Genomic DNA, 57,671 nt, shown 5'->3' with positions numbered 1-57,671 from the left:
GCAGTTCCGCAGCCTATGCCGATAGCATCAATTGTAGCAAAGCCCGTTTGCCCGATGAGCGAGCCATCTGCCGCAGTGTCGAACTGCAGAAGCAAGATGTCAAAATGACAACGCTTTTTGAAGTATCAGGGCATCTCATGGCGATGGGTAGCCGCGGTGCCATGCAGGACCGACAAGTCGAATGGCTCAAAGATCGCCATCAATGCAAAGCCAATCTGCGTTGTTTGCGCAGTGCCTATGCACAGCGTATCGATGAACTGAATCAAGAGCTTGGGGGAATTTATAGTCGGGGGCCATTTTAAGTTTAAGCGGATGGTAAAAATCGGTATGATCGAGAGAAATCAATATCTCATGAGCGAATCGACTTCATGTTCCACCCGGCTATACCACAAGACATCTATTTCGAAATCCTTGAACGGCTTAAAAACGTTGAATCAGAGCACAATGTCCGCATTCTATGGGCAATCGAATCAGGCAGCCGAGCTTGGGGCTTTCACTCGCCGGATAGTGACTACGACATTCGTTTTATCTATGTCAGGCCGCGTGAGTGGTATCTCTCGATTGATGTGGAAGATCAACGCGATGTGATTGAGTATCCGATCGTTGATGACATTGATTTGAATGGCTGGGATTTGCGTAAAGCACTGCGACTCTTAGCAAAATCAAATCCAGGGATTGTCGAATGGCTACATTCTCCGATTATTTATAGCCAGCAAGGCAGCTTCCAAACACAAGCACTGCACATGCTTGATCAGTATTATTCGATTGCCAAAGGCATCTACCACTATCGCAGCTCGGCAAAGTCGAACTATCAACAATTCTTACGTGGTGAAACGGTCAAACTGAAGAAGTATCTCTACGTCTTACGCCCTTTACTTGCAGTGCGTTGGCTGGAACAGTATGGCACGGTCGCACCGATTGAATTTGATCGCCTGCGCACCGTTCTTGATGACGTAGAAGTGCAAACGGCAATTGATGTATTGCTGGAATATAAGCGCCAAGCCAGTGAAAAAGCGGAGCAAAAACCTTTTCCAGTTTTGCAGCATTTTATTGAGCAAGAGCTTGTTCGGTTGGAAGGCTTTTCAGATTCCGCGATGAATCTGATGGCGATGCCGGCACTAAATAAGGTGTTTCGGGCAATTTCGGATGAGGCATAAATGATGGAAATTATAGAGCGCTTACCTGATTTTAGAGTAACTTATCGTTTCTTCACTACTGAGGAAGGTGGACGTAATCTTCTGCCCTTACAAGGTTATCGCTCTGACTGGATATATGCGGAAGATTATTATGAGGAAGGCGCTAAATCCCCTTCTTCGATATCGACATTTGGGATTCACCCTCGATTCGTCGATGAAAATGGGCTCATCTACTCCGCTCAAGAAATTGCTCCTCGGCAAGGGTTCGCAGACATGTTTATCTTGTTCAATGGGATGAGATCAGAACATCGTAGACGCATTAAAATTGGAACGAAGGGCTATTTTGTAGAAGGGCCATGGCTTGTTGCTGAGGCAACAGTGATTGATATCTTGTATCTAAATCACACAGAACATGAACGTAAAATTCAATACTAAACATAAAAAATCCCCGCAATTTAGCGGGGATTTTTTCATTCATAACGCGTTTAATTAAACACGTTCGATGATGGTTGCAATACCTTGACCCAAGCCAATACACATGGTCGCAAGACCGATTTGGGTATCTTGTTGTTCCATGACGTTCAGCAATGTCGTAGTGATACGTGCGCCTGAACAGCCCAGAGGGTGACCCAATGCAATTGCACCGCCGTTCAAGTTAACTTTGTCTTGTTTGTCGAGCAAATCAAGAGCTTTCAATACTGACAGACCTTGTGCAGCAAACGCTTCGTTCAGCTCAACGGTTTGGATGTCGCTGATGGACAAGCCTGCACGTTTCAGGGCTTTTTGAGTCGCTGGTACTGGACCGTAACCCATGATCGCCGCATCACAACCTGCAACCGCCATAGAGCGGATCACAGCACGTGGCTTGAGTCCCAATGATTGCGCTTTCGCAGCACTCATGAGCAGCATTGCAGAAGCGCCGTCAGACAATGCTGAAGAGGTCGCTGCAGTGACCGAACCACGTGGATCGAACGCAGGGCGCAAGCCTTTGAATGCTTCAAGATTAGCATCTGGACGAATCACTTCGTCGATTTCACACAAGACACGGAAACCATTTTCGTCATGACCTTCCACACCCACGATTTCGTTTTTGAAACGACCCGCTTGTGTTGCAGCCCATGCACGGCGGTGTGACTCAACGCCGAATTCGTCTTGCATTTCACGGGTAATCCCGTTCATACGACCGAGCATTTCAGCAGTTAAGCCCATCATATTTGATGCTTTCGCATAGTGTTTAGACGCTTCTGGATTCAGATCGATACCATGCATCATGCCAACGTGACCCATGTGCTCTACACCACCGACGATGAAAATATCGCCTTGGTTAGTTGCAATTTGAGCCGCAGCAGTATGGATAGATTGCATCGATGAACCGCACAAACGATTAACCGTCTGACCCGCAACAACCTTAGGCAGATCAGCCAGCAAAACGATGTTACGGGCAATGTTCATGCCTTGTTCTAGGGTTTGATTGACGCAACCCCAGATCAGGTCTTCAACTTCACTTGGATCAAAACCTGGATTACGGATCAATAATGCACGTACCAATTCAGCAGACAAACTGTCCGCACGAACGTTACGGAACATCCCGTTACGGCTACGACCCATTGCAGAGCGCACACCATCAACAATTACCACATCACGTGGATTTAAAGTTGCCATTGTCTTCGCTCCTTAACCGTAGAATGATTTATTAGCTGCTGCCATGTCGCGCAGCAATTGTGGGGCTTCATAGGCTTTGCCTAAGTGAGCATATTTGTCACAGAGTGCAACGTAGGCTGCAACACCGGTTTGATCGATATAACGTGCTGCACCGCCGCGGAATGGCGGGAAACCGATACCCATGATCAGCGCCATATCGGCTTCTGCTGGGGTTTCAACGATTTTGTCTTCCAAGCAACGAACGATTTCGTTACACAGCGCAACCATCATGCGATCGATGATCTCTTGTGCATCAAATTCACGCTTCTCACCAGTCACAACGGGTGCCAGCAACTCGTAAGTCGTTGGATCCACTTTCTTGGCTTTTTTGCCTTTCTTGTCAGCGACGTAAACATAGAAGCCTTTGTCATTTTTCTGACCCAGACGTTTGTTTTCGTACATGACTTGGATTGAGCCTTTATAGTCAGGCTTCATGCGATCTGGGAAGCCCGCAGCCATCACGTCGGCACCATGAACACCAGTGTCGATACCGACCACGTCGATCAAGTACGCAGGACCCATTGGCCAGCCGAATTTTTCCATGACTTTGTCGATTTGTTGGAAATCAGCACCGTCTTTAACGAGCAGATCAAACGCACCGAAGTATGGGAACAAAACACGGTTAACCAGGAAGCCTGGACAGTCGTTCACAACAACAGGCACTTTGCCCATTTTTTGTGCCAAGGCAACAGTGGTTGCAATCGCTTGATCAGATGACTTCTCACCACGGATCACTTCAACCAGTGGCATCATATGTACTGGGTTGAAAAAGTGCATACCGACAAAGTTTTCAGGACGTTTAAGGTTTTTAGCCAAAGACGTGATTGAAATTGTTGACGTGTTTGAGGCCAAGATGGTGTTGTCATGAACCAGTGTTTCTACTTCAGACAGAACTGCGGCTTTCACTTTTTCAAGTTCAACAACCGCTTCGATGACGATATCAACTTCTTTAAAGTCACCGTAGTTCAGCGTTGGACGGATACGTGACAGGGTTTCACCCATTTTCACAGGCGTCAAACGACCTTTTTCCACTTGATTTGCAAGCAGTTTAGTCGCTTCGCCCATACCCAGTGCCAGCGCTTCATCACGAATATCTTTCATGACGATCGGTGTGCCTTTGCTTGCAGCTTGGTAAGCGATACCGCCACCCATGATGCCCGCACCCAGTACAGCCGCTTGTTTGATTGGGTGAGAGAGTTTTTCCCACTTCTTCGCCATCTTCTTAACCACTTGATCCGCCGAGAACACGCCGATCAAAGCAGTTGCTTGTGGAGTAACCGCTGCTTTTGCAAAGCCTTTAGACTCAATCTTCACCGCTTCATCACGATTCAGATTGACGTTTTGTTCAAGGTTTTCAATCGCAAGTTTTGGTGCTGGATAGTTTGTACCCGCTTTTGCCAAGATCAAGCCTTTTGCACTGCTGAACGCCATCATTTGTTCGATTGGGCTCAGTTTCACAGGGACTAATTTTTCTTGACGGCGTGCTTTCCAGTTCAATTTACCAGCCAATGCTTGCTTGACCAGATCAATCGCTGCTTCGTTTAATTTTTCAGGAACAACAACGGCATCAATAGCGCCATCTTTCAATGCCACGTCTGGACGTTTCTCTGCACCAGTCGCAATCCACTCCAGTGCATTGTCGATACCGATCACGCGTGGCAAACGCACAGTGCCGCCAAAGCCTGGGAACAGACCCAGTTTTACTTCTGGCAAACCGACTTTAGCGGCAGTTGAAGCAACGCGATATTCACAGCCCAAACATACTTCAAAACCACCACCAAAAGCGATGCCATTGATTGCTGCAACTTTAGGAATATCCAGATCTTCAAAGCCATTGAATACGCTATTCAATACACCCAGCCACTCTTCGATACCGGCTTCGCCTTGAGCAAAGTTGTCACCAAATTCAGTGATATCAGCACCAACAATAAACGTTGATTTGCCAGAGGTCACGATCAGGCCTTTTACACTTGCATCGGCCTTGACCGCTGCTGTGGCTTCTTTAAGTTCTTGCACGGTGGCACGGTTCAATTTATTGACCGACTCACCTTGTAAGTCGAATTTGAATTCTGCGATTCCGTCGCTTAAAGTCTGGACGGAAATGGCATTACCAGAGTAAATCATGCCTAAAGCTCCTGATGTAGGAAGTGGAACAGCAAAAAATTGACTACAAAAAAGGGGTTAACTCTGCGCTGACAAATCGCTCCCATGCTGTTTTCATGGATAGGATCAGGGCAAGCAGAAAAAAACTGTGTAGAGTGTACGCCAAGACGGTGGCTGAGTGATGCTTTTGCGTGTATATATGCTGTGACGCAAAGGTCACAAATTATTTTGCTAATGAAAACTGATAAACAACCACTCAATACGGATGACTTTTGTATCCTTAAAATGGATCGTTAAACAAAAAAATGAAAATTCACGGCTATAGCAATGAAAACCTTCACATTGATCACCTAAACTTTTTAGAGCTTGCTGAGATCACCTTAGTGGCAAGCCCTTTCGAGCTGCGTCGCATTGCAACATTTTTAAATCATTGCGCGGATAATATGGACAACATGGGTAGAGCCTATAGCCTTGAGCACTGATCAGATCAGCATTCTGGCCTTCAAGACTCACCGCAGCTCGTCGTCTTTAGTGCGCTCAATGAACAATAATATTTAACAACGCTATATATAAAGGATGATTTTAAACATGGTTACGACGACTCAACACACCGCACTCATTACCGGTGCATCCAGCGGTCTAGGTGCAGAATACGCACGTTTACTGGCCGCAGAAGGTCATCAACTGGTGTTGGTCGCGCGCCGTTTGGATCGTCTTGAAGCGTTAATCAGTGAATTGCAGCAGAAATATCCACAGCGCATGGAAGCCATCAGTTGTGATTTGGCTGAAGCGGGTGCAACAGCCCACCTGATGGATGAAATTGCGACCCGTGAACTGTCGATTGATATCCTGATCAATAATGCCGGCTACTCTCCAAAAGAAAGCTTTAGTCAGCAAACACCGCAGGTGGTCCAAGCCCAATTGCACGTGATGATCAATGCCGTGACTGAACTCTGCCATGCCGTGCTGCCCAACATGACCGAAAAACAGTGGGGACGGATCATCAATGTCTCCTCCCTTGCCGCCTTTGCCCCGCCCGGTCGCGGCACTATGTATTCGGCCATCAAGCAATATGTGCTCGCCTTTTCACAGTCGCTGGATATGGATGTGCGTCGTGACGGAATTCGCGTCACCGCCCTTTGCCCTGGCTTTACCCACACTGAATTTCATGATGTGATGGATGTTGCGGATAAGGCCAGTAAAATCCCTGCGGCATTCTGGAGTGATGCACCATTTGTCGTCAGTGCCGGCTGGCGCGCGGTCAATGCCGGACAAGCCGTCTGCACTCCGGGCATGCTCAATAATGTCATCGCTGTTGTCAGTAAACGACTCCCTGAGCGGGTTCGCTATCACATGGGACGCGTCAACCCTCTTGAATAAGATGTTTTTTTAGCCGGATCACAAATTAATATTCAATCTAAGCAATTGTTTTAACTGTCTATTCATAGAATACACTTGGTTAAATGTTGCTCGTGGTCGATTAGTTGTCGCACGAGCCTGCAAGCCTTGATAAAATAACGACTAATTTTTCCAAAAAAAGTATTTTTATGAAGTGGATCATTCTGGCGATATTCCTCTTCTCGGCAATCTATATCCAGCGCCGAGGTAAAGTGAAACATGCCTTTTTCCGTCAGTTTTTTGACCATTCCACCCTCATGGCACCCGTCAACGTGATCATGTATTGGTTTTCTAAAGTCCCTACCACGCCGTACCTATCCAGTGAGTACTTCAAAGACTTGAAGGTACTGGAAGATAATTGGGAAGTCATCCGCGGTGAAGCCCAGCAGTTGGCCGAGAAAGGCGGCATCAAAGCCTCGAGTTCATACAACGATGTCGGCTTTAACTCCTTTTTTAAAACAGGCTGGAAGCGTTTTTATCTGAAATGGTATGAGAATGGTCATCCTTCAGCGATGGATCTGTGCCCAAAGACTACTGAGCTGGTGCGTGGACTAGATTCCGTTAAGGCGGCGATGTTCACCGAGCTACCACCCGGTAGCCGTCTGGTACGTCACCGTGACCCCTATGCAGGCTCACTGCGCTACCACTTAGGGCTCGTCACCCCCAATGATGACCGCTGCTTTATCGATGTGGACGGAGAGCGTTATAGCTGGCGCGATGGTCAGGGTGTGATGTTCGATGAGACCTACATTCACTACGCGGAAAATGGTACTGATGAAAATCGCATCATTCTGCTGTGTGATATTGAACGTCCAATGACCGCACGCTGGGCGCAGGCCTTTAACCATTGGTTCGCACGCAATGTCATGACCGCAGCCAGCTCACCCAATGATGAAGCTGATCGTACTGGCGGCATCAACAAGGCCTTTCACTATATCTATCAAGTACGCATGGTCGCGAAGAACCTGAAGAAGAAGAATCGCCAAATCTATTACATCTTAAAGTGGCTCATACTGGGTGGCTTGTTGTATTGGATTTTCCTTGCGGGTTTCTTCTCACACTGATTCTTGTCGATATAAAAAAGGCCCCGATTAGTTCGGGGCTTTTTTATAAGGCGCATGATGAATTAAACAATTTTCTCGTTCACCCACCGCTTCATCAATGGCACAAGAATGGAAAGTAGCACCGCAACGATCAGCAGAGCTATCGCTGTGTGACCAAATAAATTAGGCATCTGTGCGACATTCTTAGGGTCAACATGACCACCCACCAATCCTGCGATCAGGTTGCCCAACGCCGCTGCGGTAAACCACAGCCCCATCATTTGCCCTTGCAAATGCTTTGGTGCAATCAAGGTCATTGCAGCAAGACCAACGGGGCTGACAAAGAGCTCTGCAATAGAAAATAGTAAATACGCGCCAAGTAGCCACAGCGGTGAAACTTGATGCTGACCGCCGAGTACCAAATTTGCAGCCAGATACATCACACCAAATGCGGTAGCACACATCAGAAAACCGATGATAAATTTGCCAATGCTGGATGACAGCCCATGCACTGGCCAACGCTGCCAGAGCAATCCCACAATCGGTGCAAAGATCACTATCGTCACCGGATTGATCGATTGGAACCATACCGTCGGAATCAGAAATCCGCCGACATGACGATCGGTAAAGTCCTGCGCAAATAAGTTCAATGCAGTCGGTTGCTGCTCGTTGGCCGACCAGAATACTGCGGCAGCAACAAACAGGATTAAGCAGAGCACAATGCGTTTCTTTTCATTTCCACTTAAACCGCCAAAGATAAACAACCAACTGATATACAGCACCACGATTGTTGCGAGGACATAGGTCATTGAACTGGCAATCACCAACGGTGGGAAGGTTGCAAGCAGGATAATAATGGCAAGAATTGACGCAACCAAACCCAACATAATCGCCGTCATTTTTTGGCGTGAGATCGGAGGCAGGTCATTGGTCAGACGATCAAAAGTCGCTTTGGCATAAACTCGGTAGATGATCAATGAGATCAACATTCCAAGCCCTCCCGCACCAAATCCCCAAGACCATCCGTACTCTTGTGCCAAGAGTCCCGTGATGAGCGGTGCAACCATGCTGCCTAAATTAATGCCCATATAGAAGATCGAATAGCCGGCATCACGGCGTTGATCGGTATCTTCATAAAGTCGACCAACCATGACCGAGGCACAGGTTTTGAATAAGCCTGAACCCATGACAATCAGGCCTAGACCTACAAAAAAAGCCGTACTACCAAACAGATGTGCGAGCGCAATACTTAAGTGCCCACAGGCAATCAGGATACTGCCCCACCACATCGATCGCGCTTGACCAAAGACATTATCAGCCAGCCACCCTCCGGGTAAAGTTGCCAGATAAACACTGCCCGTGAATATGCCAACTATCGCTGCGGCGGTCGGACGATCAAAGCCATAGCCACCTTGCATCACTGTTGCGGTGAGGAACAAAACCAGTAGCGGTCGTATGCCATAGTATGAAAAACGCTCCCACAGTTCTGCCATGAACAGCGGCGCTAGTGCCCGCGGGTGTCCAAAAAAAGTACGCTCTGTCGACATAAGTTTGAATTCAATAATTAAAATTTGTGGGACTATACAATGCAATAAACATGCACAATATAAGAAATCCAGACAAACTAAGTGGTCAAAACTCTTTAGTCTATCCGCTAAACATTGCTAAAAATAACGCAGCCAAGACAGGCTGAACTCATGGCTCTGCCGACTCGACTGACGAGTTTGTTGCCAACTGACACGCAAGGCCTGCCGTTGATCGTTCGACCCGAGATGCAAGGGAATTTGCGCACCGACTTTCGACTGGTTCTCCCAAACATGCTGGTCTTGCCAAAACAACTGTGTACTCTGTAGTTGTAGGCTAAAAGCGGACATATTCCACAGGCAACCCAAACTGGGGCCCATACCAACACGCCAGCCATGATCTAAAAATTTACCACCCTCCAGTGCCGCACTGGCTAATCCATAACACAGTGCAGAACCGAGTTGCCATGCCTGTCCCTCACCGCCCTGCACATAACTCACGGCATGGGTTTTATCCCGACTAAATGCTTTTTGATCTTGCGAGACTTGGCGAATACCCAAGGCTAAATTCCATGACAGCGGATCAAAGAAGTCCGTTTTTGGACTCAGTGAATCAATCGAAAGGAGCGTTAATTGCTGTAAAGAGAGCTCATCCTGCTGTATGCGCAGACGTGTCTGTAAAAAGTTGATGCCTGCACCATTACGATAGCCACCAGCGGGATCCAATAGATCATGATAGGCCGGTCGCCACTCCAGATCGGCAAAACCATGACCCTGAGCTTCCCCGCCACCCAACAGGATCCGGCTCGTCAAATGACCTTGGGCGGGATCAATACTTGGTGCAGGAACGGTAACGCGAGTATCCGGGACATCGTATTGACTGCGACGGATCAGGAGCGCACGTAGCTTGAGCTGAGCAACATCTTTATCGATATGATGACCCACAAACTGGTGATAAACATAATCACTGGCCATCTCACTGGCCTGTGCTTGTTGTTTTGCTGAGAGTCCCTCTAACTGGGCGTCGGGCTTTTCAACCAAAGTCTTTGCAGCATTGATCACAGGCGGTATCGCATGATCCGCTTGGGCGTTTAAGCGACTGGCGAAGGCAGGACGATAGTCCACTTTTTCAAGTAAACCCGCTTTGATCAGACTGGCACGCAGTGTATCGGTAGGGATTGCATAGATCGGAAACTGATCCTGTAAGGATAGCGACGGTCTGGCCACATCCATCAGACCTAAGAGTTGATAAGAACAATTGGAATGCAAAAAATAATAAGGAAAAGAGACAAAACGCAATTCCCATACTCGTTTGGTGATCCGCTGGGTTTCCATCGGCGTCAGATTAAGGCTGTACTCCCATAAGTCGCGACTTTCAAAATCATTGTATTCTTTGACTTTTTCATAATATGGCATGATGTCATAAGAGCCGGGATATTGCCCCGTTAGCCCTTTAATCGCAAAACTGGCACTACTGGCATTATCAGTTTGTGCCGAATAGTTAATCGCATACGCCAGCAATCGGGTCTGCACATTGGCATCGGGATCAAGGCGTAATAGCGTATGACCAAACATCGAGGATGGATTATTCATATAGTCAGAGCTAAAGACCAACGTCGCATGTTGAGGCTGAATCCCTTGCAACCATTGGGTCAATGCTGGGCATGGCGTGGCGGGTAAATCGCTGTCTTTAAGCCCAAGTTGCTCAACCAGCCAATCGCGGCGTACAGGGAATAAGCATGCGGTTGCATCATCTGGCTTACTGATGCCTGAATTGAAAAGACCCTTTAACGTCGCATCCAGTTCTGCTTTAGGATTGTGGCCCCCGTTTGGTGCCAGAAAGAAACTCGACTTGGTCACCGCACTTTCGAATCCTGCCCTTTTTTTCTGATAAACCATCAGACGATGCCAATAGGGTGAATCGGCTAAATGCATCCGGTCAGCTCGGGCAAGCGCATCTGCCAAAATTTCTGTGTTTGAAGCTTGGATATTTAAGGGGGTAATTTGATTCGATGGTGATGTGTGAGCCGGAACAATCTCGGCAAAGGCTGGCAGCATGATCGACAGGGTTAATAATCCCATCCATCGATTAAATGACTTTCTCAAGCCAAAGGGCAAAGTCTTTATCCGCATCATACGTGATTTAAGCTCGTACATCCATGTACACCAATAACCCAATAAGCAATTAAAAAATAAATATTAATTTTTTAATTATATAAAACTAATGACAAAAGAGCCCCGTATTTCACGGAGCCCTTTTTGCTTATAGCGGGATGTTCAATTAGGCAATTTTATACGCGGACAATGTCGCGTCTTGTGCCATTACGCTTTGTAATGCAGCAAGCACTTGACCAGTCGTTTGATTATTTGCCGCGTATATAGTTGCAAAGTTGGTTTTGGTGGCGTTGAAGAATACGGTTTTGTCTTGTTCTTTGATGCCAATCAGATTGGCCAGCACATTCAGGCTTTCACCCTGACCCACAGACATATCACGCGCTAGGCTTTCTTGGTTATTCCCCATAAACTCACCCAAACGTGCTGAAGCAGTAACAACACCGTTTTGACGGCAGCCTAGCGTACCGAAAGTAATACCGAAGGTTTGGTTACCGAACGTGCCGTTGGTGGTAGCACCAAGCACTTTAGGACCTAAGCCCTTTTGACCAGCCCAGACTTGAGTCCCTAGTCCGCAACCGATATCATTGTCTGCCATCGCTGCGGATGAACATGCGACCAATACCGCCGCTACTATTAGTTTTTTCATAATCTTCAACCTTGAGATTTATATTATATTGGTATAAAACAGGTGCCGCAGATATAGACTAAACTGAATAACGTTTTATTGCTAATGATTTTATAACAGAAATTTGCGATAGAATTCATGCAACTTAAACCCACTGTTTTCGAGGCATAGCCCTACCATGGTATTAAATCCTACTCCATATACAGACGCCCCATCAGGCACCAGTCAACTGGTGATTAGCGTCAATGATGTCAGGCTACATGTTGCAACTTGGGGTGACCCGAAGAATACACCGATTGTACTGGTTCATGGCTATCCTGATTCTCATGTGGTTTGGTTACCCTTGATTGAGCAACTGGCGCCTAAGTTCTATGTCATTGCTTATGATGTCCGCGGTGCTGGCAAGTCGGATGTACCGAAGAAAATTTCTGATTATCGTTTAGAACTATTGAGTCAAGATCTCGCAGCAGTCGTAGATAGCATTATTCCAGACCGTCGCTTCCATCTGGTGGGTCATGATTGGGGATCGATCCAAAGCTGGCAATCCGTCACCACGGATTTACTCAAAGGTCGTATTGCTTCCTACACCACGCTGTCTGGCCCTTCTTTAGATCATGCAGCACACTGGATGCGTCGCCGTTTGCTCAAACCATCCATTGATCCCAAGCACAATGCCTTCAGACAGCTTGCCAGCTCATGGTATATCGGCATGTTCCAACTGCCTATCCTGCCAGAGTTAGTCTGGAAAAATGGTCTGGGTAAACTCTGGACCAAGTATCTGGAGAAACGTGAAGGCGTGGTTGAGGCTCATCCTAACCCCACTCAAACTGATGATGGGGTTTATGGTGTACGACTCTATCGCGCTAACTTCATCAACAAATTGACGTCACCTCAAGAAATGTTTGCCCATTGCCCTGTTCAGCTCATCGTGCTGAAAAGAGATAATTACGTCAATTCATTCTTATTTGAAGACCTGACGCATTGGGTAAAAGACCTTTATCGCCGTGATTTAGATGCTGGGCATTGGAGTGCGCTATTGAATGAACCGCAAACCGTTGCCACATGGATTACGGAGTGGGTTGAAGCAGTGGACACCAAGAAACTGACCAAACTCAAGGCACTTAAAGTCGCTGCTTAATGGATGTGTATCCGGTCACTTTTAAGGTTTTAAAAGTGACTCATAAAAAACCGTATGAGAAGTCTTCCCATACGGTTTTTTAATCGCAGAAAACGTTACGCGTCGATTAAATCATCCAGCATATTTTGTGATGGTACAAAGAAATAGGCACCGCTGACGGGTGTCACGAAATTCAGCATTCGATCACCAATGCCATCTTCAATGCCATACATCCGCGACAGCATCCGATCAATCACGGTTAGATCTTTGGTATAGGCCTGAAAGAACAAGCCTTGATCACCACTCGCATCACCGTATGGCATGCTATGTCGCACGATCTCTAGCTCTTCCCCTTGTGCATCTTCGATGACCACTCGACCAATATGCGAATTGGTGCGTTTGATGCCTTCGGGTTGCTCAATGCTTTCAAGCTTAGAACGACCAAATACATGTTCCTGCGCATCGACTTTCAGTCGGTTCCACGTGGCAAGGTCATGCACAAAGCGCTGACTAAAGGCAAAGCTCCCGCCAGCAAATTTACCGTGACCCTCTCCCAGCAAAGTGGCTTCTGCTCGGTCATCACTGCCTTGCGGATTCTCAGTGCCATCTATAAATCCAGTCAGATCACGATGATCCAGATAACTAAAAGCATTGCGTTCATCCAAGACCTGAACCTGATTACTAATCCCCTGCATAAACACTTGTGCCAAGATAAAGCACAGATCCGCGCGATCACTATGGATATGGAACAAAAGATCACCACCAGTTGCAGGCATGGCAAATTTATCGGAAGTGCCTTTGCCTATCAGCGGTTGTAAGGCATGGAATCCGCGCGGCATGCCTAAGCCCAACCGCTGCCACAGCTCCGCCCCAAAACCAATTGACGTGGATAACCGTGAATTGGGATATTGAGTCAAAAGCCGATTGCGCGTCTCTTCAAATTTGGTGAGCTGTGCTTTTAACTGATCAAGCCCAAGCTGCTCGATATTCAAAATTAAGAAACGGGCATAGCCAGGAATCGGAGGCAAAATACCCGACTGCGGAGACAACTTTCCAGACATAGGTATTCTCAACTATTTATTTCTAAATGATTATAGGTATCCATGGATACAACTCAATGACAACGGGCTTAATTCAAATCACAACATGATGCGGCTAAACCAAGGAAATGAGAAGTGAACGGCTCAAATCATATAACTCCTTTGCGCTTGAGTTTAGCGCAAATAAACCCATGGATAACATCATCCACGTGAAACTATGCTTGTGACGTTCGACTCAAGTATGATGAGATGATTGTCTTTACCCAAAATAAAATTGCACGATTCGATATCAGATCTATGAATGAACTCTACGCCGACCATATCCGAGCCATCTTAGCCACCCTGCCCAACTTGCCCGGTGTTTATAAAATGCTGGGAGCAGAGGGTGAGCTGCTCTATGTCGGTAAAGCAAAAAACCTTAAAAACAGAGTCACGACTTATTTTGCCAAAACCGTTGAGCACCCGAAAACACGGGCTCTGGTCGCACGCATCCGTAATATTGAAACCCTGATCACGCGCAGTGAAACCGAAGCGCTGCTGCTCGAACAAAACCTGATTAAAGAAAATAAACCGCCGTATAACATCATGTTGCGCGATGATAAGTCGTATCTGTATATTTTCATTTCCGCAGATCAGCCTTACCCACGACTGGCCGCCGGACGTGGCAAACGCAATCATCAGGAAGGCAAATTCTTTGGCCCCTATCCCAGTGCAGCCGCAGCGCGAGAAGTTTTGGTCGTTATGCAAAAAATGTTTATGGTGCGTTCCTGTGAAAATGCGTTCTTTGCACAGCGTAAACGACCCTGTCTGGAATATCAGATTAAACGCTGCCGCGCACCGTGTGTCGGACTCGTCTCTCCTGAAGACTATGCCGTGGATGTTGCCAATACCATCGACTTTATGAAAGGCAATATGAGTGACCTGAATCAAAAGCTCATCAGCCAAATGGAGCATGCGGCAGAAGAGCTCGACTTCGAACAAGCAGCGCTTTACCGTGATCAACTCGGCGTCCTGCGCGAAGTGCAAGCCCATCAATCGGTCTATACGGTAAAAGGAGAAGCCGATATCCTAGCGATTGCCCAACAAGCGGGTGTGGTCTGTGTACAGGTGATGAATGTGCGCGGTGGGCGAGTTTTAGGCGGGAAAAGCTTCTTCCCTGACCTCGATATGAACGACAACATCGGGGAGCTGTTATCCGAGTTTCTCGCGTCGTTCTATTTCCAGTTTGCCGATGAACTCCCGAGTGAGCTGATCGTCAACGTGGAACTGCCAGACAAAGCCGCGCTTGAGGAAGCCCTCCAGCTCGAATTCAAACAAAAGGTCACCATCAAATCCCGTGTACGAGAGAATCGCGCAGAGTGGCTTGAGATCGCAAACATGAATGCTGATGGTGCCCTAAAAGCCAAATTGGCCAACCATATTCAGCTCAAAGAACGCTTTCGCGTGCTCCAGGATGTACTCGGACAACCTATTGATCGTATTGAATGTTTTGACATCAGCCATACCATGGGAGAATCCCCGATTGCCTCTTGTGTGGTGTTTGATCAGGGCGGTGCCCGTAAGCGTGATTACCGCCAGTATGCAATCACCGACATCACTGGCGGTGATGATTATGCCGCCATGGCGCAAGTACTCGAACGCCGCTATAAGAAGCAACCGGTCCCCGACCTGATGTTGATTGATGGCGGTAAAGGTCAGCTCAATGTCGCTAAAGCCGTGATGGAAAAATTGGATCTACATCCGCTCATGATTGGCGTGTCTAAAGGCGAAGGACGTAAGCCTGGTCTTGAAACCCTGCACCGTATTGACGGTACTTTCTTTCAGCTGGAGCCCGACGATAAAGCGCTACATCTTATTCAACAGATTCGTGATGAAGCGCATCGCTTTGCCATCACCAAGCACCGCGCCAAACGCGATAAGAAGCGGGGTGGTTCGGTCCTAGAGGTCATTCCCGGTCTGGGGCCCAAACGTCGTCGTGATCTCTTGACCCACTTTGGCGGTATCCAAGGGGTACTGCGAGCATCAGAAAATGAACTGGCGGGTGTAGCGGGGTTTGGCAGTAGTCTTGCACGGATCGTTTATAAAGTTCTGCACGAGTAGATCTTTCTAGAGAAAGCGGCCAAGCATCTCATCGAGCACCCACAAAATATATGACCAGTCGGTCTCATAAATGCACCGACGCATACTCTAATTTCATGTACGCTCAAAGCATCGCTTTTCATGAATAAAAGAGAATGCTCATGTCGATCCATCAACTGTTAACCCAAGCCCAAACTCAGAACCAAATGACCATTCCACCGGGCTGGGGCCAAGGTCGAGCCACTTATGGTGGTTTGGTCGCAGGTTTACTATGTAGTCGTCTCATCGCGACGCTCGGTGCAGATGGACAAAACCGCGTGCTGCGCTCGGCCACAGTTTCTTTCATCGGTGCTGTTGCCGTCGGTGGAATTGAGTTTAAAACTGAAATCTTTCGCAGCGGTAAATCGGTGACTCAGGCAGAAGCTCGCCTGATTCAAAATGGTGAAGTGCTGGCTGTGCTGTTGGCCAGTTTTGGCAGTGCACGTGATTCTGGAATCCATGTCCTCCCCACGCATGCCGCACCAAAGTGCAAACAACCGGACGAGATTCGGGCCTTACCTTATATCGCGGGCATGATGCCCGAGTTCTTTCAACAGACAGACATCCGCTGGACCAATGGTGCTCAGCCTTTCTCAGGTGCAGCACATCCTGACTTTGGTGGCTGGATGCGCTGGAAAGATCAGTTTTCAGAGATGACGGTATCGCACCTTTTTGCACTGATTGATGCATGGCCGCCATCTGTATTGCCTATGTTTAAAACCGTGGCACCAGCCAGTAGCTTATGCTGGACTTTGGAATTTTTGGATATTCCCTCAGACAAAACGTCTGAAAGCTGGTGGCTATATCAAGTCAAAACTGACTCGGCTAAAGCAGGCTATGCGCATAGTGAAGCGCATATCTGGGATGAGCGGGGAAGTTTGGTAGCAATCAGTCGACAAACCGCGACCATCTTTGCATAGCGTGTGAAGCAAAAGTGATGCTATTTAAGCGACGTTCCACGTGGAACGTCGCTGTTTTACAGCAGTCCATCAGCGATCAGTAAGCTTTCCAAACACTGCTCACGAATGCCATAAAAGGCTTTGATGGATTCAATCTGACTTAAAATTTCAGCTTTTTTAGCCGTATTCTTGGCTAGACTCTCTCGCTTAATCGCCAAGATCATTTTGTTCTTGCTGGTGTGCTCGAGCGCCACAAACTCAAAAACTTTGGTTTCATAGCCACAGGCTTCCAGCAACAAGGCACGGAGACCATCCGTCAACATCTCCGCTTCCTGCCCCAGATGTACCCCATGCTGCAGCATCGGACGCAAGACTTGCGGACTCTGTATTTGCGGTCTTACTTGCTTATGGCAGCACGGCGCGCACATGATGATGGATGCACCCAAACGCACTCCCGTATGCAAGGCATAATCGGTCGCAACATCGCAGGCATGCAGCGCGATCATGACATCCACGGCTTCTGGATGATAACTGCGCACATCGCCTTGATAAAAACCTAAGCCTTGAATACTCAATTGATTAACGACATTGCCGCACAGCTTAACCAGCTCATCACGGAGTTCAACACCCGTGACCTGAGCTGTATAGCCCAAGGTTTCACGGAGAAAATCATGTATCGCAAACGTGAGATAGCCCTTCCCTGCCCCAAAATCGACGACATGCACTGGACGACTCGTCGGCAGCTTTAAGGACTCAAACGCATGCTGGAAGACTTCTATGAATTTGTTGATCTGCTTCCACTTGCGCGACATGGCGGGAATCAATTTCTGCTGAGCATCCGTCACACCAAGCCCCGTTAGAAACGGGCGCTTGATATCAATAAAACGATTCTTCTCCCGATCATGGGCTTGTGAAACTACAGTAGTGTTCGCAACCGCTGTCGTTTGTATCGTCGCCTCATTTTTCTTATTAAAGAGTAACTGCGTCTCGAGCCCTTGCAACCTTAAATGAGCACTCTTAAAACTATCGGTTTGGCTCTGATCGAGATAGGTACGGATCTGCGCCAACCCGTCTTCAATGCGAAAATTTTTGGTCACATCACGTGTCTGATAGTGATAGGTAAAGGAGAGATGCGGCTGACCTTTTACCTCAAGCAGGCGGACAGAAATTTTGTTCAGCCCAGCCTCATTGCCACTATATTTAGCCAAGCTCAATTTGATAAATGAAAAGCCATCAGCGCTTGGGATAAGACTATCAGTGAGGCAATGAGAGAATTGCTCTACAGCATTTTCGGGGAGTGACATACGGTTCTTTAGACAACGATAGAAGAGAAAGCTGGGGCGAATTATAGCAATTTATTGATCAGCACAGGTCAGATAAAGAGCAGGGATATTGAGAGGCATGGCAGCAGACTTACCAATTAAAACGAGAGCGATACGTTCATTAATCACCCAGCGCGGTATAAAGGACTATCGCAAGGATTTGTAGAAAAATGCGTTGTAAATAGATGAATCCATCGCTTCATTGAAGGTTGTATTACAAGGGATTTAAATCATGAAAACTTTGTCACTGGGTCTTGCAACGATTTGTCTGGGTCTCTCCACACTCGCCAGTGCGGATACGACCGTGCCATTATTTTTTACCGCCGATCAAGGTGTTGGCACTGCTGTTGGCACGGTGGTCTTAAGTGAAAGCAAATATGGTGTTGTACTCACCCCCGATCTCAAGGGTTTACCGCCGGGCATTCATGGCTTCCACCTGCACCAGAACCCATCCTGTGACAACAAAGGCATGGCAGCAGGTGGACACTTTGATCCGCAGAAAACTGAAAAACATCTGGGTGCCTATAGCGACTCCGGTCATCTCGGGGATTTACCTGCTCTGACCGTGAATGCCGATGGCACGGCAAAGCTGCCTGTGCTTGCACCCAGAATTAAACATATTTCTGAGCTGACGGGACATGCGCTGATGATTCATTTAGGCGGGGATAATTACGCGGATCAGCCAGAGAAACTTGGCGGCGGTGGCCCCCGTTTGGTCTGCGGCGTGATTGGTCAATAATATACATAGCCTCAAGGTGATCAGGGTCACCTTGAGGGCCACACAGCTTAGCAGCTTAGCTCACGATAACGCGGGCGATGGCTTTCTTTCCAGCTTGAATGACCACATTTGCACCAGCAACCAAGCTAAAGGATGCATCAACCACAACGCCATCCACTTTCACTGAACCCCGAGCGAGCGCATCTTTGGCCTGTGCGGCATTCTTGGTGAGCTGAGCACGACTCAAGACGCTGGTAATAAACAAAGCGTCTTGCCCTTCCAGCGCAAGCGTGACTTCTGGCAAGTCTTCGGGAATTTCTCCATCGACAATGCGATTGCCCGCGCTCTTATGTGCATTTGCTGCGGCATCGGCATCATGGAAGCGTTCAACCAACTCCAGCGCGATACGCTTTTTGAGTTCCTGAGGATTCAGGCCATTTTCCATTTCAAGTAACCAGCCATTGATCTCGTCCATCGGGCGAAAGCTGAGTAGCTCAAAATAACGCGGAATCAGACTATCGGGCATAGACAGAATCTTCTGATACATGCTGCCCGCCGAATCATGGACACCGATATAGTTATTCAGCGATTTCGACATCTTCTGCACACCATCCAGCCCTTCCAGAATCGGCAAGGTGATACAGATCTGTGCTTCCTGACCATATCGCGCTTGCAGGGTACGACCCATCAATAGATTAAAGGTCTGATCAGTACCACCCAACTCCACATCGGCAGTCAGTGCAATGGAGTCATAACCTTGAACCAGCGGATAGAGGAACTCGTGGATGGCAATCGACTGTTGCGCTTTGAAGCGTTTGCTAAAGTCATCACGCTCCATCATGCGGGTTACGGTATATTGTGATGCCAGGGCAATCAGGTCCGCTGCACTTTTTTGCTCGAACCAAGTCGAGTTGAACACAATTTTAGTCTTCTCAGGATCGAGAATCTTAAACACTTGTTCTTGATAGCTCTTGGCATTCTCAAGCACTTGCTCACGCGTTAGCGGAGGGCGTGTCGCACTCTTACCGGTTGGATCTCCAATCATGGCGGTAAAATCGCCAATCAAAAATAAAACTTCATGGCCCAACTCTTGGAAGGTACGTAATTTATTGATCAACACGGTATGACCCAGATGCAAATCGGGTGCCGTAGGATCAAAGCCCGCTTTGACACGCAGTGGGCGATTCTCTTTTAATTTTTTAAGTAATTCATCACGTTGGATAATGTCACTCGTACCGCGCTCAATCAGCGCCAGTTGTTGTTCCGCAGGAAGAAAATTCGTCATAACCTTACAAATATAGCTGCCGTAATATTGCGTAATATATTAGCCGTTTTTAATATCGAGGAGTTAGCGATAATTACGTGTAATAGGTTAACCTTAGCAACATCAATCATCCGCACAATGAGCAAGATTAGGTCAAAATTATGGCGCAGGAAATGTATATCGGTGTGATGTCTGGTACGAGTCTCGATGGAATCGACTTTGTAGCCGTATCATTTGAACCCCTAGCGCTGCATGCCTCTCTGACAGTTCCCTTCCCTGAAGAGTTACGTGAAGACTTACTCGCACTAACCTTCCCCGATGACAATGAAATCGAGCGTATGGGTGTTGCAGATGTCGCACTGGGTCGGCTGGTGGGTGAATCGATCAACCAACTGATTCACGACCATCAATTGAATAAGGCGGATATCCGCGCGATTGGCAGCCACGGTCAAACCATTCGTCACCGCCCAGAATCAGGATTCAGTCTACAAATCGGCGATCCTAACTTGATTGCCGAGATCACTGGTCTTCCGGTCATTGCTGATTTCCGTCGCCGTGACATGGCTGCCGGAGGGCAAGGTGCGCCGCTGGTTCCCGCTTTCCATCAAGCGGTGTTTCAGCATCCAACGATCAACCGCATCATCTTAAATCTGGGGGGCATTGCCAATATCAGCGTACTCCCCGCAGGACAACCCGATGCGGTCTATGGCTTCGATACAGGACCTGCCAATGTCCTGATGGATGCATGGTGCTTTCAACATACTGGACAAACCTATGATCAAGATGGCATATGGGCTGCTGCAGGAACCGTGCATAAACCCCTCTTAACCCAACTTCTCAGTCATGAATACTTCACCCGACCTCACCCAAAAAGCACTGGACGTGAAGATTTCAATCTGGAGTGGTTACAACAACAAATTACAGATGTGGTGGAGATTGATTTCCATGAGGACAGCTATGGCAGCTTTGAACATTACGATCTGAATAATGCTCCTCCTCAGGATATCCAAGCAACGCTCCTCAAACTGACCGCGCGCTCCGTGGCTGACGCCATAGAACAAACCAATTTAGATGGAGGTGAAGTCTGGTTATGCGGAGGCGGTGCTTATAACCATACGCTCTGGCAAACATTGGCGGAATGGTTACCAGAGTGGACGTTAAAGAGCACCAAAGAACTCGGACTTGCACCGACTTGGGTAGAAGCAACCGCTTTTGCATGGCTTGCACGTCAGCGTATAGAGGGATTACCTGGAAATTTGCCTGCAGTCACTGGGGCTACAGGCTATCGTGTCTTAGGCGGCCGCTGGTAAGCACGAGCAACCGTAAAAAGCAGGATTAACCCGCTAATAGCTTCTGCTCGCTGTCCACCAAGCGCTGGATACAATGGCGCATGCCATGCAAAGCCTGCCCGAGTAGTACCTGTTCTGTCGTCAATACGACAAGTACCAACGGGACCTGTTTGCACGGCACACTGGCAATGATAGCCTTACCGTTTTGCGCATCCAAAATCAAGGATTGGCAATTCACCAATTTGATCTCGGCGGTGAAGGATTGGATCATCGATAATATCGAACTACTCACCGCAGAAATTTTGCCACCATCCAGATTCGCCTGATTGGTGACCAGTGCCATTTCAAAACCATCGCTGGTGGCCAGTAAAACACTATTGATACCCGCAACCGATGAAGACAATTCGGCGATACAGCGTTCCGCAATTTTAACAAATAAGGTTGAGGGTTGACGGTGTTGCCCCTCTTTCACCATGATCATTTAAGATTCCTTGCTTGACAATGATTTAACAATTTACGATTGCGTTTTACGCTTCAACCTGTACTTCGAGGGAGGCAATGATGGTCTCCACGAGAAGCAGCACATCATCTTTTTGCCGAGCATCGACGCTAAAAATGGGATAACGTTTTTTATGATCGATGAGCCAACGACGATAGATATCAAAAGAATGATTTGAGCTGACATCGACATGCGTCACCCCAATCACAATAATACGATCAGACTTCCCGACAAAAGACTCTAAGTAAATATCCAGATCTGCCAAAGGATTTGCCGCGCTGTGATCAATGAGAATCACTATACCTAAGGCACCTTGAGCAATGGTTGGCCACATAAACTGAAAGCGATTTTGTCCTGGCGTACCGTAAAGACCAATTTTTAAAGTGTCATCAATCGTGATTTCACCATAATCAATCCCGACCGTGGTGTGCAGCTTACTATGCGCCTCTTCGTCCGTATTCAGTGCTTCGGTGGCGAAGACAGGAATTTCAGACAAGCTGCTGATTGCCTGAGACTTTCCTGACCCCATTCCCCCGCAAAACACGATCTTATAGCGTTGCATAGATTCACCTCTACAATTTTCAACGATAGGCCCTTAGAGTCCCAAACGGTTTCTCAAACCTGATAACAAACGACGGATCACGGTCTGCTCTACCGCAACGACGGCTCTTTCGACTTGATGGACTTGAGGAGCAACCTCGGGCATACGATCAACACACTCAGCAAACCCTGAAGTTACAAGCGCAGAGACAAAATGCTGCACCCGAGATAGGGGAATCTTGGTATCCAGAGCCAACTTATGCGCGCTCGATATCCCTTGCGCTAAAGAAGCGGATAAGATCAACATATCTTTGCGGTCACTTTTAAGGAAGGGTTGCGGCCACATTTTAATTTCAATGAGCTGTTCTAGCGGTACCAAGGTGGCACAAGAGGATGCAGACCAGATCACTTCCCATAACCACTGCATCAGATCGACTGAGCGATGCTGTCTGGGAATTTGCGAGACCACTTCATACTTTAAAGAGCCTGCCATATCAATAGATGTACTCCGCTCAGGAACTAGCCACATCAAGCCACTGATCGTATCCACAACGCCTATCACTCCTCGGGTATCAGACAGGTGATATAAGCCCTGAGCCTTGGATGCGAATCCTTTGAGCAAAGTTGTACTCTCTATCACAGCGGGGTTCTGGTCCACACTTTGTGGCGCGGCTGTTGAAATCGCCGCTCTTTTTTTATCGATGACAAATTCTTGCACCCAGTTTTTAAGACGTGCGTTTTCAAATAGAGGTAAAGAAATGATGTTCTGTTCAATCTCTTCGTTCTTGGGAGAGTGATTGACCAACAAAACGGGAAGTGCATTTTTGCGAATCAAGCTTTGAATGCTTGATGAGCTGATAAAGCAAGAATTTATGACGAGGAAGTCTAAATTTTCTTGATTGGCGGAAACCCAGCTTACATCCCCGCCGTCTGCCAAAACATCGTGAATATGTTGGCGTATAGAGACTACATCGGAGCAACCCAATCCTACAATTGACGCCCTGAATGACCGTTCCATGTCGATACTCTTTTCAATTGAGTTTTTATCATCATTAATAAAGAAAAACGTCAAGCAAAGACAACATCCTATTCTCTTTGCTTGACTTCAAATGCTAATACGTTAAAACACCGACTACATTAAACTTAAGAGAAATCGAGTTCTTTTTCGAATGACTTTAAAGTATGGCGTGCCATCGCAAGATTAGATTTCGCGCGGTCCAAAACCAAATAGATGAAAATATCCGCATTACGTTCCAACGGACGGATCAAGTGATATTGCTTACCGAGAGTAATCAAAATATCTTCGATGCGATCATTGAGTTTCAATGCTTCAGCTACTTTACGCTTTGCGCGAACGACTTCAGTATTCCCCGCTGCCGCCAAATCCAGATCCAGGCCACCGCCGATAGTCGACAAACTTAACCCGCTGGTCGAATCCACTAATACTGCTGCAACAAACCCGTCAATTGATGACAATCCATCTAATAAAACTTTTGCCATTATCCTAGCTCCTTGGAGTAAATATCCATTTTTTTGATAAACGAAGGCGTTCTGCATGAGAGGAAGCAGAAAATACAGGCAAGGCTTGGCGAGTTTAAATACTAAATATATTCAAAAAATGAATAAAATTTTATTAATAATGCATGCCAAACTAGGCGATATATTTAGCAAAACTTCCTGTTTTGCTTTAGTTCCTTCGAGATCAAGCTTATGTCAGTTTATTCAATGCTGTCAACTACATCTCAAAATTTATTATTCTAAATTGTCTAACAAAAACACAGATATTTGAGATCTAGCTGATCATGTTTTAAATAATAAAAAACCGCTCGTTCTTATAATGAGAAAGATGAGCCACAACCACAGGTTGTTGTCGCATTTGGATTCTTAACGATAAAACGAGAACCTTCTAGACCTTCCAAATAATCAACTTCAGAACCGACTAAATATTGATAACTGAGTGAGTCGATCACCATGGCTACATCACCATTTTCGACGCGCGCATCATCATCATTTGCTGCTTCTGCAAACGTGAATCCATAAGAGAATCCCGAACAGCCACCACCCGTGACATAAACCCGCAGCAGCAGATCATCACTTCCCTCACCTTCACGTAACTGGCGAACCTTTGTCGCTGCACGGTCGGTTAAAATCATGGCAGGTGCATTCATCGTTATCTCCTTCATTACAGATATAAGCCGCGCTATTGTCTAGATAGTCGAATAAACGCTTTTTACAGACGCATATCATAGCACGTACGGGGCACTGGATTAATATGCTGATGTAACCTCGTTTTTCAAGGGAGTGTTTCCTATCAACATGAAATAACGTCCACATCACAAAGCCAATAAAAAACCCATGAACGTATCCATTCATGGGTTTAATCCGTTCTGTACAATAAGGACTTAAGGTTGCATAAAGCCCCTACTGTTCAGAAACAAAGACTTACTCGTCGTTTAATGCACACTCAAAGTTAGTCGGTGCTGTTTTACAACGTACTTTTTTCAACAGTTTCATCATCTCTGGATTATAGGTACCGTCTTTGGTTAGGTCCAAACGTGATTCGCGCATCAACTTGCTATAGCCAATTTTATCGGCATCTGGAACATCCATCCAATATTTGGCATCGATCTCTTTTTCAGCATTATCGATGTACTTGTAAGCCGTACCAATCTGCGAAAACACATATTCACGGATTTTTTGATTAGCTTCTTCATTGGTAAATTTGCTCTTACGCACCACCATGGTCGCTGTCACTTGAATCAGTGGGAAACGAATCACAGCCCCTTTGACCGCGCCTGAAGAATCAGTCATCCCTTTCCACAGTTCAAGGGGTTTAAAAATCACGGATGGCCCTGCAATGATATCCACCTGATGGTTATTGAACTTGCCAGAAATCGTTGTCAAATCGACGCTAACAGGCTGTGCGCCTACGCGTTGTACCAATTTGGCTTGTGATTTATCGTAATCCAGTACCGCGATTTTTTTACCTGCGGCTTTAGCCAAGGTATTAATCTTACGGTCATTCACCATGATATAAGCAGCGCCTAGAGGAATCATGCCAACAACTTCATAATCCCCTTGTGACATCTTGGGTGCGAGCTGTTTGCTGGAGAGGACTTGTAGTGCGATGTTTAAGTCCTGCTTGCTTGGAACTGCACCAATCGCATCTAAACTGCCAGTAAATTTATTGAATTCACGTGCACGTAAGTTACTCATGATTGCGCCATCACATTGACCGGCTTTAAAGTCTTCGGCAATGATGGCTTCGTTGGTATAGGCTTTTAGATCAATCGGGTTGGTTAAACCAAAACGCGGCATCTGTAGAACATAGTCTTTGGCATATCCAAAGGCATCGCCACGCGCACCAAGTGGATCATAAACACACAATGTTAATTTATCACCTGCAGCATGCACAGCTTGTAAGCTCATTGCAGTAAACAGGGCAGCGATTGCTATTTTTTTCACGTTTTTATTTCTCCATAAACGATTAACAACGAGGGGTCTAGTCCGTCCCCAGCCCATCTTGAGCTGCATACAGTCCTTTACCTATTATTCCATATCATGGCGCCGTCGATATTGACGCCATTTTAATGTTATTTCGGTCACATAAGTCAATTTATTACATATCCTGCATAAAAAAAGCCAGCAATGACGCTGGCTTTTTAGATCTTAATCAACGACTCGTGAATTATTCGTCAGTCAACGCACATTCAAAGCTGGTTGGATCTTGTTGGCAACGTACTTTCTTCAGGATCGACATCATTTTTTTGTTGTAGATTCCTTGTTTAGTCAAATCAATACGTGCTTCACGCATCAATTTTACATAGCCCACTTTGTCATTGGCAGCAATATCCATCCAGAATTTAGCATCAATGGATTTTTCGGTTTTGTTGATCAAAGCCATTTCTTTATCGATCTGACTTGCAACCCAAGTACGGCTCTTCTGACCATAGCCTGCTGGGAATTTATCAGGACGGATCACGATGTCACCAGTCACCTGAACAACAGGGAAACGGATTACTGCACCTTTGTTGCCTAAACCTTTGTAAAGCTCAAGCGGTTTGAATGCCAATGCAGGCAAACCGATGATATCGATCTGACCATTGTTGAATTTACCGCCAATAGTCAATAAGTCTACAGAAACAGGTTGTGCACCGACTTTTTGAACCACGATTGCTTGTGCTTTATCATAGTCTAAAACGCCGAAACGCTTACCAGCGGCTTTAGACAGGGTATTAATGCTACGATCGTTTACCATAATGTATGCAGAACCCAGAGTCGTCACACCAGCAATTTCATAGCCTTGGCTAACCATGTCTGGTGCAAGTTTAGGGTTTGCCATCAAGCTGATGATGAGCTTTGCAGCTGCGTTGCTTGGCAAGCCGCCAATGGCGTCAATAGAACCTGTGAAGCTGTTGAATTGACGTGCACGAATACCGGTTAATGCAACTGCATCACATTGACCCGCTTTGAAATCTTCAGAAGCTACACGCTCATCGGTGTAAGCTTTCAGTGTAATATCCGCACCCCATCCTTTCGCAGCCAGTGCATAGTCCTTCATCATGGAGTAGCTGTCCCCTTGCGCCCCCAGAAGGTCGAAAACACACATAGTTTGAGCGGCCTGCGCAGAAGTTGCGAGTGCTACCGCTGATGCGGCTAATGCCATTTTCATTTTGATGTTCATATAATTTTCCCTTTAGTCTGCGGAGTTATTCCGCTATTTATGCGTCGCGCTGCCTATTCTGCCCAACTATTATTTTTTTTCAAGCGCTATTGCCATCAATTTACATTGACCTGTTTGACATTTTTGTTAATAAATACAGCTAATTTTGATTTTATAATGATAATTCAACACCCTAACGGATCAGAACTGTACTGACCCATCAACACTTCTTTTCAGACCACTTACCAATCTCTAACCGTTACTAAACTCAAGCCTGATTACTGGTTATTCTATCCACAAAAAACTACAATAGCGCATCCTATTCCCCTCCTTAATTTTGCCCGTTTACTTTAGGCTTTCTCAATGATTCAGCTCCAAGATTTTGCACTCCGCCGCGGTGGTCGACTATTGTTTGAAAAGGCGACCTTTCAAATTCATCCTGGCTGGAAAGTCGGTTTAACTGGCGTCAATGGCGCAGGGAAGTCGACGTTGTTTGCAGCCTTTATGGGTGACATGGCGGCAGATGTCGGCAGTCTCACTCGCCCCGCAACATGGACAGTTGCCCATATGGCTCAGGAAGTCGAAAGTCAGGAAACCTCTGCGATTGACTTTGTCCTTTCAGGTGATGAAGAGTGGTGGACGATCAACCAGCAGCTTGAGCATGAGTCGGACACCATGCCTCTTGAAAAGCTCACTTCACTGCATGAGCGCTTCGGTGAAATCGATGGCTATACCGCAACCGCGCGCGCCGCTCAAATGATGGCGGGTCTCGGCTTTACCACGGTGAAACAGTCTGCCCCAGTCTCCAGCTTCTCAGGCGGCTGGCGCATGCGCTTGAACCTCGCGCGTACCCTCATGAGCCGTTCAGACTTACTACTGCTGGATGAGCCGACCAACCATTTGGACTTGGACGCAATCTTGTGGCTTGAAGAGTGGCTCAAGAACTATCCAGGCACGCTCGTACTGATTTCGCATGATCGTGATTTTCTGGATGCCATTACTGATCACATCATTCATATTGAGGCCGGCCTAGTCACGCTATACACCGGCAACTACTCCACCTTTGAACAGACTCGCGCTGAGCGTTTAGCGCAGCAACAACAGTCGTTTGAGAAACAAGAAGCTACCCGGGCCCATTTGCAAAAATACATTGATCGTTTTAGCGCGCAGGCGACTCGCGCTAAACAGGCACAAAGCCGTGTGAAACAGCTTGAGCGGATGCAAAAGCTTGCGCCAGCCCATGTCGATACGCCGTTTACCTTTAGCTTCCGTGAACCAAGCAAGATGAGCTCCCCGCTCCTGCAATTGGATGAAGTGGGTGCAGGCTACGGCACAACCATCATCGTCAATAATATACGCCTACAACTCACCCCCGATAGCCGTATCGGTTTGCTGGGAATGAACGGCGCAGGTAAGTCCACCCTGATTAAAACTCTAGCTGGCGTGATTGAACCGTTATCAGGAGAGCGTACGTCCAGTGAGCATTTAAATCTGGGCTACTTTGCCCAGCACCAGATGGATGCTCTCGATGCCGATGCCAGTCCCATGCTGCAACTGGGACGCTTAGCAGGTAAGAAAATATCCGATGCCGAGCTGCGTGCCTATCTTGGTAGTTTTGGCTTTAGCGGCGAACGCATGGATACCACTTGTGGTAGTTTCTCTGGTGGTGAACGTGCACGCCTCGCACTGGCACTGATCGTCTGGCAACGGCCTAACGTACTGGTATTGGATGAGCCGACCAATCACTTGGATCTCGATATGCGCCATGCATTGACACTGGCTTTGCAAGACTTCAAAGGGGCGGTTGTTTTGGTCTCACACGAACGTCAACTGATTGCCAGTGTTTGTGATGACTTACTGCTGGTTCATGGCGGGATGTGTCGTACCTTTGATGGCGATCTTGCTGACTATGCCCAATGGCTCAAGCAAACCCGTCAGCAAGAGATGGCGGCTAAACCCACCAAAACAGCTGCGGATAAAGCCGCCGCAAAGAAAATTGCGGAAGTTGCCCCTAAAGTCGTTGAGGCGCAGCCTAAAGTAGAAAATGCCAAACCCATCGATAAAGAGCAAGCGCGTAAAGAAGCTGCCGCAAAACGCGAACAAACCCGCCCCTTGCGCAGCAAAATAGAAAAAACTGAAAAACAGATTCAAGAGCTGCACAGTAAACTCAAACAGCTGGAAGTGACGATGGCTGATACGGGTCTCTATGAAGCGTCACGCAAAGCCGAACTTCTGAAACTGATGGAGCAACAGCAGCAGCATACAGCCTCAATTGCAAGCTTGGATGAAAGCCTGCTTGAGATGATGATGGAGCTGGATGAATTAAAGGCTTAGTCATCCTTTCAAATAAAAACGACACGCTAGCGTGTCGTTTTTTATGCGTGTTCCACGTGGAACATGAAAAGACGTTTAGAACTTATAGCGCATGTTGGCATAGTAATAACGTCCAACATGGTCATTCAGCGGTGTAATAAAATCATCTAAATAGGTCGTACTGCCATAGACAGGAGATTTATCAAATAAATTATTCACGCCAAAGTTCAACGTCAAATGATCAGTGGCTTTAAAGTTATAATTCATATCCCAAACCGTATATGAAGGGATACGGGCATCGGTAATCTCTGGATCTTGGCTATATGTAGGATCGGTAATATTCTTGGTCCCTGCGGAAGTTCGCGCAGTAAAGGCAAGCTCACTGCTCGCATACTCATAGCCTATGCGGAAAGTGTTCTTCCACTTTGGATGATAGATACTATCCAATCGACTCACGGGTTGCTCACCTGGCGTGGTACTTTGTTTGAAGGTTAAGGTATAGCTGTTCACCTCACGAAGGTTCAACTTCCCGTATTGACCCAGAGATAAAACATATTTGAGATCAAGATCTAGACCTTGTGTATCAGTCTTTCCGACATTGACATAGGGTGTAGTAATACTTTTGATTCGGCCTTTATTTAAGCCTGGGTATCTTGCTTCTAGTCCAGGGTTACGTGGATCACGACCAATTAAAGCTGCAAACTCTGGGCTACTATCTTCATGATCCAAAATAAACTGTGGATCTTCTGCTTGAATAGTGTTGCGCTGATTAATCATATACCAATCTAAAGATGCCGATAAATCTTTGAGCGGCTGAACCACAAATCCAAACGAATAATTGTTGGCTTTTTCTGCCTTAAGATCTGGATTACCTTGGGTGTACTGACGAATGCTATAAGCACAGTTAGGCCCGATATAACCCAATGGACCACAGCGTGCAAAATCTGCAACAACATTGTAGCCGGCCGCTGTTGATGCGATCTCAGGCAATGTCGGTGCTTTAAACGATGTTGTTGCGGATGCGCGGACAAGAACCTCTTTCATTGGGCGCCATGCAAAGGCAAGCTTAGGATTAAAGGCATTACCAAAATCGCTATAATAATCGTCACGCAACGCAAACTGAGCCTCTAGCTGTTTTAATACCGGAATATTTAGCTCACCATAGATTGAGTAGAGTGAACGACCCGCTTTACTTGCTGTCGCCCCAGAACCAGCAATATTACCAGCCTCTTCTTTAGCATCAGGAGAATCATTGATCGTCTCATGACTGGCTTGAACCCCCCAAGCAAAGCCTACGGGAGCCTCATTCAATGTAAAAAGTTCTGGTGTAGACATTTTCCAATCGATTGAGGACAGACGAGATACCGCGATGCGCTGGGTCGTCGTCAACATCGGATCGACCACACTCATGGGATTTGCATAGACAAAGGGATCATATCCCCCATTTCCCAATATGCCATCCTGTAGACTTTGTGCGGATACATCCTTAAGTACCGCATTACTGGTTTCACTGGAGAGCTTATTTTGATTAAAACTTAGCCCTAGCTCACTATCCCATTTCCCAATAGTGCCACGCCAGCCAGTGACTAAACGCAAAGTGTTACTCGTTGTCACATCTGTCAAATGAGATGCTTCATAAATATCGCGAAAGACTCGTAAAGTATCGCCTGGTGTAAAGCCTGCTAATGAACCGTCTTCACTTGGACCGGGCAAAACTGCCAATCCTGGGTTGGTTGAACCATCTGTACTTCCTAAAAAAGTACTATCGAAAGTGGGGAAGCCACGTTGAGTAATCGTTTTATTATGATTGAACCCGAGCTCAGTAAATAACTCATCCGTAGCATTTATCTGAATTGTATAAATCCCAGATAATCCAATCCGCTGATTACTCGGTGATAACTGCACCTTTTGATTGGTTAAACACGCAGGATTACCCGTGGAAGCAATTTCAACACTACCTCTACAACCTGGAATTGGAAATCCTTCACCTGTATCATAGTCTTGCAGACTACCTAAGTAATCACTTGTACTACGGCCATCTGAGCCACCAAATCGTCTAAAATCTCGATCTGCCGTTGCTTTATGCTTTTGACTTAAAAGCGGACTACTATTAAAAGCATCTAAAGTTACCAGCAGATTTTTACCATCTTTATCTAAATCGCCCCAACCTGCTGTCACGCTCGCATCTGCTGTACGACCATCGCCTTTTTCATTGGCACCCAAATTAGTGGTTGCCTCAATTCCTTGATAATTTCTTCTCGTTTTAAAATTGATGACTCCAGCAACCGCATCCGAGCCGTAGATAGCTGAGGCACCATCGCGTAATATTTCGATAGAATCAATTGCAGCTAGCGGGAGATTATTTAGATCGACAAAAGAATTTTCTGCACCATCAGCAAAGCCATAATTTGCAAGCCGACGTCCATTTAAAAGAATTAAGGTGTATTTGGGATCAAGGCCTCTGAGTCCCACTGAAGCAGCGCCAGGGGCAAACGAAGCCTTATCATTACCATCAAGTTGAACTGAAACAGATGGAAGCCTTCCAAGTAACTCTACTACTGTACTTGCTCCCGTTTTTTCAATATCCGAACGTTTAATAATTTCTACTGCAGTAGGACCTTCATTATTGATCCTTGAAATATTCGAGCCTGTCACAACCACACGTTCAACTTTATTACCATCACCATCTGTTGACTCATCTTCAGCATATGCAACAATCGGTAGTGTAATGAGTACTGCTATGGAAGATGCCAAGAGTGTTCTTTTCATACTTTATTCCTTGCTCATGCATATCGGTATATGCTGTTTTGAAGAGACGGGATAGGTCGCTTCTTTAGTGGTTTGGATCAGTCACTTCATTGATGATGGACTTAGGGTTGCCATTAAATGAATTGACCATTTGGTCTACATGAATGAGCAAAATGTATGCCAAAACTTATACAAAATTTTACATGTTAAACACCTGCCTTCATTAATGGCCCATATTTTGTTTGTGGTTTCCCCCACTATCACAACAATCGACAAAGTAACCAAAAAAAAAAACGACCCTATAAAGGTCGCTTGGTTATCACGTGAAACACAGATTAATATTGCTGAAATTCAACCGGATCATGTGCACAGAACAATTGAATCTCATGCCCATGAGATTGCTGCAGTCTCTGTAATTGTTTTAAATTTTCTACCCGAGCACGTCGATCTGTTTGCAATAATTCTTCGAAAAATCTCAAACCCAATGGCATCTCTGAAGGCTTTGTAAGTTCTTTATGTGAGAAATAGGCATCCCCACAATGCAGCAGCCATCCATCATCCCCTTTCACCGCAATACCACAGTGCCCTCGGGTATGCCCAATCAAAGGTACCAGTAAGATCTGATCTTCTAGACCTTGAATAGACTGAACATGATTCAGCCCAAACCATGGCTGGCCGACACCTGCATCATATTTCACCCACCTTGGACTATGGGCCCATTGTGACGGTAGATAGCGTGCTTTGCTGCGAAGATCCGGATGCATGGCTGCATCAAACTCAGGTTGAAAGACATGGACTTTTGCGAGCGGGAAATCTGGTAAACCACCCGCATGATCAAGATCAAGATGGGTGACAATGACATGCCGAACATCTTCCACTTTAAAACCCAGTGCTGTCACTTGAAAAGCTGCGGTTTCACTCAGTGCCAATTGTGGACGAGATACCGCAAGAAAGGGCCGACCAAGGCGCTGCGGTGTTTGGACGTCCAACTGACCAAAACCCGTATCAACCAGTACCAGACCATCACGCGGAGTCTCGATTAGCAGCACATGACAGACCAGCTTGGCAGGGCTTAGCCAGCCACCTTCACCATTGACGAGTTTTGCACAGACTGGGCACATGGTGCCACAATTCAAATGATGTATTTTTAGGCTCATGAGCAGACCGCTTTCTATAATAGTTAGTGAGCCCAATCATAGCCTGAAAGCCAGGATCAGACATGACTTGATAGATCAAAAAAAACGACATCTTTTAGATGTCGTTTTTTTACAGTGCTTAATCTTGTAGCTGTTTAAGCATCTAGATTGGTCACGGAGAGTGCATTCTCTTCAATGAAAATACGACGAGGTTCCACATCATCTCCCATCAGACAGGAGAACATATGATCTGCTTCAATCGCATCAGTGATAGAAACGCGTAACATGCGGCGATTTTCTGGATCCATGGTTGTTTCCCACAGTTGTTCAGGATTCATCTCACCCAATCCTTTATAGCGCTGCACAGTCACACCACGGCGAGAATCATTCATAAGGTGATCCCAAAGTTCACTGAACGAGCTGATCTGGAACTGTTTATCGCCGCGTTTTAAGATCGCCCCTTCTTCCAAAATTCCACGCCACAAGTTGCTGAGGCTCATCAAACGCGCATACTCGCCTGATTGGAAGAATGTGAGATCCAGCAAATAATGCTGCGGAAGCTGGTGAACATAGATCGTGATACGCGGCCAATGGCGCTGGCTATCCCCTTCACCAAAAGTCTCTACACTGAGTTCTGGTTTCAGTGAGGGTTGCTTCACCGCAATCGCTTCAATCAAGCCTTGTGCCCAAGTCTCTACAAACTGACGATCCTTAGCATGTTCCACGTGGAACGTATCTAAATTGATCAAGCATTGCAGCAGCGAAACTGGGTAGCGCTGAGATAGGCGAAGCAGGATTTTTTGCGTAGACTGATAGTCACGAATTAACGTTTCAAGCTGCGCACCAGCAACGGCAGGTGCATCTGCATTGACATGCAGCGCAACATCATCCAAGGCACTCGAAAGTAGATATTCTTCAAGTGCATCATTATCTTTCAAATACTGCTCTTGCTTACCCCTTTTGATTTTATACAACGGCGGCTGAGCAATATAGATATAGCCACGTTCAAACAGCTCAGGCATTTGTCTAAAGAAGAAGGTCAACAGCAGTGTACGGATATGTGAACCGTCCACGTCCGCATCGGTCATGATGATGATTTTATGGTAACGCAGCTTCTCAGGATTATATTCTTCCTGACCAATCCCGCAGCCAAGCGCAGTAATGAGTGTGCCTACTTCCTGACTTGAAATCATGCGGTCGAAGCGTGCACGTTCGACGTTGAGAATCTTACCTTTAAGTGGGAGGATTGCTTGCATCTTGCGGTTACGGCCTTGCTTTGCACTACCGCCCGCAGAGTCTCCTTCCACGATATACAGTTCAGACAATGCTGGATCTTTCTCTTGGCAATCGGCCAACTTACCGGGCAAGCCAGCGATATCAAGAGCACTCTTACGGCGGGTCATTTCACGCGCTTTACGGGCGGCATCACGTGCTCGCGCTGCATCAATAATTTTACCGACAATCGCTTTCGCCGCTTGTGGACGCTCCAGCAAATAGGTCGAGAATTCACGATTCATAGCCGATTCTACAGCAGGACGAACCTCACTTGAGACGAGCTTTTCTTTGGTTTGGCTAGAGAACTTCGGATCAGGCACTTTGACTGAAACAATCGCCGTGAGTCCTTCACGGGCATCATCACCTGTGATATCCACTTTTTCTTTCTTGAGAATGCTCTCGCCTTCCATATAACTATTCATCGCACGTGTGAGCGCAGCGCGGAATCCAGCAAGGTGGGTACCACCGTCTTTTTGTGGAATGTTATTGGTAAAGCAATATACAGTATCTTGCTTATAGCTATCGGTCCACTGCAATGCAACCTCAACACCAATGCCATGATCGCTTTCCACTGTGAAGTGAAAAATATCAATCAACGGGTGCTTACCAATATTGATGAACTGCACAAACTCAGCAAGTCCGCCCTCTGAATTAAAGACTTGTTCTACTGCAGTACGTTCATCACGCAGAATGATTTTGACACCAGAGTTCAGGAACGATAATTCACGCAGACGACGCAGCAGAATATCGTAGTTGAAGATGGTCTGTGTAAAGGTAGCAGGGCTTGGCCAGAAGCGAATTTTAGAACCTTGTTCAGTTGTGGTACCGACTTGTTTAAGACGATAGTCCGGCACACTGTCGGTATATTCTTGCAGGTATTTGATCCCTGCTTTACAGATAGTCAGTTCAAGCTTGCTGGACAATGCATTCACAACCGAGACGCCAACACCGTGCAGACCACCGGATACCTTATAACTGTTGTCATCGAACTTACCGCCGGCATGGAGGATGGTCATGATCACCTCAGCAGCGGACACTCCCTCTTCAGCATGGATATCGACTGGAATTCCGCGGCCATTGTCAGAGACACTGGCGGATTCATCGGCGTGGATCGTTACGATGATTTCATCGCAATAACCTGCTAAAGCTTCATCAATCGCATTGTCGACGACTTCAAAAACCATGTGATGCAGGCCTGTGCCATCATCGGTATCACCAATATACATACCAGGACGTTTACGTACAGCATCCAAGCCGCGCAAAACTTTAATATTAGACGAGTCATAGGTCGGTGCAACAACTTGCTCAGCGACTTCAGCTATACTCGGATCATCACCTTGATTGTTATTTGCTACATCATTTTGTTCTGAATCGTGGCTCATAAACATTATCCTAATCAATCAAAACAGGAAGCCGATCATCTCATCGGCTTTTACATCGCTATTAATCAAATCTCATTGGGTCAATCATAAACTTGATAGCCATCAAATGCCGTCACTAACTGGCAAACTTCATAGGTCATAAATTTTCAATATATTGAATTAACATAAATTTTTATTATGCTTATTCAATAGGAGAAACCAACTGACCATCTATGAGATGGAACAGCGACTTATGAAAAACAACGTTTTGAAGCGCAACTAAAACGGCTGACAAATCCACTGTCGTCATAAAAATTTGACTATTTAAAGCGACAAGCAACGTGATTAAACGCACTTGTGCAGACATATCAAGCTCAGCAGTGATATCGTCTAATAATACCACAGAAGCACACCCCTTGGCATGTAGCATCTTGATCTGGGATAGCTTCAGAGCGAGGATAAGGAGCTTTTTTTGCCCTCGAGATAGGGTCTGCTCTGCTGCGCCAAAATGTGTCCGGAATCGCAAATCTGCGCGATGTATGCCTATCAGACTGTGTCCACGCTCTTTATCCCGCTCGCGAGACTCGATCAGCGATTCTAGCAGTCCTTTTTCGGGATCAAAGGCAGGAATGTACTCAAAATGGATGCCTTGATCAGGTAACAACTCTTCAACAATTTCACCAAAAATTATTGACCATGCATTGGCGATTTCGAGGCGTATACGATGGATCTGCTCTCCCGTAACTGCCATTTCCTGTTCCCACACGAGTAACTCTGCGGGGCGTGCAGATCTTTTGAGTAACGCATTCCGCTGTTTTAAGGCACGCTGATAACGAAGCCACAAATTATGAAAATTATGTTCCACGTGGAACATCAACCAATCTAAAAGCTGCCGCCGTGGTTTACTGCCACTTTCAAGTAAATCCATGCTTTCAGGATTAATCAGTTGCACCGGTAAGATTCGAGCAATATCGCTCTGACTGATGGACTCTCCATTCAAACGCAGCGTAGCCAAATTATCGGATGATTTATTCAAGCCTATGCGGTGGTCCACAGATTCGGCATAGACCAAAGCATCGCGACTTTGATAACGGATATAATGTTTGGGATTGGCAGTACGAAAAGAACGCCCTGTGGCGAGAAGATGGATTGCTTCAATGACTGAAGATTTCCCGCTCCCATTTGCGCCGTGAATAATATTCAACGGCGCAAGTGAGGCGAGTTCCATACGGATTATATTTCTTAAACTTTCGATCCTTACACGATTCAGATGCATAAGGCTTAAACTCTGCAATAACGATAAGCCAAAACGGCTTTGTTCAAACCAAACGATTTAAAGCAAAACGCCTTAAACACGCATCGGCATCACAACATAAACGGCGCCGCCCGCAGCAGGGTCTTGGACCAGAGCAGATGCATTGGCATCACTTAAGGTCATCTGTAGCGTATTGCCATCTATAACATTAAGAATATCAAGAAGATATTGTGCATTGAACGACATCTCAAGCGGGGTGCCTTGATAGTTGATCACCAGATCTTCGACTGCTTCATCTTGCTCTGCGTTATTGGCGCGCATTTGCATATTATGATCATTAAGCTGTAAGAAGACGCCACGCAATTTTTCATTACTGAGAATCGCTACACGTTGCAAAGTATGTTTGAACTCGTCCAAAGCCACTTGCATAACTTTATCGCCATTTTTTGGAATAACACGGCGATAGTCAGGGAATTTACCGTCTATCAATTTTGTGGTGAAACGAATTTCGATATCTTCGCTGGTTGGACTGTCGCTAACTTTACCGGGCTGCGTTAAAGTCACGCTCAAAAATTCACGGCCAATCAAGATGGACAATTGACTCTCATCTGCGCCTAGCAGACGCTGCAATTCAAGCACGCCTTTGCGCGGTACAATCGCTTGAACGGCAGTACTGCCCTCAAGGACAGCTGTAGATTCAAGCATCGCTAAACGATGACCATCTGTCGTAACTGTGCGAAGCTGACCTTCAGACGCTTCAAACAGCATCCCGGTCAAATAAAAGCGTACATCTTGTACAGCCATCGCGAAAGCTGTTTTATCCAGTAAACGCTTGAGTGCACGCTGATCAATCTGTAAACGGGTGCCTGATGTCAAAGAGTCACTAACGCCCCCACTTAACAGTGGGAAATCTTCAGCAGGTAACGTACCCAGCATAAAACGGCTGCTGCCAGACTTCAGCTGACAACGACGATCATCTGCAGTGGTCAAATCAATCAATGCCGCATTGGGCAGTGATTTACAAATATCCATGAGTTTACGGGCAGATAAAGTCGTGGCACCGGCTTCAATACAAGCGCCTGGCGGCAACTCGAGAAGCGCTACCAACTCGACTTCCAGATCAGAAGCAGTCAACGTCAAATGGGTTGGCGTCACTTCAAGCTTGAGATTGGATAAAATAGGTAAAGTATGACGGCGTTCAACAGCGCTAGAAACTTGGGATAAAGCGCGTAAAAACAAATCCTTAGTGATTTTAAGTTTCATAATTTAGTCATGCTCTAATATCTATAATAAAGTGGTCAGTGCTATAACGAGTTATAACATTTTTGTAGGCCAGCAGGTACGTATCTGACAACAAAAGTCATCAAAATATCATCTGTCTGTGTGCAGAAATCGTAAAAGAACTAAAACTTTAGCCCTGTAACATCCGCAATAAATTTTTGTAGTCAGCAGCGAAAGCAGGATCCGTCTTACAGAGTTCAACGACTTTATCGCAGGCATGCATGACCGTCGTGTGGTCACGGCCGCCAAAAGCAGAACCGATTTCAGGGAAGCTATCACCAGTAAGTTCTCGCGATAATCCCATCGCAATTTGACGCGGACGCACATAAACTCGCGTACGTTTAGAACCGATTAACTCACGCATCGGTATACGGAAATATTCAACAACGACTTTCTGAATATTCTCGACACTAATCTGGCGCGCACGGATAGAAATCTGATCTTTTAAGGCTTCTTTAATAATCTCAATACTAATATCAACGCCTTTAAATCGTGCGGTTGCAATCACTTTATTTAATGCACCCTCAAGTTCCCGCACATTCGCCTGAACCTGCTGTGCAATAAACAATGCGCAGTTACGCGGTAACTCATAATCACTGGATTTTGCTTTACGCAGTAGAATATCAACGCGGTTTTCAAGTTCAGGCGGTTCTACCGCAATCGATAATCCCCAAGAGAAACGAGATACTAAACGTGCATCCATTTCAGTGATTTCTTTAGGATAACGATCCGAGGTTAAGATAATCTGCTTAGATTCCGTTAATAACTCATTAAAGGTATTAAAAAACTCTTCCAAACTCGCCGCTTTACCTGCAAGAAACTGAATATCATCCACTAAGAGCAAATCTAAAGTACGGCAATCTTTTTTAAATTTATCAATGCGTTGTTGTTGCAAAGCAGTCACAAAACCAGAGACAAACTGCTCTGAAGTCATATACATCACGCGTGCATTGGGTGATTTATCCAAAACAGCATGACCGACTGCTTGCATTAAGTGGGTTTTACCCAAACCTGTTGCACCATATAAGAACAGGGGATTATGTTTAGAATCACCCAATTGATTAACAACGGTTTTACAGGTCTCAAAAGCCATTTTATTGGTCGGACCTTCAACAAACTCTTGGAAAACATATCCTTTATTTAACGTACGACGAACTTGTTCAGGCTGAATATTAAATGAGGATTGATTATTAATATCTGCAATATTTAAATTGGCGACGCTATGCGCAGAAACTTCCTGATCTTTAATCTCATCATCTAACGATATTTTTTTATGTGTCGTGGGGCTAAATTTAACTTGGACATCGGTAATAATGCCTTTGCTATATTCAAAAGCAAGTGCACGAATACGCTCGATATAGTTATCGGTAATATGTTTTGAAAAATATGCATTGGGTGCATAAAGCGATAAGACATGACCATGCTCTTCTGCAATTAATGGACGAATCCATAATGTAAACAAATTGTCTGCCATCTCGTGGCGCAGTGCCTCAAGACAATCCGTCCAAGCCATGTATTTCCCCAAAACTAATCAATAAGAATGCGTAATGCCTAAAGAAACATCAATCCAGAGACTAATATTTCCAATCATGTGTAAATTTCAGCGGTATCAACAAAAAAGCTCAATTAGAGCATCACTCATCACCGTTACGATGGATGAGCCCATCAAAGATTAAAGATTCACTGAACTGGAATCTGTATTTTCAATACCGAACCAAAGTTTGCTGCAAATCGCCAGCGTTCGATCAAAAAAACATTCTAGCCAATCACAAACCACCTGTCATTGCTTTTCCAACACCATTTTTCCTATTTAAAAAAATTTATCGTGAGAAATTTTAATTTTCTGCACATAATCACGATAATTATTGTGGATAAGTTCTGTGGAAAACTTTGTGGAAAAAGCTGTGGGTAGTTTTAATGGTCGAGTTATCCACAAACAATGCACCTTTCATACACAGGTTAATTAACATGGTATTTTTTTGATTTATCGTGATTTTTTTCGGTTACGCACAGAAAAATGAGGGTCTAATAATAATACTTCCAAATCCTAAAAACAAAAAATCAACTGCTAAATTTGAAAGAAACTTGTGGATAACTTTTAACGATGTTTGTGATTAAATCTAAAAAGACCTACCTGATCAATGCTTTATACTGTGAATAAAGGTTTTGTACACAGAAGTGAAAAGGATTGACAGTATAAGGATTGATCTATAGAATTCCTTTCCTGTTTTTTACTTTATTTGGGTTTTTTGCCATGAAACGTACTTTCCAACCCAGCTCACTGAAGCGTAAGCGTGTTCACGGTTTCCGTGCTCGTATGGCCACAAAAAATGGTCGTTTAGTACTTGCTCGCCGTCGCGCAAAAGGTCGTGCACGTTTAACCGTGTGATGATGACTGTGTTTGATGTTTGATAAACGTTGTGATTGATTCAAATATTGATTTGGATCATCGTAAGTTAAGTAATCAAAGATTGGTAATTAGCAATAATAAGTTATTCATGGTTCATGTGATCTAAAGCATGGACGTTTGAATACATGTAGCCTTGTTAGTGTCCATTATAAAACATGCAAGGTCAAAACCATATGGGAATTGATCGCATGTTGACATTTGGTTTTTCTGCAAAACTTCGTTTATTGCAAGCAGCTGATTTCAAAACTGTTTTTGATAGTGCACTGTATAAAGTGCACCAGCCTGCTTTCATGCTCCTCGCTGTTGATCATCAAGAACACCCCCGTCTCGGTTTAGTCATCGCGAAACGAAAAATTCGTCGTGCGCATGAGCGTAACCGTGTCAAACGTTTAGCACGAGAAAGTTTTCGACTGCATCAAGCTGAATTGCCAGCCCTTGATATCGTATTGATGGCAAAATCTGACGCACAAATGCTGCCTAATGATGTTATTCAGCAACAATTAAGTCTTGCTTGGCGTCAATTGACCAAACGTTATCAAAAACATCAGATGACTCAAAAGTCTGGCGACTCCGGTCGAACCGAACATGAGTCTAAACAGCCAAAATCCGCAGCACCGATCGAAAAAAATGAAGCGACTACGCTTGATTTAGCCAAAGCTGACCTCAGCAATACGGTATCGATTGCTCGGAATTCCGAATGAAGACTGTTTTTCGGTGGCTTATCCAACTGTATCGCTTGTTTTTAAGCCCATTACTCGGGCCGCGTTGTCGTTTTTTCCCATCCTGTTCGGAGTACGCCTTAGAGGCGCTAGAACAGCATCCGCTGCCTCATGCCTCATGGCTGATTGCCAAGCGTTTGGGACGTTGCCATCCTTGGGGAGGTTCTGGATATGATCCGGTCCCACCCGCAAAGTCAGCGTCTGATGATAACGATCGCTCTCATTCAAAGCAGATGCTGCACGCGCTCTTCCATCATTCAAAGCACTGTCCATGTCAGCAAAACAGTGAAATTTTAAGGCATAATCTTGATGCGTTGACGCAAATAGAGCCTAAGAATGATGCGTCGCTGCCGCCGAATGATGAAAATCGTCACAGAATTCACAAATTTACACCGTATACTAGCCAGCCGCGTGGAACCTTCGCCTCAGTTTTACTGATGAAGCGTTTTGCTGACTCGGCTTTTTAAATTCAACGTTTTAAATCAATGTTTTGGGGAATGTCATGCAGAAGTGGGCAAAATACCTAATCCTACTCGGGATGTTTATCACGGCGTACATGCTAATTTTGGCATGGCAAAAGGATTATGGGCATATTGCGGCAGATCAGAATGTAGCGACGCCTGTTGCGCAGACCGCGCAACCTGCTTCGGCAGATATTCCTAATGCAAACGCAAGTAGTGCTGCTGCGACACCGGTTAATAATGCCGATGTGCCGCCAGTCGCCACACCGAAAAAAGAAGCGGCGGCTCCTGTTATTGCGCCTGCTCCTCAGGGTCTCATCACCCTGCAAACCGATATGTATCGCATCACAGTCGATCCTAAAGGCGGTGATGTCGTCCGTTCTGAACTGCTTAATCACCTGAATGCCGTGGATAGTCAGAAGGCTTTTGTCTTGCTTGAAGATGGTCCAGGCCGTGTGTATACCGCGCAATCCGGTTTGATTGGTGTTGATGGTCCTGATGCTGCGGCGGCTGGACGTCCTCTATATACGTCTGCACAAACCAGCTATGTATTGGCGAACGGCCAGACTTCACTTGATGTGCCACTGACTTTTGCGGCGCCGAATGGTGTACAGATCATCAAGAGTTTTCATCTGACTGCGGGCCAATATCCAATCAAGGTCAGCTATCAGATTATCAACCGGGGTAAAAAGCCTTGGCAGGGACAGATGTTCGGCCAAGTGAAACGCGATAACTCTGCGGATCCAAGTAAAGCCAATCAAGGCATGATGGGTATGTCTACCTATATGGGCGGCGCGTGGGGAACTCCGGATTCACATTACAACAAACTCAAGTTCACCAAATATCAGGAAGATCCACTGAATCAAACCGTCAAAGGTGGTTGGGTTGCGGTACTGCAGCATTACTTTGTGACCGCTTGGATTCCTGATGCTAATACAACGGCTGTGTTAAGTACGCGCGTCAGTGGCAACAACAACTTCATTGGCTTTACCGATCCTGTGATTACGGTTGCGCCTGGCATGCAGCAGACTGTTTCAGCGACGCTGTATACTGGTCCTAAAGTGCAAGATAACTTGAAACCGCTGGCGGTTGGACTTGATCAAACTGTTGATTACGGTTGGTTATGGCCGATTGCACAAGTGCTGTTTTTGGGTCTGAAATACATCCATGGTTTCATAGGTAACTGGGGCTGGTCGATCATTCTCCTGACCTTGTTAGTGAAGATCGTGCTCTTCCCGCTTTCAGCGAAAAGCTATCGTTCAATGGCAAAAATGAAAGTCATTGCTCCTGAAATGCAGCGTTTGAAAGAAGTGCATGGCGAAGATCGCATGAAGTTCTCGCAGGAAATGATGGCGCTGTACAAAAAAGAAGGCGTAAATCCGTTGTCTGGATGTCTGCCGATTCTCTTGCAAATGCCAATTTTCATGTCGCTGTACTTTGTGTTCATGGAAAGCGTGGAACTGCGTAATGCGCCGTGGATTGGCTGGATTACCGACTTGTCTTCTATGGATCACTGGTTTGTATTGCCGCTGATCATGGGTGTGACGATGTTTGTTCAACAAGCCTTGAACCCACAACCTGCAGATCCGATGCAAGCTAAAATGCTGCGCTTGATGCCGATTGTATTCACAGTCTTCATGCTGTGGTTCCCATCGGGTCTGGTTCTGTACTGGATCGTGAACAACTTGTTGACCATCGTGCAGCAAAAATATGTCAATCATCAGATTGAAAAATCATACCACCCGAAAGTTGGTTAATTGCTTTAAGCATTCACGCTGTCTTGCAACGTGAATGCTCATGCTAGAATGGACCGCTCTTATTGCGTTAGCCTGTGCTAACCCATTGAGCGGTTTTTTATTGCCTTAGCTTCTTAAAATTTTTAAGTAGGACCTGATGATGTCGAATCTGTTTCATACCCCAACCATAGCAGCAATTGCGACACCTCTAGGTCGGGGTGGGATTGGGGTGATTCGCTTATCGGGTGGCAAAGCGGTTCAGATCACTGAGGCGCTTACCGGCAAGCCAATCGCTAAAGCGCGGCAAGCGGCGTTTTCACGTTTTTTGGATGAAGACCAAAGTACGATTGATGAAGGCTTAGTACTCTATTTCCCTGCCCCCAACTCCTTTACTGGGGAAGAAGTGGTCGAGCTACAAGGTCACGGGGGAATCGTGGTGCAAAATGCCCTGCTTGCCCGTTTACTCGCACTTGGAGCCACTGCTGCAGGTCCAGGAGAGTTTTCAGCTCGCGCCTTCGCCAATGGAAAAATGGACTTGGTGCAAGCCGAAGCGATTGCTGATTTGATTGATGCAGTGAGTACTCAAGCGGCACGTTCCGCCGTGCGCTCGCTGCAAGGCGATTTTTCAGCGCGGATCCAGACGGTACTCGAAGAATTGATTCATTTGCGCCTCCATGTTGAAGCTGCAATCGATTTTCCTGAAGAGGAGATAGATTTTTTAGCCGATGGGCGTATTTTGACACTGCTTGATCAGGTCATCACCGCGATTAAGCAGGTCTTCTCATCAGCGCGTCAGGGGCAATTACTTCGTGAAGGTCTACAAGTGGTGATCGCAGGGAAGCCGAATGCGGGTAAATCAAGCCTCTTGAATGCACTTGCGGGTGTAGACCGCGCGATTGTCACTCATATCGCAGGGACGACGCGTGATGTCTTACATGAAAAAATCACGTTAAATGGTCTACCGATTACCCTGACCGATACGGCGGGATTGCGTGAGACGGACGATGTGGTCGAGATTGAAGGGATACGCCGTGCCTATACCCAGATTGAACAAGCGGATCTGTTGTTGCTGGTCTATGACTTGAGCGTGGATGAAGATCCTTTGGCGCTTGCAAAGCAGTTCTTTCAGGATGGTCTGGATCAGCATCTAGATACAAAACGGCTGATCTTTATTGGCAATAAAGCCGATCTTGCGCAGCAAACCGTCGGTATTTCTCAGCAATCGGGTTTTAGACAGGTCACATTATCTGCCAAGCAGAAGCTCGGTATCGATGATCTGGTGCAATTGATCAGCGATCAAGCGGGCTATCATCCTGAAGAGAATACCTTTATCGCGCGGACGCGGCATTTGGATGCGTTAACGCGGTGTTTGTTGAGTCTGGATGACGCGCGGATTCAGCTGGTGGATTACCGTGCAGGTGAGTTGATGGCGGAGTCGTTGCGACTGGCGCAGAATGCCTTGAGTGAGATTACCGGGGAGTTTACAGCGGATGATCTGCTGGGCAAGATATTTGGGAGCTTTTGTATTGGAAAATAATTTAATAATTTTAGTTACTTATAAATAATTTTAGTCATTATATTTATAGAATAAAGTTTAAAAAGCAAAATTTATAATATTTCTTTTAAGTATCCCAGCAGTGCTAGTTGTCTCAGTCTCCAATGGTCAAACTTGAGGTGGAAATGAAGAGGGGGGTTGATTTTGCATCTTGGTTGATTCCAATTCTAAGCGTTGTTCTTGGTGAGGGCACATCTTAACGTTAATGAGACTAAATCAGATTGATTGTCCAACTGGTGTTAGCCATGCAAGCCGGAAAACTTGGATATGGACAAGATACTGATATCGATCATCGTACGAGTTTTAAGCAATTTACAGCATATAAACCAATATGATAACTCTTGGTAAGCAAGCATTGATTCATACCTCTTTAGTTGAATTTTACCACGCTCCCCAGTCTAGAATAATCTAGCTATCGCAAAATATGTTTATTCCATTGACTACATGATTTATCAGTTGAAATGATCATGCTTAAATTCTGTTTGAGTCAGATCCAGAGACTGAGCTTTGACTAAGATTAAGTCTGGTTGAGGACAACGCATATTCCTGCAAGGCTGCTCATTTTAATAAATCTTTCGCTAAAAAAATCAAGTTACAAAATTATGTGTATATTGTGTGTAGAAATCATGTATTTATTGTTGATTTTTATTTTACCATTGTGTTTAATTTGTAGAAGTCTTTTAAAAAGCGTACTTTTCAATTGATACTTTTTATATTAATGACTCAGTTTTCTTTATTAGTTTGTAATTTTAATTTGTATAAAAAGATAGATTCATAATCAGGGGCTTTGCATGTCTTTAGTGCCACGTTTTGGTGTAATTGGTTTATTAAGTGTTTGTGCAATGGGATTATCTACCCCCACCTATGCGGATGAACCTTCAAATAGCCCAGAAGTCACATCGTCGACTGGTTCTGAAGCAAATACCCCTGCGATAGTTGAACCTGGCTGGAAGCGAGTTATTTTAAAGCCTGCTATTGGAGAAGAGGCGAATCAACTGGTTTTAAACCGGCCAATGCCCGCAAATATTTATCAAGCAGATGCTAGTAATACACCTCAAGTTGCTGGCGATGCGGGTTTACGTGTCGGTGGTGGTGATACTAGTCCTTTGGGTCCTGCGTCTATAGCTGAACTGGCACGTTCTTTAAGAGGTGATACCGATCTAATTTATCAATATGTTCATGACAATGTTGCATTTGATCCTGCATGGGGTATTCAGAAGGGCGGCTTAGGGGCATTGTTGTCGAATCAAGGAACTTCATTTGATCAAGCAACATTGATGATGGAGTTATTAAGAGCATCAAATAATACTACAGCAAAATATATCGTTGGCGACATTCGATTAACAAAGCAAGAATTTCGGGATTGGTATGATTTTGATGCAACAAGCGCTTGTGATATAAGAAATTTTTTATCTCAAACTCAAACTACAATTACGCAATATAATGGTGAAAATGTCAGTGCTCTTTTACAATGCGAAAGTCAACCTGCATTTGAAAGTGTCTCTTTTAAACATGTGTGGGTCTCAGCCAATGGTTATATGTATGATCCTAGCTTTAAGCAGCATAATCGAAAAACCGGAATAGATTTAAAAACCGCATTAGGTTATAACGCCACCACCTTTCTTACTGATGCGATAAGTGGGGCAACAATAAATACTGACTATGTCCAAAAAATTAATCGTACTAACATTCGCAATAATCTAACTAAATATTCTAATAACTTAGTGAGTTACTTGCGTACTAATATGCCGACAGCAACTTTGGATGATGTCTTGGGTGGTTCGACTGTTATTCCCATCACGACATTGAGCCATTTAGATCTTTTACCATATATGCGAAAAGATATTAATACGGTAGTTGTTTTAGATAATATCCCAGTGAACTATAAGCCAACCTTACAAATACAATATCAGGGTATAGATGCGATATTTACCTCTGATCAAATTTATGGCAGACGTCTCACAATTACTTTTGATTCTACTAATCATCCGGTTTTGAAACTTGATGGTGCTGTAGTCACTACAGGAAATGCTGTTACTCTAGGAACTTCATCAGATATTACTCTCATTGCAAAACATAATGCTTATGTAGATCCCATTGCAGATCAGACGACTCATCAGCAAATAAAAGCGGGAGGCACGTATGCTATTAGTAGTACTTGGGGGCCTACTGGTCGTGGTTTAGCTGCGGTATATCGCGATCGTTTAGCGAATGAACGAGCTGCGGGTAAGCTTGCTAATTCTGAAGAAGTTATGGGTCTAACTCTGTCGGTATTAGGTGCACAATGGGCAACACAAACTGATTTTGCAACGTATCTTGCTGGGCGAGTTTTGTCGACAGCCAATTGGACTCATCACCAGTTGGGAGTTGTAGGGTATTTGCCGAGTAATTCCGCAACATACGTAGACTTCCCAGCCAATATCTTTAGTACGGTTGCTACTGGTATAGCATATAAAGATCGTGAGGATGCTGTATTTGTCGGCGGGGCCGCATTACAAGCTAGTGTTTTGGAATCAACGACTGTGCAGCAAGCCGTTGGTTCGTCAGCGATGTCAACAGTATCGGTTTTAGATAGTATGGTGGCTAGTGGTAGTAAGATTTTTAGTGCGACTTCTGCAAATTATGCGACTGCGGTACGTCCAAATTTAAGCAATTGTAGTGTGGCTAAGCTAGATAATTATCAGAATATTATTAACTCCAATAATACTTCACGTTTAATTCTTCCTGGAAGTTGTAATCTGACGACGGGATTATGGACGGGTGAGGGTTATTTTTTATTTAGTAAAGCGACGGTATCTGGCATTGAGCAAACTTCAGCGGGTGCCTTTATTAATGGGTATGCTGGTGGCTATAGTACGATTAATATTCTTCAGACACCTTTTGCTGAACATGTAACAGTAACCTTTCAGACCCCTGCTGATCTAGAAAAGTCCTCGGGTCAGGTATATGGTGATCCAGTCGACATGGTCAATGGCAGTTTCTTGTATGAACATGATGATATTAATGTAGGTGTTGGGGAGTTTCCATCTAGCCTTGGTTTTAAACGATTGTATAGTTCGGCTTCACGTACCCAAGATGGGATATTGGGTTGGGGTTGGACACATGCGCTAGAGGGTAGCGTCAGTGTGGCATCAGATGGTTTCCAGGGGATGGGAGAAGATTCTGCAATTGATGCTGCGAGTGCGATAGCTGAAACGGTTGTGTTGTCAGATTTGTTATTGGATACCACTCGCCCCTTAGACAAAATGGTTATTGCGACGGTCAGCAGTAACTGGTTTGGTGAGCAATTAGCAAATAATACAGTTGTTGTTCAGCAAGGGATTAACGGCGGTGTGTTCGTTAGACTAGCGGATGGAAGTTATAACCCACCCCCAGGGAATTCAGGACTCCTGAAAAAAAATAGTAATGGGACTTATCTACTAGATACGGTCAATCATACCAAATTGTTATTTAATAGCTTAAGCAGTGCGACAGCTCCTGGAAAGATCAGTACATATACTGACGCAAGTGGACTACAAGCCCAATATACCTACTCAGGAAATAATCTAACCAAAATTGAAAACAGCCTAGGCCGCAGTTTGAATTTGACATACACGGACTCTCATTTGACCAAGGTTGATGATGGGGTGCGCAGTATTGGTTATGACTACGATATTAAAGGTAATTTAGCGACTTATACCGACACATTAGGTGCGAAGACTACTTTTGAATATGACTTACCAGGTCAGATTGTTAAGTTTTTTAATCCAAGTTTCCCTACTAAAGCCGTCGCAACCAATGTTTACGACACCCTTGGGCGTATCCAGAAGCAAACCAATTCACGGGATCAAGTCTATAATTATTATTTCTCAGGCACTCGTTCTGAAGAGAATGGTCCACTCAACTTACAGCGGATTAGTTGGCTTGATGCTTTAGGTAAAGTCGTCAAGACATTAAACCCAGTAGGTAAATATACCTACAATACCTATGACGGTCAGTCGCGTCTGATTAAGACGGTTGCTCCAGAACTCAATAGTACTGAATATACTTACGATGATGCCACTTGTTCCGGTGATGAGAAGCGTTGTACGCATAATGTTAAAACCATTAAGCAAAATCCCAAACCAAATTCAAACCCAGCACTGATCCCTCCCCCTCTTATTCAAACCATGACATATGAAGGTAAGTTTAATAAAGTAGCAACGTCAACTGATGCGCGCGGTAAAGTAACCAGCTATACCTATGCCGTTAACTCAGGATTCCCGCTGACGATTACTTCTCCAGTGGATAATCTCGGCACATCACCTGTAACTACTTATGGCTACTCTTCTTATAGTACAGCTGGCTTTACACCTGCATTTTGGTTACCGACTTCACAAACTCAAAAAATCACCGCTTCAACGAGTACGGTTACAGCCACTACCTATGATAGCGGCAATAAATTTGTCCCTAAAACCAGCGTAGTGGATTCGGGAACGGGAGGTTTGAATCTAACAACAACCTTTACTTATGACGGGGTCGGTAATCTGACAACTGTTGATGGGCCGCGCACAGATGTTACTGATGTTTTAACCACAAGTTACAATAGTGAACGCCTTCCGACTGAAACGACCAATGCTTTAGGTAAGGTAACTCGAACCTTTTATGATGCAGATGGTCGTGTGATCCGTAGTGCTTCACAGATTGGCACTAACTGGGTCGTCGATTGCAACACTTATAGTTCCACAGGCAAGGTTACCCGACATTGGGGACCTAGTTTAATGACTGCTGATACCAGTTGCCCCAACGCAGCTTACCCTAATGTTGTTACTGATATCGCTTATGACGAATTAGACCGTGCAAGTCGTACTACACAATATCTAACAGTCGCACAAGGCGGGAATAGAATTACTGATACGACATATAACTTAGACGACACGGTTAGTAGCATCAAAAAAGCCATGGGCACAGGTCTAGAGCAAACCTATGTGACCTATACCTACACAGCCAATGGCAAGATGACTTTTACCACCGATACTTTTAATGACAATACTGTTTATTTTTATGATGGGTTTGATCGTTTAATTAATATTGCGTATCCAAAACCTGAACGTGGATCAGGCATTAATTCGAACAGCGATTACGAAAGTTACGTCTATGATGAGAATGGGAACATCACTCAAAAAACGACTCGTGGACAAAATGTCATTGACCAAACGTATGACAACCTCAATCGACTTGTCACCCGCAAATATCCTGCTAGCTCATCAGATGATGTCACCTATGGCTATGACCTCTTAGGTCGCCGTACTTCCGCAAAATATGAAAACGGTAGCAATATCATCAGCTATAACTATGATAAAGCAGGACGTTTATTAGACACCACCTCAGGTACTGCCACAAGTGGCAAGGTACTGAGCTATAAATATGATTCAGCGGGTAACCGGATTCGGATCACTTGGCCTGAAACAACATTTTTTGTCACGACTGCTTACGATGAATTGAATCGCCCAACGACGATCAAGGAAAATGGCAGTGATGTGCTTACGCCCCTAGCAACTTACAACTATGACGATTTATCACGTCGTACTACCGTACAACTGGGTAATGGCACAAGCACTCAATATAGTTATGGCAATCAAGGAGGGCTTGCGACCTTATCGCATTTCCTATCGAGTACTGCACAGGATGTAAAATACACTTATACCCGCAATCAGATCCAAGAAATTACAACTGAAGCATGGAGTAATGATCGTTACCAATGGGGAGGACCGATTGCAGGATCGAAGAGTTACAGCAGTAATGGCATCAACCAGTACACCGCCATCGCAGGCAAAACACCGTCTTATGACAGCAATGCCAATCTAACCGGTGATGGTAACGGCTGGATCTACACCTATGACTTTGACAACCGTTTAAAAACAGCAGCAAAAGATGGGATCAGCGCCAACCTAAGCTACGATGCTGAAGGCCGCTTACGCCAAACAGCGATTTCTACCCCGACGACAACGACCAATAATTTCCTCTATGACGGCACAGATTTAGTAGCGGAATATGATGGTGCAAATAGCTTGTTGCGGCGTTACGTTCATGGACCCGGCACGGATGAACCCTTGGTTTGGTATGAGGGTTCTGGTACTAGCAGCAAAAACTGGATTTATGCCAACCAGCAAGGGAGTGTTGTTTCTACCGCTAACAATGCGGGTGCCAACACCGCCATCTACAATTATGGCCCTTCCGGGGAGCCTAGTACCTTAGCTGGCAACATGCGCTTTAGATTTACAGGTCAGCAGTTGATTGGACCACTGGAGTTGTATTACTACAAGGCACGGTTTTATTCACCAACCTTGGGTCGGTTCCTACAGACAGATCCTATAGGGTACAAGGATGACCTAAACTTGTATGCTTATGTAGGGAATAACTCAGTTAATCGAGTTGACCCTACAGGGCTCGCATACATGCTGACAGGTCCCGGTGCTGGTCTGGGCGCCAATGGCATGGGTTTACCCGTGGTCAATAACCAGGATATGGGTAATACAATTGGAAGGGATTCTGGTATTAGTTCAGTTGCGGGTCTTTTTGGTCAGCAGGGGGCTAATAATATCGCACGAATGCAAGACCCACCTGATCTTTCATATGATCGACGTAAAATGGCGAATGAATTTGGTGGTTACGTCAATGATGCCGGTGATTTTATTGGATTAGTTTTACCTCCGATGGGACTTGGCTTTAAACTTGTTGGTTTAGGTATACAAGCAGTAACTACAGATGATCTTAAAGGTCTCGCTTTTCAAGAGGCTGCAGGATATCTTGGAGGTAAAGCAGGAGGTAGATTGGCTGGGTCCGCAATGAAAAATTCAGCAGGATATAGTGCAGAATTTAAAGAGTATGCAAATCGTGCATTTGAGTTATATGGCGATAAAACTGCAAAATCGGCATATGAACAAACGAAATAGAAATGGTAATTGACTATGGATATTACTGCATTGATTGTTTCATGGGTAAATAAAGCGGCGATTAAAGTACAGTTTTATCACGATAAGTTATGGTTAAGATTATTGGTGGTCGGAAGTGGGTGGTTAATTATATTGTTGCTATTTTCTCGTACTTCTGATCGAGTTGTTTTGATTGGTTTGATATGGATTGTTGAAGGTTTTTTTATGGATGCATTATATGAAAGAATGATGCCTTCATTATATATTAAACCCTGGAGTAGAAAATATGATATTAATTCAAATAAAAGAATAGTGTATTCTGTTTTATATAATTTTGGCGTAATTTTTATATGCATATTTATTGCTTTTTTTTGGATATTAAAATATGAGTGAAGTAATAATAAATATTTTGTTGAGCAATAAGAGGCCATAGCCCTTAAAAATGGGAAAGCGAAGGTTGATTATTAATGTCTATAGCTAGATCAAAATTGATTAGAAAGAAGCTTTATATGATCGCTTATTTAGAGGCACTGAAAGGATATTTGAATAAGAGTATCTCTATTGAACAACTGGCTAGTCTTGAAGAAACAGAGGTGATAAGAGCAGAATCATCCAAAACTTCTTCATTATCGATATCGTCATATGAGATATCTCTCACCAAAAGTACAGCTATGCAATTTTACAATTTTTTTAAAAAACTGTATGCCTCAAACTCTTCCCCAGTTTATGTTTGGATTGAATATGTTTCGGATTGTGGAGTTTTATTGATCGATTCAATTCTTGCAATTAGGGAGGACTTTGATTTTTCACCCGATGATAATGGTGTAATCGTATTTACTACAAGTGATAACCAAGATCGCTTGTCTCTTAATTTTTGGTCAAATATCAATGGTGAGCAACGGTTAACAATTGAGGCACAGGGTAATAATTGGCAAAAGGTGGAGTTTTCTAATTATTGAGCTTTATTTCGAAAGTCTAATCAAAAGGTATTCAAAATGAAAAAATTAATGTTACTCGGCTTTGCACTGTGCTTAAGTTCCTTAGCGAACGCAGCCATTGTCACCATTACAGCCGTTCCAACGGGCTGGCGTATGGCCAACTATATGGGTGATGGTGCTCTACTGGTCCGTAATACAGGATCGACCTGTGCTACGGGCAAAATTACCATGCCCACGAATAATGAAGCGCAACGAAATCGTTTCTGGGCTTTGATTCTTGCCGCTAAAGCAACGAGTAGTACCGTGGTGATTGAATATGATGATTCAACAACTCTTTGTACGATCGTAAGTTTTTCAATGAAAGAGAGCTAATTTATCTTTTAGTGTTAAGTACAAACCCAAAATTTTATTCTATTAAGTGAGTTTTAGATCATGTTGAAAAAGATATTCATTGTTGGCCTTGCTTATGCGATGAGTCCCTTTGCAAATGCAGCGATTGTGAGCATGGAAGCTGTGCCTACGGCTTGGCGCTTACAGCAATATACTGGTGGTGATCTAGTGGCGTGGTTTACGCCTGCTACCTGTGCAAGTGGGCAAATAAAAATGCCGGCAGGTGAGGCACAACGGAATCGATTTTGGGCACTGATTTTAACTGCGAAAGCAACCAGCAATAAGGTCGTGATTGAATATGACAATGCGGCGTCATGTACGATTACTAGCTTTTCAATGAAAGAAAGTTGATTAAATGTTCAAACGATTTTTCAGTTTCCAACATGGGAGAGTTTTATGCGTCGCTTAAAATATATTATTGCTCTGGTTATGTTTGTATCAAGTGCTTCGGTACTTGCTGCCGGTTCGGTAACATACGACTATGATTCGTTAGGTCGTTTAGCTAAGGTTACTTACGCTAATGGTAATAGCGTGACTTACTCTTATGATGCAGCGGGTAATCGTACTCTGGTTGTCTCTGTCTCCAATGGTCAAACTGGAGGTGGGAATGGAGGTGCTGATTTCGCATCTTGGCTGATTCCAGTTTTAAGCGCTGTTCTTGATGAGGGTACGTCTTAATGGTTAATGAGACTAAATTAGATTGATTAATCATAAAAAAATTATAGAGCATCAACTTAAGATGAAAAAACAACTCCCTGTGAATCGCAATAATGAGCAGGGATTCACGTTGCTTGAACTCCTTGTCGTGCTCGTTATTATTGGACTATTGGCAGGGATTGTTGGTCCACGACTGTTTAAAAATGTCAGTAAGTCAGAAGTCACAACCGCGAAAGCCCAAATCGATTCTTTGGGAAAAGCAATCGATCAATATCGTCTGGATGTCGGTCGTTATCCATCCACACAGGAAGGATTGGGAGTATTAGTCACCACCAATAGCGATCCGAATTGGCATGGACCATATCTTAAGAAAGCAGTGCCCCAGGATCCCTGGAATATGCCTTACCAGTATAAAAATCCTGGAGAGCATAATCGTGAGGACTATGATCTTTACTCATTTGGTGCAGATAAGACATTAGGTGGAGATAAGGAAAACGCAGACCTTGGGAATTGGTAAACGACGATGGCCAATTTTAAGGTACGCGGGCTGACTCATCAGGGGGCATTGCAAGAACAAGTTCTCGTTGCGGCGACAATAGAAGAAGCACGCCAGTTTGCAACACGATCAGGTATCGAAGTACTGGATATTAAATCAGTAGGCATTCCCAGAACTTTTTTAGTGTCTAAACCGCATTTTAATCTGGCATTGTTTGCGTATGAGTTGGTGGCACTTTTGCGTGCAGGGCTTTCTTTAATTGAAACGCTTGAAACACTGACCGAGCGACAACAAAATGTTCAGCAGAATCATTTCATTTTATCAGAGTTAGTCCGACACATGCGGGAGGGAAAATCATTCTCTTCTGCATTGAAGTCATTTCCTGCTGTTTTTCCAATCCTATTTATCGCATCAATCGCGGCAAGCGAATCAACTGGGGATATGGTTGATGCATTACAGCGTTATTTACGTTATCACGAACAGATGAATGTCATTCGTCAAAAGATAATTAGCGCATCTATTTACCCCGCTTTATTACTTTGTGTTGGCTTCGCCGTCGGTCTTTTCTTATTGTGTTTTTTAGTCCCACGCTTTAGTCATGTTTACCAAGGACTAGATACCAAACTCCCACTTGCATCTCGACTTTTAATGGAGTGGGGATTGTTTGCAAGTGAACATGTTGCTTTGATTACCACTGTCGTTGTTGCATCGATGTTCGGTCTTTTTATGGCATTAAGGCAACCTGTGACCAAGCGATTCTTTATACTTGTTTTACAAGAGAATCGTTGGGTGGGGTCACAGTTCCGCTTATTACAACTTTCCCGTTTTTATCGATCATTAGGACTGCTGCTCAGTGGAGGGATTCCTATTGTCAAAGCGTTACAAATGACGCAAGGCTTATTGTCAATTAATTTGCAATTCGGCATTGCTCAGGCGATTCAAGAGGTGCAACAGGGTAAAGGCTTGGCGGATAGTTTACATCGCGTGAATATGACAACGCCTGTTGCATTACGTCTATTGGGCGCTGGGGAGCGCAATGGTCAAATGGCAGATATGCTTGAACAAATCGCAGCTTTCCATGATAAGGAGGTGACAGCGTGGGTGGATCGCTTTACACGCTTATTTGAGCCATTGCTCATGCTGTTTATTGGCCTCGTGATCGGTGGAATCGTCATCATGCTGTATCTACCGATCTTTGAGCTTGCTGGGAGTGTGGGATGAGTCAAATGGTATCCTTAAATCCTGCACTCATTGATGAGGTCAAGCGTTCTGCTGCTGAACAGGGCGAATCGGTGCTTGTGAGTTTGCAGCGTATAACAAAAACGCCTTTGGATGAGTTGTTACAACGCGTCGCAGAATATACCGAAACGCAGATGTTTAGTCTTGTCGAACTGGAAACGATGACGCCAGATTTTTCAGTGCTCACGTATACTGATTGTTTACAACGAGAATGCATTGTTTTTGAGGATGCTCTACAGCATAAATTCTTTATCAGTGGAAATCCGTTTGATCGATCCCTGTATACATGGGCCAGTTATCGAATATCTGGATATTTTCAGTTCGCATTTACCCACCCCATTGAATTGAAGACGATTCTTTCTCGTCTAGAAAGTCATCAGCAAGTGATTCCCCAACTGATTCGTCTTGAGCAGATGAATCAGTCCAGTACAGGAGTCGAAGAAATCTCGCTGGCATCAATCGCCAATGATGCCAGCCAAATTGTGCGCTTGGTGAACTCTACGCTCTACGATGCTCAGAAAGGCGGGGCCAGCGATATTCACTTTGAAAATACGATTCATGGATTGATCATTAAATATCGCATTGATGGCGTATTGTCGGTTGCTCGTCAATTGTTGGATCTAGCACTCACGGAACAAGTGATTTCGCGTATCAAAGTCATGGCGGAATTAGATATCGGAGAAAAAAGAATTCCGCAAGATGGAAGGTTTTCGGTGGCGATGAATGCCCGTGAGATCGACTTTCGCGTATCCATTATGCCAGGGTTATTTGGTGAAGATGCAGTCTTGCGTATTTTGGACAAACAGTCACTGACCAGTGAACTGAGTCAGCTTAGTCTTGACTTACTCGGAATTGATAAAGAAACGCGTGACACCATTCGTATGCTTGCCAACCAACCCTATGGCATGTTGTTGGTCACAGGACCGACAGGATCTGGCAAAACCACATCTTTGTATGCCACGCTCAGTGAAATCAATTATGGCAATGACAAGATTATTACCATTGAGGATCCAGTCGAATATCAGTTGCCTGGCATCCTACAAATTCCCGTGAATGAGAAGAAAGGGCTGACATTTGCTCGCGGATTACGCTCAATTTTACGTCATGACCCTGATCGAATTTTGGTTGGGGAAATTCGTGATAAAGAGACCGCAGAAATTGCAGTGCAAGCCGCACTAACGGGGCATTTGGTCTATACCACAGTGCATGCAAACAATGTATTTGATGTGCTCAGTCGCTTCCACCATATGGGGGTGGATACGTATAGTTTTGTGACGGCATTGAATGGCGTGGTTGCCCAGCGATTGGTACGTCTGATTTGCACGCACTGTGCTGAGCCTTTTGAGCCGGATGATGAATTATTAAAAATTTCGGGGATTCATCGTGCTTCAGTGATGGGTTATGAATTGAAGTTTGGCCGAGGGTGTGTCCATTGCCGGGGAACAGGTTACAAGGGAAGACGAGCATTAGCTGAGGTGCTTATTTTAAGTGATCATCTGCGTGAGCTCATCATGCAGCAGACCCCTATCTCCAAGTTAAAAGAAACTGCACGGCAATCAGGCATGCGATTTATGCGTGAACAAGCTTTGGATGCCGTGAAAAATGGTCAAACCACATTACAGGAAATCAATCGTGTTACCTTTGTGGAATAGTGCGCGAGCCCGGATTTATTTAGCAGAAGATCATGTCCTGATT

At 45.1% G+C, this 57,671-nt stretch carries 46 protein-coding genes and 1 pseudogene (2 of these 47 cut by a window edge); 26 read left to right on the top strand and 21 right to left on the bottom strand.

Annotated elements, in window-relative coordinates; genetic code table 11:
• From ACLHG7_RS04055 to ACLHG7_RS04045, 3 genes are all read left to right on the top strand, one after another.
• Window positions 1-302: the 3' portion of a lysozyme inhibitor LprI family protein gene (locus ACLHG7_RS04055; RefSeq protein WP_410209777.1), read on the top strand. Its footprint begins 49 nt before the window's first position; only the last 302 of its 351 coding nucleotides appear in the window; the start codon falls outside the window, past its left edge; its stop codon occupies window positions 300-302.
• A gap of 66 nt (window positions 303-368) precedes the next feature.
• On the top strand, window positions 369-1,157 hold the full coding sequence (locus ACLHG7_RS04050) for a DNA polymerase beta superfamily protein (protein WP_410209776.1): 789 nt from the start codon (window positions 369-371) through the stop codon (window positions 1,155-1,157).
• Window positions 1,158-1,571, top strand: a complete 414-nt coding sequence (locus ACLHG7_RS04045; RefSeq protein ID WP_410209775.1) for a hypothetical protein — start codon at window positions 1,158-1,160, stop codon at window positions 1,569-1,571.
• A 54-nt stretch (window positions 1,572-1,625) separates the two neighbouring features.
• Here the strand turns inward: ACLHG7_RS04045 and fadA are convergent, their stop codons facing one another.
• Window positions 1,626-2,798: an acetyl-CoA C-acyltransferase FadA gene (gene fadA, locus ACLHG7_RS04040; protein ID WP_114900391.1), complete on the bottom strand. Its 1,173-nt coding sequence runs from the start codon at window positions 2,796-2,798 to the stop codon at window positions 1,626-1,628.
• Between the two features lie 12 nt (window positions 2,799-2,810).
• Window positions 2,811-4,961: a fatty acid oxidation complex subunit alpha FadB gene (gene fadB / locus ACLHG7_RS04035; RefSeq protein WP_410209774.1), complete on the bottom strand. Its 2,151-nt coding sequence runs from the start codon at window positions 4,959-4,961 to the stop codon at window positions 2,811-2,813.
• A gap of 567 nt (window positions 4,962-5,528) precedes the next feature.
• Here fadB and ACLHG7_RS04030 point away from each other — a divergent pair.
• On the top strand, window positions 5,529-6,320 hold the full coding sequence (locus ACLHG7_RS04030) for an SDR family NAD(P)-dependent oxidoreductase (protein ID WP_410209773.1): 792 nt from the start codon (window positions 5,529-5,531) through the stop codon (window positions 6,318-6,320).
• 167 nt (window positions 6,321-6,487) lie between these two features.
• Entirely contained in the window at window positions 6,488-7,402 is a 915-nt protein-coding gene (gene lpxO / locus ACLHG7_RS04025; RefSeq protein ID WP_410209772.1) for a lipid A hydroxylase LpxO, read from the top strand.
• A 62-nt stretch (window positions 7,403-7,464) separates the two neighbouring features.
• Here lpxO and ACLHG7_RS04020 read toward each other — a convergent pair whose 3' ends face one another.
• The 3 genes from ACLHG7_RS04020 to ACLHG7_RS04010 all read right to left on the bottom strand — a co-directional run bounded on the left by ACLHG7_RS04020 (window position 7,465) and on the right by ACLHG7_RS04010 (window position 11,668).
• Window positions 7,465-8,943 carry a peptide MFS transporter gene (locus ACLHG7_RS04020; protein WP_410210380.1) on the bottom strand — a complete coding sequence of 493 codons (1,479 nt, stop codon included), beginning with the start codon at window positions 8,941-8,943 and terminating at the stop codon, window positions 7,465-7,467.
• 102 nt (window positions 8,944-9,045) lie between these two features.
• Window positions 9,046-11,040: a DUF4105 domain-containing protein gene (locus tag ACLHG7_RS04015; protein ID WP_410209771.1), complete on the bottom strand. Its 1,995-nt coding sequence runs from the start codon at window positions 11,038-11,040 to the stop codon at window positions 9,046-9,048.
• Window positions 11,041-11,185: 145 nt separating this feature from the next.
• Complete coding sequence (locus tag ACLHG7_RS04010; RefSeq protein ID WP_410210379.1) at window positions 11,186-11,668, bottom strand: DUF3015 family protein; 483 nt, start codon at window positions 11,666-11,668, stop codon at window positions 11,186-11,188.
• 154 nt (window positions 11,669-11,822) lie between these two features.
• Between ACLHG7_RS04010 and ACLHG7_RS04005 the strand changes: the two genes are divergently transcribed.
• A complete protein-coding gene (locus ACLHG7_RS04005; RefSeq protein ID WP_410209770.1) occupies window positions 11,823-12,782 on the top strand; it encodes an alpha/beta fold hydrolase in 960 nt (319 codons plus the stop codon).
• Window positions 12,783-12,877: 95 nt separating this feature from the next.
• On the opposite strand, the gene ACLHG7_RS04000 is transcribed toward ACLHG7_RS04005, so the two are convergent.
• Complete coding sequence (locus ACLHG7_RS04000; RefSeq protein ID WP_410210378.1) at window positions 12,878-13,810, bottom strand: Dyp-type peroxidase; 933 nt, start codon at window positions 13,808-13,810, stop codon at window positions 12,878-12,880.
• A gap of 288 nt (window positions 13,811-14,098) precedes the next feature.
• On the opposite strand from ACLHG7_RS04000, the gene uvrC reads away from it, so the two are divergent.
• Window positions 14,099-15,901: an excinuclease ABC subunit UvrC gene (gene uvrC / locus ACLHG7_RS03995; RefSeq protein ID WP_410209769.1), complete on the top strand. Its 1,803-nt coding sequence runs from the start codon at window positions 14,099-14,101 to the stop codon at window positions 15,899-15,901.
• 140 nt (window positions 15,902-16,041) lie between these two features.
• Complete coding sequence (locus ACLHG7_RS03990) at window positions 16,042-16,839, top strand: thioesterase family protein (protein WP_410209768.1); 798 nt, start codon at window positions 16,042-16,044, stop codon at window positions 16,837-16,839.
• A 56-nt stretch (window positions 16,840-16,895) separates the two neighbouring features.
• On the opposite strand, the gene ACLHG7_RS03985 is transcribed toward ACLHG7_RS03990, so the two are convergent.
• Window positions 16,896-18,122: a class I SAM-dependent methyltransferase gene (locus ACLHG7_RS03985; RefSeq protein ID WP_410209767.1), complete on the bottom strand. Its 1,227-nt coding sequence runs from the start codon at window positions 18,120-18,122 to the stop codon at window positions 16,896-16,898.
• Between the two features lie 250 nt (window positions 18,123-18,372).
• Between ACLHG7_RS03985 and sodC the strand changes: the two genes are divergently transcribed.
• A complete protein-coding gene (sodC, locus tag ACLHG7_RS03980; RefSeq protein WP_410209766.1) occupies window positions 18,373-18,879 on the top strand; it encodes a superoxide dismutase [Cu-Zn] SodC in 507 nt (168 codons plus the stop codon).
• A gap of 55 nt (window positions 18,880-18,934) precedes the next feature.
• Here the strand turns inward: sodC and tyrS are convergent, their stop codons facing one another.
• On the bottom strand, window positions 18,935-20,143 hold the full coding sequence (tyrS, locus tag ACLHG7_RS03975; protein ID WP_410209765.1) for a tyrosine--tRNA ligase: 1,209 nt from the start codon (window positions 20,141-20,143) through the stop codon (window positions 18,935-18,937).
• Between the two features lie 140 nt (window positions 20,144-20,283).
• Here tyrS and ACLHG7_RS03970 point away from each other — a divergent pair, with 140 nt between their 5' ends.
• Window positions 20,284-21,432 carry an anhydro-N-acetylmuramic acid kinase gene (locus ACLHG7_RS03970; RefSeq protein WP_410209764.1) on the top strand — a complete coding sequence of 383 codons (1,149 nt, stop codon included), beginning with the start codon at window positions 20,284-20,286 and terminating at the stop codon, window positions 21,430-21,432.
• 25 nt (window positions 21,433-21,457) lie between these two features.
• Here ACLHG7_RS03970 and ACLHG7_RS03965 read toward each other — a convergent pair whose 3' ends face one another.
• From ACLHG7_RS03965 to ACLHG7_RS03935, 7 genes are all read right to left on the bottom strand, one after another.
• Window positions 21,458-21,892 carry a roadblock/LC7 domain-containing protein gene (locus ACLHG7_RS03965; protein WP_410209763.1) on the bottom strand — a complete coding sequence of 145 codons (435 nt, stop codon included), beginning with the start codon at window positions 21,890-21,892 and terminating at the stop codon, window positions 21,458-21,460.
• Window positions 21,893-21,938: 46 nt separating this feature from the next.
• Complete coding sequence (locus ACLHG7_RS03960) at window positions 21,939-22,472, bottom strand: GTP-binding protein (RefSeq protein WP_410209762.1); 534 nt, start codon at window positions 22,470-22,472, stop codon at window positions 21,939-21,941.
• Window positions 22,473-22,505: 33 nt separating this feature from the next.
• Window positions 22,506-23,468, bottom strand: a complete 963-nt coding sequence (locus tag ACLHG7_RS03955; protein ID WP_410209761.1) for a hypothetical protein — start codon at window positions 23,466-23,468, stop codon at window positions 22,506-22,508.
• Between the two features lie 125 nt (window positions 23,469-23,593).
• Window positions 23,594-23,950, bottom strand: a complete 357-nt coding sequence (locus ACLHG7_RS03950; RefSeq protein WP_410209760.1) for a roadblock/LC7 domain-containing protein — start codon at window positions 23,948-23,950, stop codon at window positions 23,594-23,596.
• A gap of 332 nt (window positions 23,951-24,282) precedes the next feature.
• A complete protein-coding gene (gene erpA, locus ACLHG7_RS03945) occupies window positions 24,283-24,618 on the bottom strand; it encodes an iron-sulfur cluster insertion protein ErpA (protein ID WP_114900407.1) in 336 nt (111 codons plus the stop codon).
• 274 nt (window positions 24,619-24,892) lie between these two features.
• A complete protein-coding gene (locus ACLHG7_RS03940) occupies window positions 24,893-25,879 on the bottom strand; it encodes a putative solute-binding protein (RefSeq protein ID WP_410210377.1) in 987 nt (328 codons plus the stop codon).
• Window positions 25,880-26,138: 259 nt separating this feature from the next.
• Complete coding sequence (locus ACLHG7_RS03935) at window positions 26,139-27,134, bottom strand: putative solute-binding protein (protein ID WP_410209759.1); 996 nt, start codon at window positions 27,132-27,134, stop codon at window positions 26,139-26,141.
• 342 nt (window positions 27,135-27,476) lie between these two features.
• Here ACLHG7_RS03935 and ACLHG7_RS03930 point away from each other — a divergent pair, with 342 nt between their 5' ends.
• Entirely contained in the window at window positions 27,477-29,447 is a 1,971-nt protein-coding gene (locus ACLHG7_RS03930) for an ATP-binding cassette domain-containing protein (RefSeq protein WP_410209758.1), read from the top strand.
• Between the two features lie 75 nt (window positions 29,448-29,522).
• Here the strand turns inward: ACLHG7_RS03930 and ACLHG7_RS03925 are convergent, their stop codons facing one another.
• The 6 genes from ACLHG7_RS03925 to dnaA form a co-directional block, all read right to left on the bottom strand.
• Window positions 29,523-32,195, bottom strand: coding sequence for a TonB-dependent receptor (locus tag ACLHG7_RS03925; protein WP_410209757.1), 2,673 nt, complete (start codon window positions 32,193-32,195; stop codon window positions 29,523-29,525).
• 314 nt (window positions 32,196-32,509) lie between these two features.
• A complete protein-coding gene (locus tag ACLHG7_RS03920; protein WP_410209756.1) occupies window positions 32,510-33,331 on the bottom strand; it encodes an MBL fold metallo-hydrolase in 822 nt (273 codons plus the stop codon).
• Between the two features lie 134 nt (window positions 33,332-33,465).
• Complete coding sequence (gyrB, locus tag ACLHG7_RS03915) at window positions 33,466-35,967, bottom strand: DNA topoisomerase (ATP-hydrolyzing) subunit B (RefSeq protein WP_410209755.1); 2,502 nt, start codon at window positions 35,965-35,967, stop codon at window positions 33,466-33,468.
• 181 nt (window positions 35,968-36,148) lie between these two features.
• Window positions 36,149-37,222 carry a DNA replication/repair protein RecF gene (gene recF, locus ACLHG7_RS03910; protein ID WP_410209754.1) on the bottom strand — a complete coding sequence of 358 codons (1,074 nt, stop codon included), beginning with the start codon at window positions 37,220-37,222 and terminating at the stop codon, window positions 36,149-36,151.
• Between the two features lie 72 nt (window positions 37,223-37,294).
• The gene (gene dnaN, locus ACLHG7_RS03905; RefSeq protein WP_410209753.1) at window positions 37,295-38,464 is read right to left on the bottom strand and encodes a DNA polymerase III subunit beta; all 1,170 of its coding nucleotides are present in this window, start codon (window positions 38,462-38,464) and stop codon (window positions 37,295-37,297) included.
• Window positions 38,465-38,612: 148 nt separating this feature from the next.
• A complete protein-coding gene (gene dnaA, locus ACLHG7_RS03900) occupies window positions 38,613-39,995 on the bottom strand; it encodes a chromosomal replication initiator protein DnaA (RefSeq protein ID WP_410209752.1) in 1,383 nt (460 codons plus the stop codon).
• 741 nt (window positions 39,996-40,736) lie between these two features.
• Here dnaA and rpmH point away from each other — a divergent pair.
• The 15 genes and pseudogenes from rpmH to ACLHG7_RS03825 all read left to right on the top strand — a co-directional run.
• Window positions 40,737-40,871, top strand: coding sequence for a 50S ribosomal protein L34 (gene rpmH, locus ACLHG7_RS03895; RefSeq protein WP_114900416.1), 135 nt, complete (start codon window positions 40,737-40,739; stop codon window positions 40,869-40,871).
• Window positions 40,872-41,080: 209 nt separating this feature from the next.
• Window positions 41,081-41,437, top strand: a pseudogene (gene rnpA, locus ACLHG7_RS03890) (ribonuclease P protein component); the annotation flags it as partial.
• Between the two features lie 152 nt (window positions 41,438-41,589).
• The gene (gene yidD, locus ACLHG7_RS03885) at window positions 41,590-42,078 is read left to right on the top strand and encodes a membrane protein insertion efficiency factor YidD (protein ID WP_410209751.1); all 489 of its coding nucleotides are present in this window, start codon (window positions 41,590-41,592) and stop codon (window positions 42,076-42,078) included.
• 35 nt (window positions 42,079-42,113) lie between these two features.
• The gene (gene yidC / locus ACLHG7_RS03880) at window positions 42,114-43,829 is read left to right on the top strand and encodes a membrane protein insertase YidC (RefSeq protein WP_410209750.1); all 1,716 of its coding nucleotides are present in this window, start codon (window positions 42,114-42,116) and stop codon (window positions 43,827-43,829) included.
• Window positions 43,830-43,968: 139 nt separating this feature from the next.
• Window positions 43,969-45,345, top strand: a complete 1,377-nt coding sequence (gene mnmE / locus ACLHG7_RS03875) for a tRNA uridine-5-carboxymethylaminomethyl(34) synthesis GTPase MnmE (RefSeq protein WP_410209749.1) — start codon at window positions 43,969-43,971, stop codon at window positions 45,343-45,345.
• Between the two features lie 809 nt (window positions 45,346-46,154).
• Window positions 46,155-52,277: an RHS repeat-associated core domain-containing protein gene (locus tag ACLHG7_RS03870; protein WP_410209748.1), complete on the top strand. Its 6,123-nt coding sequence runs from the start codon at window positions 46,155-46,157 to the stop codon at window positions 52,275-52,277.
• 15 nt (window positions 52,278-52,292) lie between these two features.
• Window positions 52,293-52,649 carry a hypothetical protein gene (locus ACLHG7_RS03865; protein WP_410209747.1) on the top strand — a complete coding sequence of 119 codons (357 nt, stop codon included), beginning with the start codon at window positions 52,293-52,295 and terminating at the stop codon, window positions 52,647-52,649.
• A gap of 116 nt (window positions 52,650-52,765) precedes the next feature.
• On the top strand, window positions 52,766-53,215 hold the full coding sequence (locus ACLHG7_RS03860; protein ID WP_410209746.1) for a hypothetical protein: 450 nt from the start codon (window positions 52,766-52,768) through the stop codon (window positions 53,213-53,215).
• A 36-nt stretch (window positions 53,216-53,251) separates the two neighbouring features.
• Window positions 53,252-53,566 carry a hypothetical protein gene (locus tag ACLHG7_RS03855; protein ID WP_410209745.1) on the top strand — a complete coding sequence of 105 codons (315 nt, stop codon included), beginning with the start codon at window positions 53,252-53,254 and terminating at the stop codon, window positions 53,564-53,566.
• A gap of 60 nt (window positions 53,567-53,626) precedes the next feature.
• A complete protein-coding gene (locus ACLHG7_RS03850) occupies window positions 53,627-53,935 on the top strand; it encodes a hypothetical protein (protein ID WP_410209744.1) in 309 nt (102 codons plus the stop codon).
• Between the two features lie 78 nt (window positions 53,936-54,013).
• Window positions 54,014-54,262 carry an RHS repeat domain-containing protein gene (locus ACLHG7_RS03845; protein WP_410209743.1) on the top strand — a complete coding sequence of 83 codons (249 nt, stop codon included), beginning with the start codon at window positions 54,014-54,016 and terminating at the stop codon, window positions 54,260-54,262.
• A gap of 61 nt (window positions 54,263-54,323) precedes the next feature.
• The gene (gene gspG, locus ACLHG7_RS03840) at window positions 54,324-54,758 is read left to right on the top strand and encodes a type II secretion system major pseudopilin GspG (RefSeq protein WP_410209742.1); all 435 of its coding nucleotides are present in this window, start codon (window positions 54,324-54,326) and stop codon (window positions 54,756-54,758) included.
• Between the two features lie 6 nt (window positions 54,759-54,764).
• Window positions 54,765-55,958, top strand: a complete 1,194-nt coding sequence (locus tag ACLHG7_RS03835) for a type II secretion system F family protein (RefSeq protein WP_410209741.1) — start codon at window positions 54,765-54,767, stop codon at window positions 55,956-55,958.
• Entirely contained in the window at window positions 55,955-57,628 is a 1,674-nt protein-coding gene (locus tag ACLHG7_RS03830; RefSeq protein WP_410209740.1) for a GspE/PulE family protein, read from the top strand. Before ACLHG7_RS03835 ends, ACLHG7_RS03830 begins: the two co-directional genes overlap by 4 nt.
• Window positions 57,609-57,671, top strand: partial view of a hypothetical protein gene (locus tag ACLHG7_RS03825; RefSeq protein ID WP_410209739.1) — the beginning only. The gene runs 717 nt beyond the window's last position; the window shows 63 of its 780 coding nt (coding positions 1-63); it begins with the start codon at window positions 57,609-57,611; the stop codon falls past the right edge of the window. The genes ACLHG7_RS03830 and ACLHG7_RS03825 overlap by 20 nt, the downstream gene beginning before the upstream one ends.

Origin of the sequence: Aquirhabdus sp. (assembly GCF_046462495.1) — a bacterium.
Lineage (GTDB): Bacteria > Pseudomonadota > Gammaproteobacteria > Pseudomonadales > Moraxellaceae > Aquirhabdus.
The sequence above is the reverse complement of the archived record's forward strand: the minus strand, read 5'-3'. Positions and strand labels throughout refer to the sequence as shown.

Bases quoted from the DNA above. Each gene is read 5' to 3' on its own strand.
- ACLHG7_RS04050 (WP_410209776.1), top strand. From the start codon at position 369: ATGTTCCACCCGGCTATACCACAAGACATCTATTTCGAAATCCTTGAA.
- ACLHG7_RS04045 (WP_410209775.1), top strand. From the start codon at position 1,158: ATGATGGAAATTATAGAGCGCTTACCTGATTTTAGAGTAACTTATCGT.
- fadA (WP_114900391.1), bottom strand. From the start codon at position 2,798: ATGGCAACTTTAAATCCACGTGATGTGGTAATTGTTGATGGTGTGCGC.
- fadB (WP_410209774.1), bottom strand. From the start codon at position 4,961: ATGATTTACTCTGGTAATGCCATTTCCGTCCAGACTTTAAGCGACGGA.
- ACLHG7_RS04030 (WP_410209773.1), top strand. From the start codon at position 5,529: ATGGTTACGACGACTCAACACACCGCACTCATTACCGGTGCATCCAGC.
- lpxO (WP_410209772.1), top strand. From the start codon at position 6,488: ATGAAGTGGATCATTCTGGCGATATTCCTCTTCTCGGCAATCTATATC.
- ACLHG7_RS04015 (WP_410209771.1), bottom strand. From the start codon at position 11,040: ATGATGCGGATAAAGACTTTGCCCTTTGGCTTGAGAAAGTCATTTAAT.
- ACLHG7_RS04005 (WP_410209770.1), top strand. From the start codon at position 11,823: ATGGTATTAAATCCTACTCCATATACAGACGCCCCATCAGGCACCAGT.
- uvrC (WP_410209769.1), top strand. From the start codon at position 14,099: ATGAATGAACTCTACGCCGACCATATCCGAGCCATCTTAGCCACCCTG.
- ACLHG7_RS03990 (WP_410209768.1), top strand. From the start codon at position 16,042: ATGTCGATCCATCAACTGTTAACCCAAGCCCAAACTCAGAACCAAATG.
- ACLHG7_RS03985 (WP_410209767.1), bottom strand. From the start codon at position 18,122: ATGTCACTCCCCGAAAATGCTGTAGAGCAATTCTCTCATTGCCTCACT.
- sodC (WP_410209766.1), top strand. From the start codon at position 18,373: ATGAAAACTTTGTCACTGGGTCTTGCAACGATTTGTCTGGGTCTCTCC.
- tyrS (WP_410209765.1), bottom strand. From the start codon at position 20,143: ATGACGAATTTTCTTCCTGCGGAACAACAACTGGCGCTGATTGAGCGC.
- ACLHG7_RS03970 (WP_410209764.1), top strand. From the start codon at position 20,284: ATGGCGCAGGAAATGTATATCGGTGTGATGTCTGGTACGAGTCTCGAT.
- ACLHG7_RS03965 (WP_410209763.1), bottom strand. From the start codon at position 21,892: ATGATCATGGTGAAAGAGGGGCAACACCGTCAACCCTCAACCTTATTT.
- ACLHG7_RS03960 (WP_410209762.1), bottom strand. From the start codon at position 22,472: ATGCAACGCTATAAGATCGTGTTTTGCGGGGGAATGGGGTCAGGAAAG.
- ACLHG7_RS03955 (WP_410209761.1), bottom strand. From the start codon at position 23,468: ATGGAACGGTCATTCAGGGCGTCAATTGTAGGATTGGGTTGCTCCGAT.
- ACLHG7_RS03950 (WP_410209760.1), bottom strand. From the start codon at position 23,950: ATGGCAAAAGTTTTATTAGATGGATTGTCATCAATTGACGGGTTTGTT.
- erpA (WP_114900407.1), bottom strand. From the start codon at position 24,618: ATGAATGCACCTGCCATGATTTTAACCGACCGTGCAGCGACAAAGGTT.
- ACLHG7_RS03940 (WP_410210377.1), bottom strand. From the start codon at position 25,879: ATGAGCTTACAAGCTGTGCATGCTGCAGGTGATAAATTAACATTGTGT.
- ACLHG7_RS03935 (WP_410209759.1), bottom strand. From the start codon at position 27,134: ATGAACATCAAAATGAAAATGGCATTAGCCGCATCAGCGGTAGCACTC.
- ACLHG7_RS03930 (WP_410209758.1), top strand. From the start codon at position 27,477: ATGATTCAGCTCCAAGATTTTGCACTCCGCCGCGGTGGTCGACTATTG.
- ACLHG7_RS03925 (WP_410209757.1), bottom strand. From the start codon at position 32,195: ATGAAAAGAACACTCTTGGCATCTTCCATAGCAGTACTCATTACACTA.
- ACLHG7_RS03920 (WP_410209756.1), bottom strand. From the start codon at position 33,331: ATGAGCCTAAAAATACATCATTTGAATTGTGGCACCATGTGCCCAGTC.
- gyrB (WP_410209755.1), bottom strand. From the start codon at position 35,967: ATGAGCCACGATTCAGAACAAAATGATGTAGCAAATAACAATCAAGGT.
- recF (WP_410209754.1), bottom strand. From the start codon at position 37,222: ATGCATCTGAATCGTGTAAGGATCGAAAGTTTAAGAAATATAATCCGT.
- dnaN (WP_410209753.1), bottom strand. From the start codon at position 38,464: ATGAAACTTAAAATCACTAAGGATTTGTTTTTACGCGCTTTATCCCAA.
- dnaA (WP_410209752.1), bottom strand. From the start codon at position 39,995: ATGGCTTGGACGGATTGTCTTGAGGCACTGCGCCACGAGATGGCAGAC.
- rpmH (WP_114900416.1), top strand. From the start codon at position 40,737: ATGAAACGTACTTTCCAACCCAGCTCACTGAAGCGTAAGCGTGTTCAC.
- yidD (WP_410209751.1), top strand. From the start codon at position 41,590: ATGAAGACTGTTTTTCGGTGGCTTATCCAACTGTATCGCTTGTTTTTA.
- yidC (WP_410209750.1), top strand. From the start codon at position 42,114: ATGCAGAAGTGGGCAAAATACCTAATCCTACTCGGGATGTTTATCACG.
- mnmE (WP_410209749.1), top strand. From the start codon at position 43,969: ATGTCGAATCTGTTTCATACCCCAACCATAGCAGCAATTGCGACACCT.
- ACLHG7_RS03870 (WP_410209748.1), top strand. From the start codon at position 46,155: ATGTCTTTAGTGCCACGTTTTGGTGTAATTGGTTTATTAAGTGTTTGT.
- ACLHG7_RS03865 (WP_410209747.1), top strand. From the start codon at position 52,293: ATGGATATTACTGCATTGATTGTTTCATGGGTAAATAAAGCGGCGATT.
- ACLHG7_RS03860 (WP_410209746.1), top strand. From the start codon at position 52,766: ATGATCGCTTATTTAGAGGCACTGAAAGGATATTTGAATAAGAGTATC.
- ACLHG7_RS03855 (WP_410209745.1), top strand. From the start codon at position 53,252: ATGAAAAAATTAATGTTACTCGGCTTTGCACTGTGCTTAAGTTCCTTA.
- ACLHG7_RS03850 (WP_410209744.1), top strand. From the start codon at position 53,627: ATGTTGAAAAAGATATTCATTGTTGGCCTTGCTTATGCGATGAGTCCC.
- ACLHG7_RS03845 (WP_410209743.1), top strand. From the start codon at position 54,014: ATGTTTGTATCAAGTGCTTCGGTACTTGCTGCCGGTTCGGTAACATAC.
- gspG (WP_410209742.1), top strand. From the start codon at position 54,324: ATGAAAAAACAACTCCCTGTGAATCGCAATAATGAGCAGGGATTCACG.
- ACLHG7_RS03835 (WP_410209741.1), top strand. From the start codon at position 54,765: ATGGCCAATTTTAAGGTACGCGGGCTGACTCATCAGGGGGCATTGCAA.
- ACLHG7_RS03830 (WP_410209740.1), top strand. From the start codon at position 55,955: ATGAGTCAAATGGTATCCTTAAATCCTGCACTCATTGATGAGGTCAAG.